The organism is Streptomyces sp. NPDC006309 (assembly GCF_040613095.1).
Lineage (GTDB): Bacteria > Actinomycetota > Actinomycetes > Streptomycetales > Streptomycetaceae > Streptomyces.
This window is the reverse complement of record NZ_JBEXRO010000034.1, coordinates 1-56,493: the sequence shown is the minus strand read 5'-3', so window position 1 is coordinate 56,493 and position 56,493 is coordinate 1. Positions and strand designations below refer to the sequence as shown.

Annotated in this window: 50 protein-coding genes and 9 pseudogenes (1 of these 59 only partly in view); 35 read left to right on the top strand and 24 right to left on the bottom strand. The window is 71.0% G+C overall.

All coding sequences use genetic code 11. The features are described 5' to 3' along the window. Positions 1-307, bottom strand: partial view of a DNA-directed RNA polymerase subunit alpha gene (locus ABZ117_RS31215; RefSeq protein ID WP_356825606.1) — the start only. The gene continues 716 nt to the left of window position 1, outside the view; the window shows 307 of its 1,023 coding nt (coding positions 1-307); the start codon lies at positions 305-307; the stop codon falls past the left edge of the window. 262 nt (positions 308-569) lie between these two features. Between ABZ117_RS31215 and ABZ117_RS31210 the strand changes: the two are divergent. Beyond that, a pseudogene (locus ABZ117_RS31210) lies at positions 570-748 on the top strand (FAD-dependent monooxygenase); the annotation flags it as partial. A gap of 79 nt (positions 749-827) precedes the next feature. Here the strand turns inward: ABZ117_RS31210 and ABZ117_RS31205 are convergent. After that, the gene (locus tag ABZ117_RS31205; protein WP_356825604.1) at positions 828-1,205 is read right to left on the bottom strand and encodes a hypothetical protein; all 378 of its coding nucleotides are present in this window, start codon (positions 1,203-1,205) and stop codon (positions 828-830) included. A 95-nt stretch (positions 1,206-1,300) separates the two neighbouring features. Between ABZ117_RS31205 and ABZ117_RS31200 the strand changes: the two genes are divergently transcribed. Together ABZ117_RS31200 and ABZ117_RS31195 are read left to right on the top strand one after the other, a co-directional pair. Further along, a complete protein-coding gene (locus ABZ117_RS31200; protein WP_356825602.1) occupies positions 1,301-1,447 on the top strand; it encodes a hypothetical protein in 147 nt (48 codons plus the stop codon). An 80-nt stretch (positions 1,448-1,527) separates the two neighbouring features. Beyond that, complete coding sequence (locus tag ABZ117_RS31195; protein ID WP_356825600.1) at positions 1,528-1,683, top strand: hypothetical protein; 156 nt, start codon at positions 1,528-1,530, stop codon at positions 1,681-1,683. Between the two features lie 296 nt (positions 1,684-1,979). Here ABZ117_RS31195 and ABZ117_RS31190 read toward each other — a convergent pair whose 3' ends face one another. Continuing rightward, positions 1,980-2,711, bottom strand: a complete 732-nt coding sequence (locus tag ABZ117_RS31190) for a hypothetical protein (RefSeq protein WP_356825598.1) — start codon at positions 2,709-2,711, stop codon at positions 1,980-1,982. 409 nt (positions 2,712-3,120) lie between these two features. Beyond that, positions 3,121-3,278 (bottom strand): annotated as a pseudogene (locus ABZ117_RS31185) (ATP-binding protein); the annotation flags it as partial. A gap of 102 nt (positions 3,279-3,380) precedes the next feature. Here ABZ117_RS31185 and ABZ117_RS31180 point away from each other — a divergent pair. From ABZ117_RS31180 to ABZ117_RS31165, 4 genes and pseudogenes are all read left to right on the top strand, one after another. Next, on the top strand, positions 3,381-3,758 hold the full coding sequence (locus tag ABZ117_RS31180; RefSeq protein WP_356825596.1) for an STAS domain-containing protein: 378 nt from the start codon (positions 3,381-3,383) through the stop codon (positions 3,756-3,758). Positions 3,759-4,119: 361 nt separating this feature from the next. After that, entirely contained in the window at positions 4,120-4,674 is a 555-nt protein-coding gene (locus tag ABZ117_RS31175; RefSeq protein ID WP_356825628.1) for a DUF5994 family protein, read from the top strand. Positions 4,675-4,678: 4 nt separating this feature from the next. Then, complete coding sequence (locus tag ABZ117_RS31170) at positions 4,679-4,903, top strand: hypothetical protein (protein WP_356825594.1); 225 nt, start codon at positions 4,679-4,681, stop codon at positions 4,901-4,903. Between the two features lie 109 nt (positions 4,904-5,012). After that, positions 5,013-5,245 (top strand): annotated as a pseudogene (locus ABZ117_RS31165) (hypothetical protein). 371 nt (positions 5,246-5,616) lie between these two features. Here the strand turns inward: ABZ117_RS31165 and ABZ117_RS31160 are convergent. The 7 genes from ABZ117_RS31160 to ABZ117_RS31130 all read right to left on the bottom strand — a co-directional run bounded on the left by ABZ117_RS31160 (position 5,617) and on the right by ABZ117_RS31130 (position 10,858). After that, entirely contained in the window at positions 5,617-6,033 is a 417-nt protein-coding gene (locus ABZ117_RS31160; RefSeq protein ID WP_356825592.1) for a cupin domain-containing protein, read from the bottom strand. Between the two features lie 46 nt (positions 6,034-6,079). After that, complete coding sequence (locus ABZ117_RS31155) at positions 6,080-6,400, bottom strand: carboxymuconolactone decarboxylase family protein (RefSeq protein ID WP_356825590.1); 321 nt, start codon at positions 6,398-6,400, stop codon at positions 6,080-6,082. Between the two features lie 46 nt (positions 6,401-6,446). After that, a complete protein-coding gene (locus ABZ117_RS31150) occupies positions 6,447-7,214 on the bottom strand; it encodes a glucose 1-dehydrogenase (RefSeq protein WP_356825588.1) in 768 nt (255 codons plus the stop codon). 50 nt (positions 7,215-7,264) lie between these two features. Beyond that, positions 7,265-8,527: an MFS transporter gene (locus ABZ117_RS31145; RefSeq protein ID WP_356825586.1), complete on the bottom strand. Its 1,263-nt coding sequence runs from the start codon at positions 8,525-8,527 to the stop codon at positions 7,265-7,267. Between the two features lie 34 nt (positions 8,528-8,561). Beyond that, positions 8,562-8,912, bottom strand: coding sequence for a cyclophilin-like fold protein (locus tag ABZ117_RS31140; protein WP_356825584.1), 351 nt, complete (start codon positions 8,910-8,912; stop codon positions 8,562-8,564). Between the two features lie 199 nt (positions 8,913-9,111). Then, the gene (locus ABZ117_RS31135; protein WP_356825582.1) at positions 9,112-9,777 is read right to left on the bottom strand and encodes an SDR family NAD(P)-dependent oxidoreductase; all 666 of its coding nucleotides are present in this window, start codon (positions 9,775-9,777) and stop codon (positions 9,112-9,114) included. Between the two features lie 64 nt (positions 9,778-9,841). Then, on the bottom strand, positions 9,842-10,858 hold the full coding sequence (locus ABZ117_RS31130; RefSeq protein ID WP_356825580.1) for a zinc-dependent alcohol dehydrogenase family protein: 1,017 nt from the start codon (positions 10,856-10,858) through the stop codon (positions 9,842-9,844). Positions 10,859-11,074: 216 nt separating this feature from the next. Between ABZ117_RS31130 and ABZ117_RS31125 the strand changes: the two genes are divergently transcribed. Further along, positions 11,075-11,965, top strand: coding sequence for a helix-turn-helix transcriptional regulator (locus tag ABZ117_RS31125; protein WP_356825578.1), 891 nt, complete (start codon positions 11,075-11,077; stop codon positions 11,963-11,965). Here ABZ117_RS31125 and ABZ117_RS31120 read toward each other — a convergent pair. Further along, a pseudogene (locus ABZ117_RS31120) lies at positions 11,925-12,110 on the bottom strand (hypothetical protein); the annotation flags it as partial. The gene ABZ117_RS31125 and the pseudogene ABZ117_RS31120 overlap by 41 nt on opposite strands. A 217-nt stretch (positions 12,111-12,327) precedes the next feature. Beyond that, positions 12,328-12,939, bottom strand: a complete 612-nt coding sequence (locus tag ABZ117_RS31115; protein WP_356825626.1) for an alpha/beta fold hydrolase — start codon at positions 12,937-12,939, stop codon at positions 12,328-12,330. Positions 12,940-13,391: 452 nt separating this feature from the next. On the opposite strand from ABZ117_RS31115, the gene ABZ117_RS31110 reads away from it, so the two are divergent. The 6 genes and pseudogenes from ABZ117_RS31110 (at position 13,392) to ABZ117_RS31085 (ending at position 18,842) form a co-directional block, all read left to right on the top strand. After that, positions 13,392-13,661 (top strand): chaplin, encoded by a 270-nt coding sequence (locus ABZ117_RS31110; RefSeq protein WP_356825576.1) that lies wholly within the window; start codon positions 13,392-13,394, stop codon positions 13,659-13,661. Between the two features lie 280 nt (positions 13,662-13,941). Further along, a complete protein-coding gene (locus ABZ117_RS31105; protein WP_356825574.1) occupies positions 13,942-15,504 on the top strand; it encodes a molybdopterin-dependent oxidoreductase in 1,563 nt (520 codons plus the stop codon). A gap of 99 nt (positions 15,505-15,603) precedes the next feature. Next, on the top strand, positions 15,604-16,266 hold the full coding sequence (locus ABZ117_RS31100) for a fasciclin domain-containing protein (RefSeq protein WP_356825572.1): 663 nt from the start codon (positions 15,604-15,606) through the stop codon (positions 16,264-16,266). Positions 16,267-16,425: 159 nt separating this feature from the next. Continuing rightward, positions 16,426-17,017, top strand: a pseudogene (locus ABZ117_RS31095) (FAD-binding protein); the annotation flags it as partial. Beyond that, positions 16,993-17,997 (top strand): annotated as a pseudogene (locus ABZ117_RS31090) (cyclopropane-fatty-acyl-phospholipid synthase family protein); the annotation flags it as partial. The pseudogenes ABZ117_RS31095 and ABZ117_RS31090, both read left to right, overlap by 25 nt. A 109-nt stretch (positions 17,998-18,106) precedes the next feature. Then, a pseudogene (locus ABZ117_RS31085) lies at positions 18,107-18,842 on the top strand (DUF1295 domain-containing protein). A 44-nt stretch (positions 18,843-18,886) separates the two neighbouring features. Here ABZ117_RS31085 and ABZ117_RS31080 read toward each other — a convergent pair. The 3 genes from ABZ117_RS31080 to ABZ117_RS31070 form a co-directional block, all read right to left on the bottom strand. Continuing rightward, the gene (locus ABZ117_RS31080) at positions 18,887-19,636 is read right to left on the bottom strand and encodes an anti-sigma factor (RefSeq protein ID WP_356825570.1); all 750 of its coding nucleotides are present in this window, start codon (positions 19,634-19,636) and stop codon (positions 18,887-18,889) included. Continuing rightward, on the bottom strand, positions 19,633-20,217 hold the full coding sequence (locus tag ABZ117_RS31075; RefSeq protein WP_356825568.1) for a sigma-70 family RNA polymerase sigma factor: 585 nt from the start codon (positions 20,215-20,217) through the stop codon (positions 19,633-19,635). The genes ABZ117_RS31080 and ABZ117_RS31075 overlap by 4 nt, the downstream gene beginning before the upstream one ends. Before the next feature lie 1,137 nt (positions 20,218-21,354). Beyond that, entirely contained in the window at positions 21,355-23,988 is a 2,634-nt protein-coding gene (locus ABZ117_RS31070; protein WP_356825566.1) for a hypothetical protein, read from the bottom strand. A gap of 975 nt (positions 23,989-24,963) precedes the next feature. On the opposite strand from ABZ117_RS31070, the gene ABZ117_RS31065 reads away from it, so the two are divergent. After that, positions 24,964-25,772 (top strand): IS5 family transposase gene (locus ABZ117_RS31065; RefSeq protein ID WP_356825564.1). Its coding sequence is split into 2 segments (ribosomal slippage): positions 24,964-25,311 and positions 25,314-25,772, totalling 807 coding nucleotides; the frame shifts between segments, so codons are not numbered across the junction. A 330-nt stretch (positions 25,773-26,102) separates the two neighbouring features. Here the strand turns inward: ABZ117_RS31065 and ABZ117_RS31060 are convergent. After that, entirely contained in the window at positions 26,103-26,765 is a 663-nt protein-coding gene (locus ABZ117_RS31060; RefSeq protein ID WP_356825562.1) for a hypothetical protein, read from the bottom strand. A gap of 524 nt (positions 26,766-27,289) precedes the next feature. Here ABZ117_RS31060 and ABZ117_RS31055 point away from each other — a divergent pair. Continuing rightward, positions 27,290-27,505: a DUF6243 family protein gene (locus ABZ117_RS31055; protein ID WP_179879016.1), complete on the top strand. Its 216-nt coding sequence runs from the start codon at positions 27,290-27,292 to the stop codon at positions 27,503-27,505. A 549-nt stretch (positions 27,506-28,054) separates the two neighbouring features. Here the strand turns inward: ABZ117_RS31055 and ABZ117_RS31050 are convergent. Together ABZ117_RS31050 and ABZ117_RS31045 are read right to left on the bottom strand one after the other, a co-directional pair. Continuing rightward, positions 28,055-28,510: a hypothetical protein gene (locus tag ABZ117_RS31050; RefSeq protein WP_356825560.1), complete on the bottom strand. Its 456-nt coding sequence runs from the start codon at positions 28,508-28,510 to the stop codon at positions 28,055-28,057. A gap of 631 nt (positions 28,511-29,141) precedes the next feature. Next, positions 29,142-29,708 (bottom strand): TetR/AcrR family transcriptional regulator, encoded by a 567-nt coding sequence (locus ABZ117_RS31045; RefSeq protein WP_356825558.1) that lies wholly within the window; start codon positions 29,706-29,708, stop codon positions 29,142-29,144. Between the two features lie 99 nt (positions 29,709-29,807). Here ABZ117_RS31045 and ABZ117_RS31040 point away from each other — a divergent pair, with 99 nt between their 5' ends. The 7 genes and pseudogenes from ABZ117_RS31040 to ABZ117_RS31010 all read left to right on the top strand — a co-directional run. After that, positions 29,808-30,194 carry a nuclear transport factor 2 family protein gene (locus tag ABZ117_RS31040; RefSeq protein WP_356825556.1) on the top strand — a complete coding sequence of 129 codons (387 nt, stop codon included), beginning with the start codon at positions 29,808-29,810 and terminating at the stop codon, positions 30,192-30,194. Between the two features lie 91 nt (positions 30,195-30,285). Continuing rightward, a pseudogene (locus tag ABZ117_RS31035) lies at positions 30,286-30,555 on the top strand (transposase); the annotation flags it as partial. A gap of 32 nt (positions 30,556-30,587) precedes the next feature. Further along, complete coding sequence (pcaC, locus tag ABZ117_RS31030; protein ID WP_356825554.1) at positions 30,588-31,877, top strand: 4-carboxymuconolactone decarboxylase; 1,290 nt, start codon at positions 30,588-30,590, stop codon at positions 31,875-31,877. A 39-nt stretch (positions 31,878-31,916) separates the two neighbouring features. Then, positions 31,917-32,552: an MBL fold metallo-hydrolase gene (locus ABZ117_RS31025; RefSeq protein ID WP_356825552.1), complete on the top strand. Its 636-nt coding sequence runs from the start codon at positions 31,917-31,919 to the stop codon at positions 32,550-32,552. Between the two features lie 40 nt (positions 32,553-32,592). Then, positions 32,593-33,372 (top strand): exodeoxyribonuclease III, encoded by a 780-nt coding sequence (locus ABZ117_RS31020; protein ID WP_356825550.1) that lies wholly within the window; start codon positions 32,593-32,595, stop codon positions 33,370-33,372. A 15-nt stretch (positions 33,373-33,387) separates the two neighbouring features. Beyond that, positions 33,388-33,807: a DUF6278 family protein gene (locus ABZ117_RS31015; protein WP_356825548.1), complete on the top strand. Its 420-nt coding sequence runs from the start codon at positions 33,388-33,390 to the stop codon at positions 33,805-33,807. A 190-nt stretch (positions 33,808-33,997) separates the two neighbouring features. Beyond that, a pseudogene (locus tag ABZ117_RS31010) lies at positions 33,998-34,218 on the top strand (amino acid ABC transporter permease); the annotation flags it as partial. A 73-nt stretch (positions 34,219-34,291) separates the two neighbouring features. Here ABZ117_RS31010 and ABZ117_RS31005 read toward each other — a convergent pair. Then, entirely contained in the window at positions 34,292-35,857 is a 1,566-nt protein-coding gene (locus ABZ117_RS31005) for an alpha/beta fold hydrolase (protein WP_356825546.1), read from the bottom strand. Positions 35,858-35,964: 107 nt separating this feature from the next. Then, positions 35,965-36,711, bottom strand: coding sequence for a hypothetical protein (locus ABZ117_RS31000; RefSeq protein WP_356825544.1), 747 nt, complete (start codon positions 36,709-36,711; stop codon positions 35,965-35,967). A gap of 143 nt (positions 36,712-36,854) precedes the next feature. On the opposite strand from ABZ117_RS31000, the gene ggt reads away from it, so the two are divergent. Beyond that, positions 36,855-38,657 (top strand): gamma-glutamyltransferase, encoded by a 1,803-nt coding sequence (gene ggt / locus ABZ117_RS30995; RefSeq protein ID WP_356825542.1) that lies wholly within the window; start codon positions 36,855-36,857, stop codon positions 38,655-38,657. Between the two features lie 87 nt (positions 38,658-38,744). On the opposite strand, the gene ABZ117_RS30990 is transcribed toward ggt, so the two are convergent. Continuing rightward, complete coding sequence (locus ABZ117_RS30990) at positions 38,745-41,282, bottom strand: ATP-dependent Clp protease ATP-binding subunit (protein WP_356825540.1); 2,538 nt, start codon at positions 41,280-41,282, stop codon at positions 38,745-38,747. A 363-nt stretch (positions 41,283-41,645) separates the two neighbouring features. On the opposite strand from ABZ117_RS30990, the gene ABZ117_RS30985 reads away from it, so the two are divergent. The 7 genes from ABZ117_RS30985 (at position 41,646) to ABZ117_RS30955 (ending at position 50,567) form a co-directional block, all read left to right on the top strand. Continuing rightward, complete coding sequence (locus ABZ117_RS30985; protein WP_356825538.1) at positions 41,646-43,076, top strand: hypothetical protein; 1,431 nt, start codon at positions 41,646-41,648, stop codon at positions 43,074-43,076. Between the two features lie 193 nt (positions 43,077-43,269). Next, on the top strand, positions 43,270-44,112 hold the full coding sequence (locus ABZ117_RS30980; RefSeq protein ID WP_356825536.1) for a nitrilase-related carbon-nitrogen hydrolase: 843 nt from the start codon (positions 43,270-43,272) through the stop codon (positions 44,110-44,112). Further along, positions 44,109-45,401 carry an aspartate aminotransferase family protein gene (locus ABZ117_RS30975; RefSeq protein WP_356825534.1) on the top strand — a complete coding sequence of 431 codons (1,293 nt, stop codon included), beginning with the start codon at positions 44,109-44,111 and terminating at the stop codon, positions 45,399-45,401. The genes ABZ117_RS30980 and ABZ117_RS30975 overlap by 4 nt, the downstream gene beginning before the upstream one ends. A gap of 105 nt (positions 45,402-45,506) precedes the next feature. Then, positions 45,507-46,949: a dihydropyrimidinase gene (hydA, locus tag ABZ117_RS30970; RefSeq protein WP_356825532.1), complete on the top strand. Its 1,443-nt coding sequence runs from the start codon at positions 45,507-45,509 to the stop codon at positions 46,947-46,949. Between the two features lie 10 nt (positions 46,950-46,959). Then, positions 46,960-47,979 (top strand): TIGR03842 family LLM class F420-dependent oxidoreductase, encoded by a 1,020-nt coding sequence (locus ABZ117_RS30965; RefSeq protein WP_356825530.1) that lies wholly within the window; start codon positions 46,960-46,962, stop codon positions 47,977-47,979. A gap of 115 nt (positions 47,980-48,094) precedes the next feature. After that, positions 48,095-49,618 (top strand): NCS1 family nucleobase:cation symporter-1, encoded by a 1,524-nt coding sequence (locus ABZ117_RS30960; RefSeq protein ID WP_356825528.1) that lies wholly within the window; start codon positions 48,095-48,097, stop codon positions 49,616-49,618. A gap of 190 nt (positions 49,619-49,808) precedes the next feature. Further along, complete coding sequence (locus tag ABZ117_RS30955) at positions 49,809-50,567, top strand: hypothetical protein (protein ID WP_356825526.1); 759 nt, start codon at positions 49,809-49,811, stop codon at positions 50,565-50,567. A 549-nt stretch (positions 50,568-51,116) separates the two neighbouring features. Here ABZ117_RS30955 and ABZ117_RS30950 read toward each other — a convergent pair. Then, positions 51,117-51,785, bottom strand: coding sequence for a hypothetical protein (locus tag ABZ117_RS30950; protein ID WP_356825524.1), 669 nt, complete (start codon positions 51,783-51,785; stop codon positions 51,117-51,119). Between the two features lie 186 nt (positions 51,786-51,971). Next, positions 51,972-53,036: a lipoate--protein ligase family protein gene (locus ABZ117_RS30945; protein ID WP_356825522.1), complete on the bottom strand. Its 1,065-nt coding sequence runs from the start codon at positions 53,034-53,036 to the stop codon at positions 51,972-51,974. A 267-nt stretch (positions 53,037-53,303) separates the two neighbouring features. Between ABZ117_RS30945 and ABZ117_RS30940 the strand changes: the two genes are divergently transcribed. From ABZ117_RS30940 to ABZ117_RS30925, 4 genes are all read left to right on the top strand, one after another. Next, a complete protein-coding gene (locus tag ABZ117_RS30940) occupies positions 53,304-54,149 on the top strand; it encodes an inositol monophosphatase family protein (protein ID WP_356825520.1) in 846 nt (281 codons plus the stop codon). A gap of 86 nt (positions 54,150-54,235) precedes the next feature. Beyond that, complete coding sequence (locus ABZ117_RS30935; protein ID WP_356825518.1) at positions 54,236-55,654, top strand: NAD(P)/FAD-dependent oxidoreductase; 1,419 nt, start codon at positions 54,236-54,238, stop codon at positions 55,652-55,654. Beyond that, a complete protein-coding gene (locus ABZ117_RS30930; RefSeq protein WP_356825516.1) occupies positions 55,651-56,163 on the top strand; it encodes an O-acetyl-ADP-ribose deacetylase in 513 nt (170 codons plus the stop codon). Before ABZ117_RS30935 ends, ABZ117_RS30930 begins: the two co-directional genes overlap by 4 nt. A gap of 187 nt (positions 56,164-56,350) precedes the next feature. Further along, positions 56,351-56,493: hydrophobic protein (locus ABZ117_RS30925; protein WP_356825624.1), on the top strand; the 143-nt coding region annotated here is incomplete at its 3' end.

The following is a 56,493-nucleotide window of genomic DNA, read 5'->3' as shown; positions in this document are numbered from 1 at the left end:
CCGGGCCCTGCTTGCGCAGGTACATCACGACCGGCTCGTCCTGCTCGCTGCTCACGACCAGCTGCTTGATGTTGAGGATCAGGTCGGTGACGTCCTCCTTGACGCCCGGCACGGTGGTGAACTCGTGCAGAACGCCGTCGATGCGGATGCTGGTGACGGCCGCACCGGGGATGGAGGAGAGAAGTGTTCGGCGGAGGGAGTTGCCGAGGGTGTAGCCGAAGCCGGGCTCCAGCGGTTCGATCACGAAACGGGAGCGGAACTCGTCGACGACCTCTTCGGTCAGGGACGGACGCTGAGCGATCAGCACGTGGTGTCGCCTCCAGTGGTTCGGCGCCCGCTATGTGACGCCGTCGACACCACGAAGGGTAACGGGCGATACGGGCTCATCGGCCTCCGAAGAGACCCAACCACCCGACTCCGACCCGGCGAGGAGAGCTCGAGTCTCCCTTCCGCCCGCCGCCCCCGCGGCCGTTCTTGCTTTGCCCGCGTCCGAGTCGGTAGGAGGGCCGTATGCGACGAGCGGTCCCCTACCGGCAGGAGAGAACACGAGGAAGCCGACAGGGAGCGCCATGACACACCACAACGTGCTGATCGCGGGTGCCGGCATCGCTGGTCCGGCCCTGGCCCACTGGCTCGGACGGCACGGGACGCGGGCCACGGTCGTCGAGCGGGCTCCCGCCCCGCGGGAGGGCGGACAAACCGTGGACCTGCGCGGTGCCGGCGGGACGTCGCCCGCAAGATGGGCCTGAAACACATCCTGCGGGCCCACGCCACCCGCGAAGAAGGCATCCGCTTCGTCGGTGCGGTGGACCGCACCGAAGCCGCCTCTACCAGCGGCGCCTTGCAGCGTGCAGCAGCTGGTGGCCCTGCTCGGCGAGGTGCGTGGCGTAGGTGGCGATGGCGGCTTGGGTGCGGCGGCCTCGGGCAGTTGCCGAGGTGATGTCCGGGAGCTGCTCGGGGCCGTCGAAGTTGACGGCCGCGACCATCTCCCGGTGCTTGGCCTTCGGGTTCTCGGCCAGGACCAGCACGCGGGCGTACTGCTTCTTGCTGCCGGAGCGGGTGACGGCGGCGAACCACCGCTTCTGGCCCGGCTCAACACGCGGGATGTAGAAGTCTGCTGCGTCGAGGTCGTACGACCACGGGCGGTACGGCTCGCGGTCCGACCTAGGCAGGGCCGCTTCCTCCTCGAAGTCGGCGGACGACATGGCCGTGAGTGATGCGGTGCGGGGTGGCCGCGGTGCTGTCGTGGGTGGCGCTGGCTGTGGAGCACGCGGAGGCGGTCGGCGCGACAGTCGCAGCGGTGAGCAGGAGTGTGGTGCGGCACATGCTGATGGCTCTGGAGAAGGCCGGCCTGCTCGGCAGGACCGAGGGGCGCTACGGCGCCGGAGGCCCGCTCGTGCCGCACGAGCGCGAGGACGGCTACGCCCTGGCCTACCTGAACGAGTAGGGCGAGTTCTACGAGATGTTCCGCGTCCTGGAGGGCCACGGCATGGCCCCTCCGAGGGGTCTGGACGCCGTCACCGCGCGGTGCGGGCGCACAGCGCGCTGCTGCGGGCCATGGCGCGGGCCGGGACGCTGGAGGGCTTCGACGCGGGCCACACGGTGCGCCTGGCGCAGGCCGACCCGGACGCCGTCCTTGCACTCGCCGCATGGATCGAGGCCCGCGGCCGGAGCACCCGGTGAGCGCCGACGGCCCCGTGGTCGCCACGTGGGTGCAGTTGACTGGCTGCGGCACCCGGTACGAAGAGCTGACGGCCGACGGCCAGGCCCACGTCGACTACGCGCCGCCGCTCGAGGAGTTCTGGTTGGAGGGCGACGACGCCCCTGACCACAACCATCGAAGGTGGAGTGACTGCGGCCCTCACGTTCGGCGCACGCACGAGGTCCTGCGTCGGGACCTGGCCCGCAGCGGCGTGCCGGTCGGGGGGCGAACTCCACCGGACGCGGCCGGTGGAGTCTGGTGTGGACGGGGTGTCGGTTCAGCCCAGTTGTTGGGCGTGCAGGCCAGTGAGGCGTTCGTGGACGGGGTTTTCGTCGGGGTAGAGGACCTGAATGTCGATGGGGAGGGCAGTGCCGGGATCGACGCTGTGTCCGCCACCTTGGGGGGAGCCGAGCTGGACGGCGCCGTCGGTGCCGTTGCGGAGGATCTCGCCCCAGAAGGCGTCGGTGAAGCTCTTGGACAGCGAGGTTCCCTCCGGCAGGTCACCGAAGCCCACAGCCCACTTCATGACGCGGGTGTCCTCGGCGTGCATCGTGAGCCGGTAGGAGTAGATGTGCCCCGGGCCTTCCGCCCAGTGGCCGCGCAGTTCCTGGTCGACGCGCAGGTTCCCGACGAAGCGGGACGCCAGCGCGGACTGGGCCTGGTCGTTCCAGGAGCCGTTCGGACTCCCGGCCATGGGGACTCGCTGCAGGTTGGCGATCGAGGTGCCCCGGTCCACCGGCAGTGAATGCCCCTGCTGGTTGGCGGCCGAGAAGAGGGCGTTGTCCTCGACCGTGTTGTTGACGACGGCACTCACCCCGTCACCGCTGTGGTCGAACCCGTACTCGGAGAAGTCGTTGATGTACGCGCCCATCGGGATGGCCAGGATCTTGTCGCCACGCCCCGGGGTCTGGCCCGCGTTGAAGTTACTGGCCCGGTAGAGACAGAAGTTCCCCTCGGGGCACGCCTCGGCCCCTTGACCGTAGATCAGCTTCGGTTCCTTGTCGCTCACTGGACTCCCTTACCGCTGACGGCTGACGCGACTGCCCGGGGCCGGCCACTGTGGCTGGCTCCGGGTTGCCGCCGGGTTTCTGCGGACCGCAGCTGTCCCGAATGCTGTTGGTGGGCAGAGCCCAGCACATCGCGATGACGGAAACGGCACAGACGCCTGACCGGCACACTATGCGACGCATCGGCCACTCGAAGTAACGACACGTGAGGCCGCGCATCGGCCGTGGGCATCAGTGCAGCCCGGCGAGACTGATGCGGGCCGCACGTCAGGGGAAAGGCTCGGCGATCACAGTTCGCCGGGAACGCTCACCCTTCGCCTTCGAGAGATCAGCGGGACGCGGACAGCGGCATTGCACGAGCCGGGGCGGCCCGCAGCCGGCATCGGCCCCAGGATCTCCTCCCGCAGGGATTCAGGCGTGGCGGCGAGCCGGGCTGGGTGCGTCCTGGAGGGCGATGCGGGCGGTGACGCGCTTGCCGACCGGCTCCAGCTGCGCGCCTCGAAGTCCTGCGCGACGGCCATGACGATCTCCAGGCCGGGCTGCCCGACCCGGCCGGCGTCCGCGGCCCGCGAATCGCGGGATGCGTGTTGGCTCCCGTCACGCACTCGCGTCAGCTGTACCACGCAGAGCACCGCTGCGTCCGAGGGTCTGGGTGTGCCAGGATCACCGACATGGCTGAGCGAGAGATGACAGACAGCGAACACGCTGCGCAATACGGGCAGCTGTCGGTCGTCTCCACCTCCACCGACGGCATCCGCGTGGTGACCTTGGCAGGAGAGATCGACCACCACACCGGCGACGCACTCCGTCAGGCCCTTGACGCCACCGACGTACCCCGGTCCCGCATCGTCGTCGACCTGGGCCAGGTCACGTTCATGGACTCCAGCGGCATCAACATCCTGATCGCCGCCTACCGCGCCCTCGGCGAGGCCGGCGGCTGGCTGCGCCTGGCCGCACCCACCGAATCCGTGATGCGCACCCTGCAGATCGTCGGCGTCGAGGCCGTCATCGACTGCCGCGAAACCCTTCACGAAGCCCTCAGCGACTGACATTTCCGGGACCGTTACGACGACCCAGCCGTGGTCGGGGCGCATGGTCGGGTTATGCGGTGGTGTGGTCCGGGTCGGGCAGGTGCGGTGGGAAGTGCCGCTCCAGGATCTCCGCCCAGCGGTGCAGGCCGACGAAGCCGGTGGTGTCGGCCTGCGCCTGGACCAACGCACTGCGTTCGCTGGTGGTTCCCGGCTCGCTGCCTCTCGGAAGAGCGCCCCCTCACGTTTACGTTCCGGGGCCTCGCAGCGGCGTAGAGTGAAAGGAGCGGGAGTACTTCGTACATCGGCCGCCATGTCGGTGTCGTTCCCGGTGAGCAACAACACCGGCCTCCAAGAGGAGGGCCGGGGACAGGTCCGCGTCATGACCGCGACCATCGAACCTACGATCATCAAAGAGCGCTTGCCTTCGGCGTCGGCCCGGTTGTCCCTGACCCCGACCGGCTCGGTTCCAGGTCTCCTGGACGGTGCCTGGTGGCCCCGCTCCCGTGATCTCCTCCAAGAGATCCCCACTCTGACAGAGGTACTGGACGCGTGCTGGGGCCGGATCACCCACGTCACCGTGAACCCGACCCACTGGCCCGTCATCCCGCGCAAGGTCCCCGTCAAGGGGCACATGGTGCGTGTCGGCTGGTTCGCCGCCGAGCAGGACCCGAACAAAGTCATCCTGCACTCCTACACGCTGGGCCGCCTGGACCTGCTGGTGATCCCTCCGGAGACGGACCCGGCCGCCGCCGCGCGGCTGATGGCAGCAGCAACCGTTCCGAGAGGTGTCCGCACCGCCAGCGCTCTGATGGCCGACGAGGCCGTCAGCCATGACGCGACGGATACTCGAAGCCGGGAAGAGGAATGGGAGACCGACGGCGGAGCCGCTTCGACGGCCGGAGCCACGATCTTCAGTTCCGCACCGGGGAGGTGAGGACGTGGAGACAGCCGTCACCGTCGCCGTGATCATCTTGTCGATCATCGCGGGCATGTTCCTGATCCACCGGCTCAACATGCAGCATGACGAAAGGATCGGGGCGTTCCGCTACAGCGATGCCCTGCCGGGAATCCGTCGGCGGACCCGTAAGAGCCCACGTGCCACCGTGCCGAACGGCCCTCCGGCCGACACCACACGCCGTGAGCACCGAGAGGGGAGCCGCTGATGCCGCAGACCTGCTTCCAGCCGGGGGTGGGTGTGAGGCGGCGGCCGTCACAGCCATCGGCACGGCGCCCCTGATGCGCGTCTTCCTGACGAAGCAAGGGGTCACCCTGATGTCACCGGAACTGCCGTCAGCCGGGCACGCGGAGGTCCGTATCGTCGCCGCGGACCCGGGGCGGCTCGCCATGTCGCGGAGGTCCTCCGCAGTGGTTTCGCCGCCACCGAGGCGCGCAGCTACCCCGCGGGTGCCGACGGCGGAACACGCCTTCACCTCACCGTGGACACCAGGCGCATGGCGGAGCCGGTGCGGCGGTCGGCCGCTTGGCGGCCATGTCCTTCCATATGACCGTAAGGGCATCCTGCGTATACCCTGGTGAGTGGGCCGGTGCACTCTCACGTGCAACGACCCGGAAGGGCGGCCCCGGTGTGTATACGCCGGGGTCGTTGTGTCACCGGCACGGGGATGAGGTGTGATCCACTCGGCCGATCTCCGCGAGTGAGGCAACTGCGATGTCGTTGGCGGCGGGTGGAACGGCCCCTTCTCGCGCTCACCCCGCACGACTAGGTTCACCGCCACAAAGGCCGGAATGACTGGGTTCGCTGCCGAACGCCTCGATTGGATGACACGGGACAGCAGTTGACCTCTGACAGCGAAGTCGGTCCGGCCGGAGTCGCTGGGCGCACCCGTGGCCTCGTGGCGTGAGGTGCGGGTGCGGGTCAGCTCCCGTTCTTGCTGTTGAGGGCGTGGGTGTACTGCTCGTCGGTGACGGGTTCGAGCCAGGTGGTTCCGTCTCCGTCGGTGTCGCCGACGACCATGGCGATGTGGGCCATGAACGTGGTGTCGGTGGCGCCGTGCCAGTGCTCCTCGCCGGGCGGGCACTTGACGGTCTGTCCGGCGCTCACGCGTGCGACGTTTCCGTCTCGCGTGCCGACCAGTCCGATGCCGTCGGTGATGTAGAGGGTCTGGCCGTTGGCGTGGGAGTGCCAGCTCGTGCGGGCGCCGGGGGTGAAGCGGACCAGGGCGGAGGCGAAGCGGGCGGGGTCGGTGGGGGTCTCGATGGGGTTGAGGTAGACGTCGCCGGTGAAGCGCTCGTCCGGGGCTTTGGCGGTGGGGGTGGAGGTGATGTGTTCCATGGTTGTCTTCCGTTCCCGTCGCAGGGTGGGTGGTGGCGCGCTGGTGTCAGAGGGCGCGTTCGTCGGTGATCTTCTTGAGTTGGGTGATGGCGGTCATGGCGTTGGGCCAGCCGGCGTAGAAGGCCAGGTGGGTGAGGGCCTCGGAGAGTTCCTCGATGCTGAGGCCGTTCTCCAGGGCCACGCCAAGGTGGTAGGGAAGTTGTTCGCTGCGGTAGAGGGCGGCCAGGACGCTGACGGTCACCAGGCTGCGGTCGCGTGGGGACAGGCCGGGGCGTTCCCAGATGTCACCGAAGAGGACGTCGTTGGTGACGTCCACGAGTTTGGGGGCGAGGGCGCGCAGTTCCTCGGGGGCTGACTGCTTCGGCATGGAGGTCACTCCTCGGAAGGGGGCGTATGGGTGGGTGTCGCGGTGGTTACTGGGCGACGTAGCCGCCGTCGACGGGCAGAGCGACGCCGATGACGAAGCCGGCGCCGGGACTGCACAGCCACAGGACGGCCTGGGCCATTTCCTCTGCGGTGCCGAGGCGACCGATGGGCTGGTTCGCTTCGGCTTCGGTGCGGTCGAGTTCTCCCTTGGCGATCATGTCGCTGACCATGGGGGTGTCGATGGTGCCGGGGCAGATCGCGTTGATGCGGATGCCGCGCGGCGCGTATTCGAGGGCCGCGCTGCCGGTCAGCCCGATAACGCCGTGCTTGGAGGCGTGGTAGGAGGCGCGGCCGGGGATGCCGACCAGGCCGCCCAGGGAGGAGCAGTTGACGATCGCTCCGCTGCCTTGGGTGCGCATGTGCCGCAGTTCGTGCTTCATGGATGCCCAGATGCCGCGCAGGTTGATGGCGTTGACCTTGTCGAAAATCTCCGCCGATTCGTCGGCTGCGTCGGCGGGCGGGATCTGGATGCCCGCGTTGTTGTAGGCCATGTCGAGTCGGCCGAAGGTTTCCACCGTGCGGTCGATCGCGGCGGCTACCTGATCCTCGTTGGTGACGTCGCAGACCAGGCCGAGTGCCTTGCCGCCGGTGTCGGTGATTTCCTTCGCTGCCTGGTTCACGGCCGTCTCGTCGATGTCGGCGAGCGCGACGGCGGCGCCGGAGGCGGCGAAGGCCCGTGCGGTGGCCAGGCCCATGCCGGAGCCGGCCCCCGTGACGAAGGCGACTTGGCCGGTGAAGTCGTAGGTGGGATTCATGCAGTTGCCTCCTGGCGGGTGCGAGAGCGTTTCGGGACAGGCAGCCGGAGTCAGCTCGGCGACGAGGCCGCTTCGGCAGTCTCGGGCGGTTTCGTGGTCGGGTCTTCAGCGGCGCCTTGGGCGACGATCCGGGTCGTCCCACGCCTGGCGGTGACGGCCAGGGCGATCAGCGGCAGCAGGGTCAGGCCCGCGAAGACGGCACCGACCAGCGCGGGCCCGATCACCCCGAGAGAGGACGCGAGGGCCTGCCCGGCCAGCGCGGAGCCGGCTGCGATGCCGGTGTTGTACGCGGACGTGGTCAGCGCCGAGGTGAGCGTGGGGGCGTCGCCTGCGGAACGGACGGCGAGGGCAGTGACGACCGGGTTGATCGTGAACCCGGCCAGCGCCATGAGGAAGAGCAGGGCGATGGTGGCGACGGGGGTGGTGGACAGCGGGATCAGCGCGAGCAGGATCAGCGCGGTGGCCGCGGCGGCCGGGATCGTCGTGGCCATCGGGCGGCGGTCGCCGAACCGGCCGCCGATCGCGGTGCCGCCCAGCGCTCCGGCGCCGAAAGCGATCAGCACCAGGGGCACGGCACCGTCCGGGATGCCGGCGCGGTCGGTCAGCAGCGGGGTGATGTAGGTGTAGACGGCCAGAACCCCGCCCATGATCAGCACGGCCGAGGCCAGTGCCAGCCACAGCCGGCCCTGGCGCAGTGCCCGGATCTCGTCCCGCACGGACACCTGGGCGTGTTGCTCCGTTCGGGGGATGAAGCGGCCGATCACGGCGGCGGCGAGGGCTGCGAGCACGGCCAGGGCCCAGAACAGTCCCCGCCAGCCGGTGACGTGTCCGGCCAGGGTGCCGATGGGGACACCCACGACGTTGGCCAGGGTGAGGCCGCCCATCATCACGCTGACGGCTCGGGTGGCGTTTTTGGGCCCGGCGGCGGTGGTGGCGATGACGAAGCCGACGGCCCAGAATGCGCCGGTGGCCAGGGCTGTGACGAACCGGGCGGCCAGGACGACGGTGAAGGAGCTGGTCAGGGCGGCCACGACGTGCCCGGCGGCGAAGACCACGAGGGCGAGGACGAGGGTGAGTCGCTGAGGCAGGCGCAGGGTGGCCAGCGCCATGGTCGGACCGCCGACGATCATCCCGACGGCGAAGGCCGTCACCAGCAGTCCGGCGTGGGAGACGCCGGCGCCGAGGTCGGGGGCGATGTCCGGGAGGATGCCGGCGATGACGAACTCGGTGGTGCCCATCAGGAAGGTGCCGGCAGCGAGCACCCACACGACGAAGGGCAGCTTGCCCGGCGCGGGAGCGGCGGGAGCGGACATACGAGGAACTTCTCCTTGGGAAGGGGGACGGGGGTCAGGAGGCACGCTGGATACCGACGCGATCGGCGTCGGCCAGGCGCGTGATGTCGTCCCGGTCGGTGAGGTGGCCGAGGATGACCAAGCCCGGTGAGGGGTGGCCATCGCGGTAGAAAAGGGCCAGGTTTCCCCACGGCGCGTAGAAGGCCAGGTCACCGGCCTTGGGCTCGGACGACGCCGGGGCGCCGTCGGTGCTCAGCTTGCGTGGCAGGTCGGCGACGCGTTCGGTGTCCTGGAAGTCGTCGAGGGCGAGGGTGAGGGGCAGCAGCGCGGCGAAGTCCCGTGCGGTGGCGCTGTCGTTCAAGGAGGCGTCCACGCTGTGGCCGTCGATCGTGAGGCGGATGCGCATGGCGCTGTTCTCCTCGGAGGGTTCTCTCGTCGGCTGGCCGGTCGCGGATCGGCCCGCCGAGCCTTGGGACGGCGACGCCGTGCGCGCGGTGCCGGCGTGGTGGTGCTGCACGCCGGCACCGCCGGCAGCAGCGCCGCGGCCGGGACCGCGTGAGCGAAGGTGCGCAGGGCGGAGCGGGGCATGGCAGAAGGTCTCCGGCTCAGGTGGGCATCGGTTCGGCGTAGTGCCGGAAACCGTCCCGATCGGTGTGCGGCGCATACAGCCGCTCGGCCGGCACGTTCGGGCTGGAGCGCTCGGACTCCGGGCTGATGGCTCCGGGCACGATGAGCTGGGCGGCGTGGATGTTCTCGCCCGCGAGCGCGTCGTGCAGCATCGCCGCGTACGCGCTCTCACCGGCGAACGCGATCGAGGTCCCCGCACGGTCCGGGCGCGGGCGGACCGCGCTGCCGCCGTTGACGAACAGCAGCGTGCCGCGCCCCATCGCCCGCATCCCGGGAAGGATTGCGTTCACGCAGGTCAGCGGGCCCTTGATGGAGAAGCCGAGCGGATCGTCGAGGTCGGCCGGGCTGGTGTCCAGGACCGGCTTCATGAAATCGGCGCGGGGCACCGGGCTGAACTGCAGGATCTCCACCGGCCCCAGCTCCTCACCGGCCCGCCGTAAGGCGGTGGTGAGGGAATCGGGACCAAGGACGTCGGCGGTGTAGCCGCGGGCCTGGATTCCGTCTCGGCCCAGTTCAGCCACGAGGGAGTCGAGGTGTTCGGCGTTGCGCGCCAGGAGGGCGACGGTGTGGCCGGCGGCGCCGAAGCGGCGGACGCAGGCCAGGCCGAGGCCGGGACCGGCGCCGACGAGCGCGAACGTCGTCATGAAGGGTTCCTCCGAAGGATCGATCAGGACACAGTCAGGGGTCCGTCCTCGCTGCCTCGGCTGGTCAGGGCTTGAGGAGCGTCTTGATGGCGCGGCGCTCGTCCATGGCCTTGTAGCCCTCGGCGACCTGGTCGAGGGGCAGGGTGAGGTCGAAGACCTTGCCCGGGTCGATACGACCCGACTGGACGAGGCCGATGAGGTCGGGCAGGTAACGGCGGACCGGGGCGGGGCCGCCGCGCAGGCCGACGTGGGAGAAGAACAGCTCCTGGCCGTCGACGGCGACATCGTGAGGGACGCCGACGAAGCCGACGTTGCCGCCCGGGCGTGCGGAGTGCAGGGCCTGTCGCATGGCCTCACCCGTGCCGACGCACTCCAGCACACTGTCCGCGCCGATGCCGCCGGTCAGCTCCTTGATCCGCGCCACGCCCTCCTCGCCGCGTTCGGCGACGATGTCGGTGGCGCCGAACTCGCGGGCCAGCTTCTGCCGGCTCTCGTGGCGGGACATGGCGATGATCCGCTCCGCGCCCATCTCCTTGGCGGCGATCACCGCGCACGGGCCGACCGCGCCATCTCCGACCAACACGGCGGTCGAGCCGGGCTTCACCTCGGCCGCATCCGCGGCCCACCAACCGGTTCCCATGACGTCGGAGACGGCCAGCAGGCTGGGCCACAGCTCCTTGCCCGGAACTCGGTCGGTGGCGACCAGGGTGCCCTGGGCGTTGGGGATGCGCACGTAGTCGGCCTGGCAGGTGGACATGAATTCGCGGTGCAGGCAGTTGGACTGGAAGCCGTTCCTGCAGTTCGCGCACGTGTTGTCAGAGGTGGCGAACGAGCCGATCACGAACTGCCCCGGCTTGACCGCGGTGACCTCGCTGCCGACCTCCTCGACGAAGCCGACGTACTCGTGGCCCATCGGGTGCGGCTCGTCCGTCGGCTCGGCGCCGCGGTAGGGCCACAGGTCCGAGCCGCACACACAGGTCACCGCCGTGCGGATGATCGCGTCGGTCGGATCGAGGATCTTCGGGTCTTCCAGCGTCTCGAAGCGGATGTCGCCGGGTGCGTAGATCATTGCGCCGCGCATGAGAGGGGTTCCTTCGCGTGCCGAGGCGACATACCGGGGGTGAGCGGCCGTCGCCGAGTGCAGAGCCAGGTGGCGTCGCGTCCGGTCGGCTCACGGCCGGGCGAAAAGCACCACGTCATCCAGGTAACCCGGTCTCGGGGCGCGGAGCGAGGCACGGTCAAGGGGTGTACTGCCAGTACATCCCTGTCGCCGCGTGCGGGACGTACCGTCGAAGGAGTGGACAACCAAGCAGAGGTCCGCGAGTTCCTGACCTCGCGGCGAGCGAAGATCACCCCCGAGCAGGCGGGTCTGCCCTCCGGCACCCGGCGCCGGGTGCCCGGCCTGCGCAGGAGCGAGGTCGCCGCGCTGGCCGACATGAGCGTGGAGTACTACTCCAAACTGGAACGCGGCAACCTCGCCGGCGCCTCCCCGGCCGTCCTGGAAGCCCTCGCCCGCGCGCTCCAGCTGGACGACGCCGAGCGCGCCCACCTGCTGAACCTCGCCCACGCGGCGGACGGCTCCGACGCCCTCATCCGGCCCCGGCGGCGTACCCCCCAGTGGAAGCCCCACCGCAGCCTGCAATGGGTCCTGGACGCCGTCACCGCAGGCCCGGCCTTCGTCCGCAACGGCCGCATGGACCTGCTCGCCACGAACCAGCTCGCCCGCGCGTTCTACGACGACGTCTACGCCACGCCCCGTAACCAGGCCAACCTGGCCCGCTTCAACTTCCTGGACCCTGCTTCCCGCCGCTTCTACCCGGACTGGGACCAGGCTGCCGACGTCGCCGTGTCGATTCTGCGCACCGAAGCCGGCCGCAACCCCCACGACAAGGGCCTGCACGACCTCGTCGGCGAGCTGTCCACCCGCAGTGACGACTTCCGTACCCGTTGGGGCGCGCACAACGTCCGCCACCACGGCACCGGCACCAAACGCTTCCACCACCAGGCCGTCGGCGAACTCACCCTCGCCTACGAAGGGCTGGAGATGGCCGCCGAACCCGGCCTCACCCTCACCATCTACACCGCCGAACCCGGCTCACCCTCCGAAGAGGGGCTGCGCCTCCTCGCGTCCTGGGCCGCTACCCGAGATGCCGACGCCACCGCTTGCAGCTCTCCCACGGGCGGGTGATGTCCGCGGGCAGGATCCGGTACGGCGAGACGCGGATGTCGCGGCGGGCGACGACGCAGGCGTCCCAGCCGTGCGGCGTGGCCAGCAGCACTTCGCCGAGCAGCTCGTGCCACTGGGCGAGCTGGTCGCGGGCCCCGCCCTGGTCGGCGGATCTCGTGGTCACGAACGAACAAGAACAAAATCGCTTTCAGTCACTCAACTCGATACCCAGGCTCCCCGCGCCGACCTGGCGCGGGCCGCGGGCTGCGAGGTGTGCCGGGGACGGGGAACGGTCGGCACCGACGTCCGGCGGCACGAGCTGTGCCCGGTCTGCCGGACGGCTGGGCGCCCAGCCGGATCCCGCACGAATCCGCCCGGCCCCTTCACAGCACGAGGGGGACGGTGGCTGCGTAGCTGGCGGTGGTCAGGTCAGCAGGATGCTCCTGCGGGCGCAGGAGGTCGGTGACCACGGTGGTGACGGTGCGGTGCCAGAGGCTGGAGCGGCGGAGCATGGCGTGATCACCGTTGCGGATGAGCATGATGCCGGCGCGGGCCCCGGCCGCTCGGGCCCGCTTGATGTAGTCGGCGGAGTCGCGGGGGCTGGTCACCCGGTCGCGCTCGCCGTGCACTACGACAGCCTGTTTTCCGCTGAGCTGCATGGCGGGCTCGTACGGCGGCAGCCATGGTGCGAGTGCGAGAACGCCGTGTACCTGCGGGTGAGAAGCTGCCCGCAGGGCTGCCCTGCCTCCCATGGAGTGGCCGATGAGGATGGCCGGCACCTGTCCGGCGCTCTGCTGGAGTTCGTCCAGTGCGCGGTAGGTGTCGTTGAGAGGGTCCTCCTGGTTCCAGCCGCGGTGTCGGTAGCGCACATGTGCCAGAACGACTTCGTCGAGGTGCACGGCGGATGCCGCGGCGCGGAGCACCGGGCGCATTCTGAGTGCCGCCAGGTGCCAGGGCTGTGATGTCTGGTAGCTGTCCGCCCGTCCTCCGTGCAGGGTGATGATCGCGGCACGCGGCCGCTGCGGGCAGTGTCGCAGCCACAGCGCCGACGTTGCTGACCTCCCGCCATGATCTTGCACGATCGACACGATGCCTTCCTCCCTGGAGCCACTCCGCAGTGACATCTCGCGCAGGGAATCCGCAGCCGACGGCAGAAAGGCCTGGTGTCCTCTGAGTATCGGAACGGAAGTGTTCCGTGTGCCCGCTGTTCGGCCCCGCGCGTGCATTTTCCCTGGACGGCCGCGTTCCAGCGGCCAGGCGACCGGTATGGCGGGAGGAGACGGTGTGCCGGCGACGCTCGACGGCGGCACCGGTGTAGCGCGATCGGGTGGTCCGGGCCGTTCTGAGCAGTCCGCGCGCATGGTGGCAGCGGATCACCGGTGCCTGGACGCGGCACGCGGCCGGCCGGCGGCGACTGCCGCCGCAACGAGGAGGAAGGCACCTGAACATGACGTATCTGCGGTCTCGAGTGATGCGGAGTGCGGGTCTGGTGGCTGCTGCGGGCGCGGTGGTGTTCGCTGGAGCGGCGGTGGCGTCGGCCGACAGCGGCGCGCAGGCGGCTGCGGTCGGTTCGCCGGGCGTACTGTCCGGCAACGTGGTCCAGATTCCGATCAACATCCCGGTCAACGCCTGCGGCAACACCGTCGACGTGATCGGCTTGCTGAATCCGGCCTTCGGCAACGCCTGTGTCAACACCGGCCGGCATGCGGGAATGTGACGCGGCAGCCGTAGCGGGGACCGGGGATGCCTGGATTCCTGCGCAGGCACCCCGGGCAGGCCATACGCCCATATCCAGGTGCAGCAGTGACGGCGATGTCCGTCGGCCTCTGAATGGGTAATGCGTTGCGGAACGCGGGGTGGATTGGTCCGGGATCTTTTTTCGCCTGATCAGGTCTGGGACCAATCCGCCCGGTGTGCAGAACCGGATTCCCTGCGTGAGGGACGAAGAGAAGGATCAGCGAGTACGGCCGGGTCTGCCGCGTCTTGCGCTGGGTGCGTTGAGCGGGGGGCTGGCCGGCTTCGCCGCACTGGCGGTGGCCGAACTGGTCGCGGCGGGGTTGCGTCCGCAGTCCAGTCCGGTCATCGCGGTGGGCGGCGCGTCCATCGACGCAACCCCCCCTCCGGTCAAGGACTGGGCGATCCGCCACTTCGGCACCGACGACAAGCTCGTACTGCAACTCGGCATCCTCGCTGTGCTGGCTGTGCTGGCTCTGGCGTTGGGTGTGCTGGCGGTGCGGTTCAGGCGGGTCGGAGCCGCCGGGGTCCTTCTCTTCGGGGCCGTGGGGGCGGCGGCCGCCGTCAGCCGCCCCGACTCCATCAGCCTCACCGACGCACTGCCCTCTGTCGTGGGGACTGTTGCCGGGGCTCTGCTTCTGTACGTTCTGGTGGGCCGCCTGACCGTGGTGAGGCGGGCACCGGTGCCCGAGCCCGCGGCCGAGGAAGCGGGAGCCGGTGCGCACGCGGGCCAGGGATGGGACCGGCGGGGATTCGTCCTGGCGGCCGCATCTGCCGCAGCGGCCTCTGCCGCGGTAGGGGCGGTCGGCCGGTCACTGAACGCCTCCAGCGGCCAGGACGCGATCGCCTCGCGCAAGAACGTCGTGCTGCCCGATCCCGGGTCGTCGGCGCGACCGGTGCCCAAGAGGGCTGCGTTGCGCGTCCCCGGAATCAGCGCGTTCGTCACCCCGAACGACGACTTCTACCGGGTGGACACCGCGCTGGTGGTGCCCAAGGTGGACGCCACGACCTGGCGGCTGCGTATCCACGGCAAGGGCGTACGCCGTCCGGCCTCCTACTCCTTCGACGACCTGTTGCGCAGGGAGTTGATCGAGCGGGACATCACCCTGGCCTGTGTGTCCAATGAGGTCGGCGGCGCGTACGTGGGCAACGCCCGCTGGACCGGGGTGCGGCTGGCCGACCTGCTGGCCGACTGCGGTGTGAAGTCTCCCTCCCGGGGCGGCCCGGCGGACCAGTTGGTGTCCCGGTCGGTGGACGGTATGACGATCGGCAGCCCGGTCGAGGACGTCATGGATGGCCGGGACGCGATGCTCGCGCTCGGCATGAACGGTGAGCCGCTGCCTTTCGAGCACGGTTTCCCGGTGCGGATGGTGGTCCCGGGCCTGTACGGATTCGTCTCGGCCTGCAAGTGGATCGAGGACATCGAGCTGACCACCTTCGATTCCTACGACCCCTACTGGGTCAAGCGCGGATGGGCCCGCAGGGCCCCGATCAAGACCGAGTCGCGTATCGACACGCCCAAGCCGTTCGCCCGGCCGAAGGCCGGCACGATGATGGTCGCCGGTGTCGCCTGGGCCCAGCACCGGGGCATCGACAAGGTCGAGGTCCGCGTCGACGACGGCCCCTGGCAGGAAGCCCACCTGGCCGCCGAGGACACCCGCGACACCTGGCGCCAGTGGTCGGTTCCCTGGCAGGCCACCGAGGGAGGCCACACCCTCACCGTCCGCGCCACCGACCGGACCGGCGCGGTGCAGACCGACAAGCGGGCTCGCACGATCCCCGACGGCGCCAGCGGCTGGCACTCCGTCGTCGTCACCGTCGAGTGATCACCCGCCCCCACCACAAGGGCCCCGCCCTTCCGAACCACCCTTCCGAAATCCCAAAACGCAGCCGCTTCGTGCTGCACCTTCCAACAGGAGATCGTGATGAACACCCGCATCCGCCGTACCGCCGGCCTGCTCGCCGCTGCCGCCGTCCTGCCCGTGGCCCTGACCGCCTGCTCCAGCGGCAGCAGTGACACGGGCAAGTCCGACTCATCGAACAAGGCGTCTGCCCCGGCGACCAGGAGCAGCGACGACATGGGCGGCTCGAGCAGCAGCGCGAGCAGCATGGACCAGCCGTTCGGCCCGGCCTGTTCCTCCGTGCCGGAGAACGGTGCGGGCTCCTTCAACGGCATGGCCAAGGACCCGGTCGCCACCGCGGCTTCCAACAACCCGGCGCTCTCCACTCTGGTGACGGCGGTGAAGAAGGCCGGCCTGGTCGACACGCTCAACAACGCCCAGAACATCACCGTGTTCGCGCCGACCAACGACGCCTTCAAGAAAATCCCGAAGGCGACCCTGGACAAGGTCCTGAACGACAAGGCCCAGCTGACGAAGATCCTCACCTACCACGTCGTCGGCCAGAAGCTGACGCCCAAGGACCTTCAGAACGGCTCCTTCGACACGCTGGAGAAGTCGAAGGTGATGACCTCCGGCTCGGGCGAGTCCTACACGGTCAACGACTCCGCCAAGGTGGTCTGCGGCAACGTCAAGACCGCCAACGCCAACGTCTACATCATCGACACCGTCCTGATGCCGAAGAGCTGACGCCCGTGCGCGCCGAGGACGCACGCCCGGCCCCGTCGTCCTGACGAGAGCGACTCAGGCGGGGGATGCCTGATCAGAGGGCTGGTACGCAGAGCTCAATGCCTGCGGACCAGCCCTCTGACAGTGCCGTTTCGTCCATCCGGGGAGGGAGACGACACCATGGAACGACCCCCGACCCGACGCCGTACGGCCGTCATCGGCAGCGGGGCGGCGGGACTGACCGCCGCGCACATCCTGGCCCGCGCCCACCACGTCACGCTCCACGTGGTCACGCAGGAGTGGGAGAAGAGCATGTCCGTGTGGTGCGAGGGCTGCGGTCTGGAGTATGCCGGCGCCCGGGGCCTTCGCGGACTGCTCGCCCAGCCGCGCAACATCGTGCACGGTCGTTACTGCGCATGCTGGCCGAGGTACCGCGCTTCCACCGGGCCGCCCACCGCCTTCTCGAGACGGGCGCTGACGACACCCTGACGCTCGGTGCCTCCCTGGACCGGGCCGGGTTCTCGTCCTACTTCCGCGCCCACTTCATGACGCCGGTCGTATCCGCCGTGTGGTCCTGCGATGCGGCGACGGCCCTGATGTATCCGGCGGCCTACCTGTTCCGGTTCCTCGCCCACCACGGCATGCTCCCGGTCAGCGGATCACCGGTGTGGCGGCCGTGACGGGCGGCTCAGCAACGTACGTCGACCGGATCGCGGCCGGCCTGCACGAGGTGCGCGCCGGCACTCCCGTGCGGTCCGTGCTGCGTCACGCGGGGGCCTGCACGCGCCGCGGCTCTCGGCGGCCGGCTGGACGCGCGCGGTCGCCGAGGCCGTGTCGCTCGGCGCCGTCGGCCCGTGCCCGCCCACCCCCGCCACCCGGGCGAGACTGCGCGGCGGCCTGCACAGCAAGACCCGCGACCGCGCGGCCGTCAGCCACCACTACGACCTGTCCAACGACTTCCACCGCCTCCTTCTCGACGACACCATGGCCTACTCCTGCGGCTACTGGAGCGGCGAGGACCCCGCACCCACCCCTGCCGGCGCCCAGCGCGCCGAACTGGAGCTGGTCTGCCGCAAGCTCGGCCTCGTCCCCGGCGCGCGCCTCCTCGACATCGGTTGCGGCTGGGGCTCACTGAGCTTGTATGCGCACGAAGAGCACAAGGCGCAGGTCACTGCCGTCACCCTGGCCCGCGAGCAGGCGGCGTACGTGCGCGAGCAGGTACGCGAACGGCGCATGAAGCAGCGGGTCGAGGTCGTGTGCCGGGATTACCGGGACATCACCGGCGGTGCTTACGACGCCGTGGCCACCATCGAGATGGGCGAGCATGTCGGCGACGCCGAGTACCCGGCTTTCACCGCCGCCCGGTACCGGCTGGTCCGCCCGCACGGGCGCGTGCTGGTCCAGCAGATGTCCCGCGACACGCGCGCACCCGGCGGCGGCGCGTTCATCGAGGCGTACATCGCCCCGGACATGCACATGCGACCGATGGGCGAGACCGTCGGCCTGCTGGAGGCGGCCGGCCGCGAGGTCCGTTCGGTGGAGTCGCTGCGCGAGCACCACGCGCGCACCATCAATGCCTGGCACCGCACGCTGGAGGAACGGTGGGAGCGGTTCGTCCCGGTGGTCGGCGAGGAGACGGCCCGCGTATGGCGGCTGTACCTGGTCGGCGGGGCCCTGGCCTTCGAGGAGCGGCGCATGAGCGTCGACCAGTTTCTCGCCGTACGCCCGGGTGCCACGGGTGACAGCGGCTGACCGGAGCGGAGGCCGGCGACTGTTACCGGCACCTGGAGGAGCGGTGAACCCTTCGCCTGGGAGATGTCCGCCCCACCTCGGATGGGCGGCGGCGACATCGCTGGCCGTCATGCTCGGCACTTCGCCATCGCCCTGGACCTGGGCGTGCACCGTGTCGTCGACATCGCGTGAGGGGGGCCTTCGCCGCGGTGGCCGTGGTGACCTTCGGCCTCTCGGCGCCCCAGGGCGATCCGGGCAGACGGCTGCTGGTCACCGGTCTCACCGTGGTGTGGGGGCTGCGACTCGCGGTGCACATCGCCCGCCGCGGCGGCGGCAACGGCGAGGACCCGCGGTACGAGGCGATGCCGGCCCGCGCGGGGGGCAACCGCCACCTGTACGCCCTACGGATGATCTACCTGCTGCAGGGAGGCCTGGTGTGGCTGGTGTCCCTGCCGGTGCAGGCAGCCCGGTACACGCCCCGTCCGCTGTCCGCCCCGGGCTGGGCAGGCACGGCCGTCTGGGCTGTCGGACTGTTCTTCCAAGCCGTCGGCGACGCCCAGCCGGCCCGCTTCACGGCGCAGCCCGGCAACCGAGGCCGCATCATGGACCAGGGGCTGTGGCGGCTGACCCGGCACCCCAACCACTTCGGGGACTTCTGCGCCTGGTGGGGGCTGTTCCTCCTCGCCCGCGACGCCGGATGGCAGGCCGCGGCCGCGTCCGTCGCCTCCCCGCTGGTGATGAGCGTGCTGCTGATCAACGGGAGCGGGAAACTACTGGAACGGCACATGGCCGGCCGGCCCGGCTGGGACGCGTACGTGGCACGCACCAGCGCCTTCTTCCCTCGGCCACCGCGCCGACACCGATAGCCGCGTGGGGAGCCCGCCGACGGACGGGCTCCCCACGCGTACCCTCACGTCGGCACGCCGAGCAGGGCGATCGGTGTCGAGGTGGGCTGCCTCGACCCACCGGACGGCTCCACCGTGACACCGATGCCCGAGGCGCCGTCGACCGCACCTTGCATGAGCACGGTCTGGCTGCTGCGGTCGGGGTCCATCAGGCCGGCCGAGCGCATCTTCCCGCCGACGGCGAACCACAGTTGATACACCTTGCCCCTCGGTGGTGCGGCCATCCCGGACGCCACGAACACGGCCCGGTCCCGGTCGGCGGAGACCACCAGCGTGCCCGCGCCGCCCGCCACCCGCGCCGAAAGCGACTTGGCGTCGGACGCGGCCAGCACTTCCGCCACGCCCTCAGCCTGGCGCTCCGCACGCGCTGCCCGGTACTGAGCGTCCTGGGCGCGCTCGTACTGCCATACGGCGGTCCCCCCGAACGCGGCCGCGGCAGCCACACTGGCGGCCAGCGCCCACCGTGCCAGGCTCCGTCCGCGCCGCACGCCACGGCGTACTCGCTCCAGGGGCGCGGCGTCCGGCGACACCTGGCGCACGGTGGTGATGCGCTGCAGTACCTGCTCCCGCATGAGGGGGCGTGTGCGCACCGTGGAGGCGAGGGCCAGGCGTCCGGCAGTGGCAGTGAACCCTGCGACCTCCTGTTCACAGGCGTCGCACTCGGCCAGGTGACGCTCGAAGGCGGCACGCTCCTCGTCGTGCAGTGCATGCACCGCGTAGGCGCCTGTCAGGGCGTGCAGATCGGTCGTGGTCATGCGGTCACCCCCAGGCAGTCGCGGAGCCGAATCAATCCGTCACGCAGACGGGTCTTGACCGTGCCGAGCGGCAGCGCCAGCGCTTCGGCGACCTCCCGGTAGGTCAGGCCGCGGTAGTACGCGAGAGTGACCGACTGCCGCTGCAGTTCGGTCAGGGTGCGCAGACAGCGCCGCACCTGCTCCTGTTCCAGCCGGCTCTCGACCTGCTCGGTCACCTCGTCGTATGCCGGCTGATGGTCGAGCAGAGCGGCCTTGCTGTCACGGGCCGCCGCTGCCTCCACCGACCGGACGCGGTCCACCGCCCGCCGGTGAGCAAGGGTGAGGATCCAGTTGATGGCCGTGCCACGCTCGGGCCGATAGCGCGGGGCCGTGCGCCACACCTCCACCAGCACTTCCTGCGCCACCTCCTCCGACTGCGCATGGTCGCGCAGGACCGCCCGAGCGACCCCGAGGACGGAGCCGGCAACGGCGTCATAGACCGCGGCGAAAGCCTCCTGATCACCCAGCGCAACCTCGTGGACCAGCTGCTGCAGATCAGGTCTGGCAGTTGGATTACTGCCGATATATACAGGTTCTTTCACAAGGCTCTCCGATGGGCGCGGCGGGGAGGAACACCCCTGTGTAATCCGGGGCCACGCGAGCTATGGATTGGTTGCATGTAAATGGCCCAGCAGCATACGAGGTATCCGGGAACGTACGCCGCCGGAGTCACCCGCGACCTGAAGGCCCACGAATGCCCTCTGCCGGAGCCGGAAGGCTGCCGGCCGGCCGTCGCGTGGCGCCTGCCGAGAGCGTGGCGGCTCTGGTACCGCGGATGCAAGCACCGCCGCCCGTCGCGCTCGAGCCGCCGCCCGCGAGGGCGCACAGTTCACCACCGCACTGCGCACCGCGCCGAACCGCTGATCCAGTCCCACTCCGAGGCCCTGGGGGGACTGTGAGCTAGTGGACCAACTGCCTGCTCTGATAGGCGTCGTGGTCGGTTCGCTCGGCTCCTATGCCGCGCAGAGCCTGACTGAGCGCCGGGGGTGGAAGCGGCAGCGGGAGGAGAGGTGGGACGAGAAGCGTTTCGAGACATACGGCGCTACGCCAACGCCCTCAAGGCCAAGCTTCGCCTCGCCCAACGCATCGGCGCCGCCCTCGGATTCGCGGACGTGGCCGATCCGTTGCCTCCGGCCGACGGTCTGCCTCTGCTCGCCGACGCGGAGTCCCGCCGTGCAACGGAGTGGGAGTCCGTCCTGCTCGTCGGGGACGCAGCTACAATCGCGGCGGCCCGGCGCTGGCACGAGACGATCTGGACCATAGAGCTGCTCATACGGGAGGGGCCGGTTGACGCGGAGAAGTGGACCAAGGTCCATCGGCTGGCAAGTGCGGCGCGTGATGCCTCCTACCAGCGCGCGCGGCGTGACCTCGGAATAAACGGAGCTCCGCCGCTGTCGGGCAGTGGCCCCGGCAACGGCGGTCTGAAGTGTCCGGGTGAGTGCTTCAGGGGTCGTCCCCGGCTTGCGGACGAACTCGGCGTCCCTCTGGAGGGACGCAAGTTGCGGGTGCGAGAGCACAAGATCATGGGCGAGAACGGTCTTCGCAGGGTCCGTCTGTACGATGCCCGGGCGTCTTGCCTCACGTACCTCGCCGACAACGGGGTGCCGGATCACCTCCTCGCCATGTGGGCCCCCGCCTGCGTGAAGGCTTGCTCAGCACCCACTGGCGTCCAGGGTGCGTCAGTCGGTCGGTGATCCCGTGGTCCTGCGAGGGCACGGGAAGGTGTCCGGCGCCGTGCCCCAGGTCGTGCGGTTCTGCCGGTCGGGCAGGATGCCGCAGCTGAGGAGTGTGGACGGGGTGCCGCGCGGCTGGGTGATCTCTCGGATGTAGACGGCCTTGTCGGGCGGGTACTTGTTCTTGGCGTCCAGTTGCAGCACGCCCGAAGCACCGGGGTACTGGGACACGCCGTGGGCGGTGAGCCACAGGTAGATGTCGTTGGGCTGGACGTCCTGGGAAGCCGGGAGAAGATTCTCGATGACCTTGGACACGATGCCGACGGTGTCGAAGCCGCCGGCGGCGTCGGCGTCGGCGCTCAGGCGCCCGAAGACGGCTGCGAAGTCCTGGGCGAACTGGGCGTAGGGATCCCGCGAGTCCGGCGTCGGGGCATTGGTGGTCTCGTAGAAGAGTGTCATGTACGGGTAGGTCCGTGCCGTGCGGGCGGGGTGGAGCTGGAAGTCAATGGGGGCGCTCTCGGCGATCAGGGGAATGGTGGTGCCTTCCGGTGGTTGGCACTGACCGCCGGCGCTCTGCATGGCGTTGAGGAGGCTGGGCAGCACGCCCGACCGCCCGAGGTAGACGACAATGCCGTGCGTCGCGGAGACCTTGTTGCACACGTCGGTGGCGATGCTGTCCGGTGTGGTGGCTCCGGGCTTCTCGCTGTAGGTCACCTCGTCGACGCCGCCGTGTCGCCGGTAGGCGCGCAGGAAGACGTTTCTGAGGTCCGTGCTGAAAGAGGTGTCGGTCGGGTCGTAGACGACGACGGCGTGGGGTGTGCCGCTGGTGAGGTGGCGGATCTCGGGGGAGTGGCGGACGAAGTCGGCGAAGATGGGACCCAGGCGCGTGTCGGGTGCCGAGATCTGGAAGTACCGCTGCGGGGAGTCGGGGCCGACCATGGTGCTTCCGGATACGCCGTTGGCGATGACCGGGATGCCGGCCTGGTCGAGTTCCTGGACTGCTCTCAGCGACTGGGGACGACTCTGCGTGATGCCGATGACCGCCGCGACGTGATCTCCGCGCTGCCGACTGATGATCATGCGCGCGACGTCCGGGTCCTTCGATGCTGCGTCGTTGCGGGTGCCGTACTGGAAGTACTGACCGGTGTTGGCGATGAGCAGGCGGATGGGCATCTTGTTCTGGCGGACGCCGGCGTTCAGCTTGTGCTGCTGGGCGATCGCGCCGCGCAGGATCTGCAGGCCGAGCGGAGGGTCGTCGTACACACCCTTCTGCAGACTCAAGGGTGCGAGAAAGACCAGGGTGCGGTATCGCCCGTCGGGAATCCGGGCGTTCTCCTTGGCCACCTGACGTTCCAGGTCACGCAGTTCCTTCCCGGCATCTCCGGGGACGGCCAGATCACACTGCTCGCCGTCGGTGACACCGACTCGCTCTCCAGTGCCTACCGTGACGCACGAGGGCGATGCTGGACGCGCGGCCCATGGCCAGAGGGACACGGGGGTCAGGTAGAAGGCGGCGGTCACGACGGCCAGGGCAGGCAGGACCGAGGGACGCACCCAGTCCAGGGCGTGGTCCTTACGTGCCGTGACGCCCGTGCTGGTCTCGATCCTGTTTCTTGCCGTGCCCTCGGCGTCGTCCTGGGCCGGCAGCGTGACGAGGCGTACGGGCTCGGGGCTGTCCTCGCTGAGGATCGCGAGAACCTTGTCGGCGATGCCGTTCGGTCGGTCGAGGTCGACGCCCAGCGGGACGGCGTAGTCCGGCGGTGGGCCCGCGCAGCCGGCCAGGACGAGCAGCGGCCGGGACGGGTGGTCGGCGGCCAGTTCCGCGAACGCGCCGAGAAACGACCGGCCGGCCCCGTCCGCTTCTTCGATCTCGGGGATGAGGACGACGAAGGACCACCGCCGCCGGGCCCACAGGTGGCTCAGCCGGGTCCTGCCCCGCGTCGCCGCGCGGAGGTCGCTCAGCAGTGCGCGTAGCAGGATGTGCCGCACGAGCGGGTCCTCGGCGTCCAGCTCGCCGTCCCGGCAGAAGGCGAGAGCGGCGTCCAGGAAGTTGGCGCTGCGGCAGTCGTTCGCCACCCACCTCAGGCCCCGGTGCCGCAGGAAGAACCGGTAGGCCAGCTTGGGAACTCCCACGACCACGGGGGCGACGAGCCATTGGAGCCAGCCGGTGACGATGTGTTGTCCCAGGAAGTCCGCCACGTACGCGGCGGCGCGGAGCGTCCAGTGTCGCTTGAGGAGTTCCGCGTACAGGCTGTCGACGATGGGCTGCTGCTGGGACCGGAGGTCTCCCGTGCCGCGCTCCGACTTCAGCACGGCCCGGCAGGTATGGAAGGCAGGCAGCCGCAGGCGCCCTGAAAGCATGGTGAGCTGGAATCGCAGCACTACTCGGTCGACCGCCGCGAGGAAGCCGCCGGTCAGTTCTGCGTCGTCGACGACCGCGTGAGGAACCTGGCCATGTCCTCCTGCCAGTCGGTGCTCGTACTCCCGGATGACGTAGGCGGGCCATCGGGGATCACCGCCGTCCTGCCTGTTGAGCACGAGAGCGGGCACTCTCTCGGCGCCGGACCTCATGGCGGCGAAGGCGTCGAGCTGGCGTATCAGGCGGTCCGACCACCGGGGGTAGGCCGGTGTCGAGTCCATGGGGGCAGGAGAGTCGGGCACGGTGCCTCCCCAGGAAGAAGTAGGGGGTCAACATGCCACGAGCGCATGGCCCGCAAGCACCTCGTGTCCGTCAGTGACCTTTACTGCCCGATTCAGATCATTCCGACGCCGGAGGGTGGCAGATCCGTGATGCCGGGGTTCCGCGCCTTGACGGCATTACGTCACTCCTCTCGCCACTGTGCAGGTGGCCGGGACGGGCGGGCACGACGCGGACGCGGCCCTGCGCATGGCACTCGACCGCTAGCGTTCGCCGGATCGGAAGGCCGAAGACGTCGCACCCATGGTCTACGCCCGGAGGCCGGGCAGGTAGCTGCTCCGTGGGTGCAGGAGGGGCAGGATCCGGTCACGCGGCGGGCCGACTGAGTGTGAGCTTGGCCTCCGCCGCATGCCCGGGTCGTAGGCGTACCGTGACAGCCCGGTGATAGGGCGGGGCCGCACCGGAGAGCACGCCGGCCGGGCCTCTGCCCGGAGCCACGAGACGAAGGGTTACCAGAGCGCCTCGGTTGGGCTTCCCCGCGCGCTCGACTGCGCCGGCGCACGCGACGCGCTCGGCTCGTTCCGCTGGTGGTCCCGCACACTCGGAGGGGTGCTGGATTCCTGATCGCGTCTTTCACCGAGCATCCGTGAGGCGACGCGGAACTGCAGGCGAACCGGGCTGGGCCCTGCGGCGCGGTGGGTCTATACGGCGTGGCCGGCTGGTGCGAGCCCAGTGGTACGTCGGCTGTCCGTGGCAAAACGCTGTCGCGCTACCTGCCTGGATCCTGTGGTCGGCTTCGCTACTTCGCGCACCGCCAGGTTGTCTACACAGCATCCCCCCGCTCTGCATCAGGGACCGCTCGTTAGCCTCGATCTTGTATGACGGTCCGTCGACGGAGTCGGTGGGGCGTTTCATATTCGGTGGCGGGTGAAGGTTAGACGCCGTTTCTGGTGATGTGATCGCTCGTTGAGCCGTGCATGACGGATCTGGTTGAGCGGTTGGTGCCGGAGGAGTTGTGGGTGCTGTTCCGGCGGGTGGTCCCGCCGACGCAGGTCATACGTCCGCAGGGCGGCGGCCGTCGACGGGCCGGTGACCGCGAATGCCTGGCAGCGATCATCTTCGTGGCCACCTCGGGCTGCACCTGGCGGCAACTGCCGCCGGTGTTCGGGCCGGCCTGGCCCACCGTCTACCGGCGCTTCGCCCAGTGGAGCCGGGATCGGGTGTGGGCCAGGCTTCACCGCGTCGTCCTCGATGAGCTCGGCGTTCGCGGCGAGTTGGACTGGTCGCAGTGTGCGATCGACTCCGTCAGCGTCCGGGCGGCAAAAGGGGGACCCTGACCGGACCGAATCCGACCGACCGTGGCAAGCCGGGATCGAAAATCCACCTGATCACCGACCGCAACGGACTGCCCCTGTCCCTGGGTATCTCCGGGGCCAACATGCACGACAGCCTCGGCCTGGAGCAGCTCGTGCGCGGGATCCCGCCCATCCGCTCCCGGCGCGGCCGGAGCCGTCGACGCCCGGGCAAGCTCCATGCCGACAAGGGTTACGACTACGACAACCTGCGCCGATGGCTCCGTAAGCGCGGAATCCGTCACCGCATCGCCCGCAAGGGCATTGAGTCCTCCGCCCGGCTGGGCCGACACCGCTGGGTCGTCGAGAGAACGGACTCTTGGCTCGCAGGCTGCCGCCGCCTGCACCGCCGCTACGAACGGAAGGCCGAGCACTTCCTCGCCTTCGTCGGCATAGCCGCAACCCTCATCGGCTACCGCCGACTCACCAAGTGAAACGGCGTCTACGTGCCCTGGTGGTCACGCCCCAACGCGAGGCTGCTCAAAATCCTGGTCCACATGCTCACCGAGATTCAGCCGGCACGCCGGTCACGCCGACATGCTGCGCGAACGGCTCGACAACTCGATAGGGAAAACAGCCGAATACGCGACTCAGCAGCACGACGACGCCCTTCTGGGATGCCCACCGAGCGAAGATCGAGCGAGCTGCTGAAGCAGCCGTCGCCAAGCCTGATCACGCTAGTTCTACCAAGAGCTCGTAGCACGGGTGTTCTCGTCGCCTGTCGGCTTTTTGAGGGCTTGTTGCTCGCTTGTCTCAGGGCGCGGCTAAGTGGCGAGGTCCCAAACCGTCGCTGTGAGCCTCATGGTGTGCCCACCCGGTGGGGCCGACACGACACGCACGAACGCAATACGCCCCTCGGTGGTCTGAACACAGAACTGCGCATCCTGAGGCGCATCCTGCAGCATGGGGTCGCCGTTGCTCCGCAACGCCTCCGCGCACTGCGCCTCGGTTGGATCAGCCTCACTTGCCGAAATCGGCGCGATGATCGCCGCGAGCCGGGGGCCGCCATGGATGTTGGTGGAACCAGCCGTCCCGCTTCCATCAGTGACGGCCGACAAGTCGGCGCCCTTGAGGTCATCCGCAACAAGCGGCTTGCGCATGTCGAAGTCGATGTCAACCCCGTAGGCGCTGGTCCGGAACTGAATGTCGTGTGGACCGAACATGGCGCGGGACGCCGTGTTCCCCGGGCTGGCCGGATCCGCTGATGCGGCTGGCTTGACTTGATCATGCGGGGCAGACGGTGCCCCCGCGACGGCGGGTAGCTTCGAGTCGTCAGCGGAGCTGTGCCGGTTGTTGACGAACACCGTGGCTGCGATGCCAACGACGGGCACGACGATGCCTACGACCCACCAGGCCCAGCGCGGCTGCCCCGGCGCAGACGTGCCCGGACCCGCTGCCGACGGATTGCTACCGCTGCTGTTCGTCACAACTTCCCCACCGCTTCACTGGCATCCCGGCCGTTCACACTATGACGGACTCCGTAGCCCGGTGATCAGTTCCCAGCTGTGTCACGGAGTCGCAGGTCGCACTCGGGCAGGCTGACCGCGCACAGCCCGCGAACGACGTCTCGTTGCGCAGACGTTCCGCAGAGGCTGGCCGCAAGTGAGATGATCTCCCATGCCGTCAGTGTGCTCGCAAGGCCCGCAGCGGCAGTAACGCCCATCTGGACCTGCCCCGGGCGGGCGGCGACCTCCGACGGGTGCTGGCGGTGCTGAGATTCCCGGAAGGAAACGGCTGGCCCCGGGCGCTCGCCGAAGGCCCGGCCGACGCCGGGGCGGCGGAAAGGTTGGTGTGCGGGGCCGACGGCACCGGGTAACGTCTTGGTCATGTTCTTCCAGACGCCGATTCACGATTGAGAGCGTGATGGGCCCCTGCTGACGTCCTTCGACGTCGCCGCCCGTCCCCCACCGATGAATCCGTAGATCACTTCACATCATTACCGGGAGAACCCGTGACCGTGAGCAAGAACATCAACAACCCCGTGGGCATGGGCGGCGGCCAGCGCAAGAAGCTGTCCCGCGCCGAACGGCAGAACAACGGTCCGCACCGCAACCTCGACCGCCAGGGTGCAGCCGACCAGAAGGCGGAGCTGGTGCGCAAGATGCGCGAGAAGGCAGGCGCAGCCGAGGGCGCCGGGCAGACGAGCGACGACACCGCACAGAGCTGACGCACCGCCGCCGCAGGGCGGCACCGCATGGGGCAGGGCCCCGGACCGCGACGCGCGGTCCGGGCCTTGCTGCCGTACCGGGCTCGGCCGGTCCCGCTCAGCTCTCGGCCGAGCACCCGCGTCTCAGCCGACCACCCTGGGCGGCCGCAGATTCAGCAGCCCCGTCACCGCCAGCACCCGAGCTGCACCAGCAGCATCACAACCAGCGCGGGTTCCCGTGCCCAGCCCGGGCGACACTGTTAGGAAGGGCGTGCAGGGCGTCCTTCGCCGCTTTGTGCGCGGTCAGTCCCGTCGAGCGTCCCTCGGGACGCCGGCAGTCCCGTCGCCTCAAACGGCGACCAGCAGGCCAACGCCGCGCTCCACCGCATCGTGTTCACCCGCCTGCGGGTCGACCCGCGCACCCAGGACTACTACGAGCGCCAGATCAAGGAGAGCAAGACCCGGCGCGAAATCGTCCGCTGTATTGGGGGAGCGCCTTGCCATCGGTAGGGCGAACGACTGCCCGGCTGGACGCCGTGCGCGTGAGTGACCTGATGGAGCGTAGGGTGCTCAGAAATCGGAGCCCAGCAGGGCGAGAGGACGACGTTCGAGCTGCGCGAAGCGGACCTTTTCGCGCAGCCCGGCTGCAACATCACCTTGCCGTTCAAGCAGGAGAACGAGTTCCCGGAGTTCGCCCAGGACGATCGCCGGGAGACGGTCGTCCGGCCACAGTGTGGAGAAGTCCTCGAAGTCGATCGTTCGTTTGAGGATCTCCCTGCGAACGCCCAAGCCTGCGTCGCCCTGTTCATTGATCCGGCTGAGCACGGCACGAACGATCTTGTACTTGCTGACTGCTGACTTGTCCGCGGCGAGCTGGTGTCGATGAGGCGCGAGCAGGTCTTCGCTGACGCCAGCGCCCCGCAAGAATCCAAGGACCCCTTCTTTGCTCCGGTTGAGCCGGGGCACCAGTTCGATCAGCAGGTCCAAAAGCTCAGGCGGCCAGTGGTAGGCGTCGTTGTGGGCCACTCGTCATCTGTACCTTCCGCGCGGGAGCCGCTCTCCGGGGTGCTTCGATCTGGACGATGTCCGAACGGACGGCGCAACCCTTTGAACCTGATTGTGCAGCGGCTGCCGCTGCTTGAGATCGGCTTTCGCGGGATGCGTGGCATGAGGCTGGTGCGGAGATCTCTGATGGCGCCTCTCGGTACGCTGGAAGACCTCTTGGACCCACTGGCAGCTTCAGACGGGCCGGGCCGGGCGTGAGCAGGACAAGTTTGCGGACATGGAACGGATGCCGTGCGCAACCGACTTGACCGACGAGCAGTGGGCGTTGATCGAACCGCTGGTCGCAGCGTGGACGCAGGAACCATCGCCAGCGCGTCCGTCAGCCCTGTCCGGTCCGCACGCCGGCGCAGCAGCACCGCCCCGGCATGCCCGATCAGCCTTTTCCCGTCAGCCGCCACCGACAGCCGACGGTCCCACCCTTTACGCTCAGCCACCCGAAAGATGCCTTGCTCCCGCAGCGGGTACGAGCCAGACACTCGCATCCTCGCAGGGCACCGGCACCTTTCTGCTATCGGGGCGTCAGTCAGCCCAATTCCGCTGAATACCCGGGGTTAACGCGGTTGGCCGTCGCCCCTGAGGGCCCACGGGACACTCAGACGGCGTCGTACAGGTCGGCGACGAGGCCGCGTGCGTAGTCCTCGTTCGTTTCCGGGATCGAAAACACCACGCGGAAGTAGAGAGGTGCGACCACGTGGTCCAGCACCCGCTCCAGTGGTGGTGTCGCCTCGCCCCGCTGGGCCGCGGCTTCCAGGGCGGCGTGGAACCGGGTGCTGACCCGCTCCAGACACTCGCGCAGCCCTGCTCGGCGCTCGTCCACGTCCGGTGCCACTTCGGCCCGGAAGAACGCCACGCCTCCCGGCCGGGACAGGTCGGCAAGCGTCCACAGAGCGGCTCGTTCGAGGTCCTTACGCAGGTCACCGAGCAGCTCCGGCGCCCCCTCGTCCTGGCGCCGGGCGGCCACATCCGCCAGGAGGGCGGAGGTCGTCCCCCAACGGCGGTAGACGGAACTGGGGTTGACGCCGGCGCGGCGCGCCACCGCGGGGATGGTCACCTTCTCGGCCCCGACTTCCTGCACCAGGTCCATGACGGCCCGGTGCACAGCGGCGCGTACGCGGGCGCTGCGGCCTCCGGGGCGGAGGTCTTTGCTTTCGACGGGCATACCCCCACCCTAAAGCATCGGGTTGCGCTTTAGTGAGTGAGTCCCCTACGGTGCTTAAAGCGGAGATCACCGCTTTAGTGTTGATCTGAGGAGAACCCCATGGCTCAGTACGAGGTCCAGCACCAGCTCGCCAAGGCGTTCCACGCCTACCTCACCGCCCGCGACTGGGACGGCATCCGGACCCTGCTCACCGACGACGCCACCTGGGTCCTCCCCGGTGACAACACCATCTCCGGGAAGGCGGAGGGCGCCGAGGCGGTCGTGGAGCGGGCGAAGAAGATCGCCTCCTACGGCCTCAACTTCGAACTGCTCCACATCCTGGTCAGCCCCGAGAACATGGCCCTGTCCCTGCACAACACCGCCCGCCGGGGCGAGGTCCGGCTCGACGAGTACCTCTCCACCGTCTGCCACCTGCGCGACGGCAAGATCGCGAGCATCGAGACCTACCTCTCCGACGTCCCCGGCATGAACGCATTCTTCGTCTGAACACCGCCGCCCAAACAGGTGTGTCCACAATTCCGTCTCAATATTCCGTGACGGTCCGTCGGTTGGCCCGGCGGGCCGTTCCGGCTCTTCTGCTGCCCTTTGCGGAGTCAGCCCCATCGAGTACTCCTCCGGCCGGCGGAGCACGCGCCGGCTCAACCACGGCGGGGACCGGCAGGCGGACGCTGCCCTGCACCGCATCGTGTTCACCCGGCTGCGCCACGACCCTCGTACCCAGGCGTACTACGAACGCCGCACCCAGGAGGGCAAGACCCGACGTGAGATCACCCGATGCCTCAAGCGATATGCCGCCCGCGAGGTCGTCAACCTGGTCAGGATGGCATCCACCGATCCCGCGTTATAGGGGCGTCCGTGAGACGTGAGAAGGTCTGGGGCGTGAGTGAGACACCCCCGAACACCCTGCAATACCGCTTTGACGGGCCAGAAGACGCACCTGTCCTGATCCTCGGCCCCTCCCTCGGTACCACATGGCACATGTGGGACCGTCAGGTGCCGGAGCTGGTCAAGCAGTGGCGGGTCTTCCGGTTCGATCTGCCCGGCCACGGCGGCGCCCCCGCCCACCCGGCCGGTTCCGTCGCCGAGCTGACCGCCCGGCTGCTGGTGACGCTGGACGCGCTGGGAGTGCAGCGGTTCGGGTACGCGGGCTGTGCGCTGGGCGGGGCCGTCGGTATCGAGCTGGCCCTGCGGCACCCCGAGCGGCTGGCCTCCCTCGCGCTGGTCGCCGCCTCGCCCCGGTTCGGCACCGCGGACGAGTTCCGGCAGCGCGGGGTGATCGTGCGCACCAACGGGCTCGACCCGATCGCCCGGACCGCGCCGGACCGCTGGTTCACCGGTGGGTTCGCCGCCGCGCAGCCGGCGATCACCGAGTGGGCGGTGCAGATGGTCCGCACCACCGATCCCGGCTGTTACATCGCCGCCTGCGAGGCGCTCGCCGGGTTCGACGTCCGGCCGGAGCTGGGCCGGGTCGGTGTGCCGACGCTGGTGCTGGTCGGTGCCGACGACCGGGTCACCGGTCCCGCCGAGGCCCGCACCCTGGTCGCCGGCATCCCGGACGCCCGCCTCGCGGTCGTCCCGGGCGCCTCCCACCTGGTCCCGGTGGAGCAGCCCGCCGCCGTCACCGACCTGCTGGTGCACCACTTCTCCAGCGCCTGGCAGCAGTCCTTCGACACCGGCCAGAACGTCCTGCCCGGTGCCCCGGCCGTCCCGGTCCCGGCCGCGCCGCCGCAGGCCGCGCCGATCGCCGAGATCGCCCCGGCGGCCGTACCGGCGCAGGCCGCCGGGCAGCCCGATCGGTACGGGACCGGGCTGAAGGTCCGCCGGGAGGTGCTCGGTGACGCGCACGTGGACCGGGCGCTGGCGGAGGCCGACGAGTTCTCCGGGGACTTCCAGGAGTTCGTCACCCGGTACGCCTGGGGCGAGATCTGGGACCGGCCGGGCCTGGACCGCCGTACCCGCAGCTGCATCACGCTCACCGCGCTGGTCGCGGGCGGTCACCAGGAGGAGCTGGCGGCCCACACCCGCGCGGCCCTGCGCAACGGACTGACCCCGCACGAGATCGCGGAGGTGCTGCTCCAGGCGGCCGTCTACTGCGGGGTGCCGGCCGCGAACCGTGCGTTCCGGGTGGCCCGGGAGGTCATCCGGGAGGAGACCACGCCGTCCGAGTAGCGCCCCGCGGGGCGGCCGTGGGGGGCAGGATGGGGAGTCATGAAGCTCACGAAGAAGTCCCACGCCTGCGTCCGCCTCGACAAGGAGGGGCGCACGCTCGTCATCGACCCGGGCGGGTTCTCCGAGGAGGACGCGGCGGTCGGCGCGGACGCCGTCCTGGTCACGCACGAGCACCCGGACCACTTCGACGAGGGCCGGCTGCGGGCCGCCCTGGAGGCCAATCCGGCCGCCGGGATCTGGGCGCCGAGGTCCGTCGCCGGCCGGCTCGCGGCGGCCTTCCCGGGCCGCGTGCACACCGTCGGCCACGGCGACACGTTCAGCGCCGCCGGCTTCGAGGTGGAGGTCCACGGCGAGCTGCACGCGGTGATCCACCCGGACATCCCGCGGATCACCAACGTCGGCTTCCTGATCGACGGCGGCAGGGTCTTCCACCCCGGCGACGCCCTCACCGTCCCCGCCCGCCCGGTGGAGACCCTGATGCTGCCCGTGATGGCCCCCTGGAGCAAGATCTCCGAGGTGATCGACTACGTCCGCGAGGTCGGGCCGCAGCGCGCCTACGACGTCCACGACGCCCTGCTCACCGACCTCGCCCGGCCGATCTACGACCGCCAGATCGGCGCCCTGGGCGGCACGGACCACCTGCGGCTGGCCCCGGGCGCCTCCGCCGATCTGTGAGCACGACCGGTTGTCGGACCCGCCGGGTAGGTTGGGGGACATGCGCATCGCCACCTGGAACGTGAACTCGATCACCGCCCGCCTGCCGAGGCTGCTGGCCTGGCTGGAGAGCAGCGGCACCGACGTGCTCTGCCTCCAGGAGGCCAAGATCGCCGAGGAGCAGTTCCCGGTCGACCAGCTGCGCGAGCTGGGTTACGAGGCGGCCGTCCACGCGACCGGCCGGTGGAACGGCGTCGCGGTGCTCTCCCGCGTCGGCATCGAGGATGTGGTCAAGGGCCTGCCCGGTGACCCCGGCTACGACGGCGTGAGTGAGCCGCGCGCCCTCTCGGCGACCTGTGGCCCGGTCCGCGTCTGGTCGGTGTACGTGCCCAACGGCCGCGAGGTCGGCCACCCGCACTACGCGTACAAGCTCCAGTGGTTCGAGGCCCTGAGAGCGGCGGTGCAGGGCGACGCGCAGGGCAGCCGCCCGTTCGCGGTGCTGGGTGACTACAACGTGGCGCCGACGGACGAGGACGTCTTCGACCGGGCCGCCTTCGAGGGCTCCACCCATGTCACCCCGGCCGAGCGCGCCGCCCTGGCCGCCCTGCGCGAGGCGGGCCTGAGCGACGTCGTGCCGCGCCCGCTGAAGTACGACCAGCCGTTCACCTACTGGGACTACCGCCAGCTCTGCTTCCCGAAGAACCGCGGCATGCGCATCGACCTGGTGTACGGCAACGCGCCGTTCGCCCAGGCCGTCAAGGACGCCTACGTCGACCGCGAGGAACGCAAGGGCAAGGGTGCCTCCGACCACGCGCCGGTGGTGGTCGACCTGGACGTGTGATGCCACGCTGGGTCCATGCACCTTCCGTTCCTGGGCCCCCGGCACAAGAAGAACGGTGACGCGGCGCTCCCCGCCGATCCAGCGGCGGTCGCGGCGCTGCTCTCCGAGTGCGAGCTGCTGCGCTCGCAGGCGGTGCGGGCGGGTGTCCGCCTCGACGACACCCCTGCCTCGCTGGAGGCCCTGGACCAGCTGGTGCCGCGCTGGCGGGACGACGCCGAGCTGCTGCCCTGGCTGGGCCACGACGCCGGGCTGTACCTGGGCACGGTCGTGGTGCGGACCGTACCCGGCGCCGCCTGGCAGATCACCTCCGACGGCGAGCCCGTCGTGCGGCTCGCCTCCGGCCGCGCGTTCGAGGTGGTGCCGGCCGGACAGGAGTGGGCGGTCAGCGGCGTTCCCGAGCTGTCCCAGCTGTACGCGGAGATCGCCGAGGCCTGACCCTCCGGGACCTCCCTGCCCCCGCCGGCGTCCCTACGGCTCGGTCCGGCGTGGTGCGGGGAGCCGGTCAACTCCACTGCGATCGTGACCAGTTGTGGATGCCCGGGACGAGGGGCGAGGTGCCTCGCGCGGCCGTGGACACCGGGGAACGCGGCCGGTGGGAGGCCGCGTTCCCGCCGGCTCGCGCGAGTCCCGCGAGGAGTTCCCCCACGCCGGGAAACGCATCGCCGCCAACCTCGACTACGATTTGCCGTTCATCCCCGTGGTGATGGTGACCGCCGATCCACATCGGGATGTGCCTGCTGCTTACGTGGTTCGCCGGCCGGGTGTCCCGCCGTGAGCAGCGCAGTCCCAGGGCCGGCCGTGGCGGTCGCCGCGGCCGGCCCTGGGACGCTGCTGCCGGGTGGGGAGCCCCCCCATGGCCCCGGGACCGCAAGGGGGCAGCAGACCACACGGGCCAGGCTCGTCCGGCGGCAGCCGGAGATCACTGCTCGCGCAAGGGGACGGACACGTACGACGGGTCGTCCACGGGCGAGGAGAAGGTCAGCTGCGCGCCGGACGGGTTGTGCTCGAGGTAGAGCGGGTCGACCGTGTCGACCACCAGCGCGAGGCGGTGCCCGGCGGGGACGTCGTAGGCCGTGGAGAACAGGTCCAGGTCGACGGTGAACGGTGCGCCGGGCGTCCGCCCGTGCCAGGTGTACGGCGCGTGGGTGACGAGCTTGCCCAGGCCGAGCGGGCCCACGTCGTACAGGTAGGCGATCAGGGTGCCGCTCTCCGCGGTCGGGGTGAGCGTGGTATGCAGGTTCGCCGTGCCGCGCACCCGCTGGGCGCTGCCGTACCGCTCCGACTGCCAGACGGCCGCCCAGCGGCGCGGCAGCAGCGGCATCGAGGCGACGGGCGGCAGTTGGGCGACCTGGTCCAGGATGCTGGAGAGGAAGACGATGCCGCCGTCCGCGCCGGAGTCGACGTTCGCGTGGATGGTGGGTGAGCCGGCCAGTGCGATCTTCCGCCGGGTCGCGGCGACCGACTTCCAGTCCGGGTAGCCCTCGTATCCCCCCGCGCTGCGGGGCTTCAGCCGGACCGGCTGTTCGCGCTCGATGCCGTTGCCGGCGCCTTTGAGATAGTGGTCGAACCAGCGCTCGGTGTCCGTCCAGACGTCGTTGGGCAGCCCGAACAGGCCGGTCAGTTCGGGGGTGGCGTGGTCGCCGGGGCGCAGCTCCAGCCGCTTGGGCCCGGTGAGCTTCTCGTAGAAGGAGGCGTACTGGTTCGCCGGGAAGACCGTGTCGCCCCAGGCGTTGGCCAGCATGACCGCGGCGCCGTTCGCGTTCAGCTGGTCGGTGAAGCTCACGGGGGAACGTTTCCGCCCCCAGTCGATCATCTCCTGTTCCTTCGACAGGTTCGAGGAGTACAGGTTGTCGAAGATGGCGCGCAGTTCGGGGCTCTCGTGGCCGGTGAGGGTGGCGGCGCCGTCCAGCACGGCCGCCGCCTGGAGGTGCTGGGTGCGGCCCGAGTAGATGGAGTCGATCAGGTCCGCCCAGCCGCTGAGCGCGGCCACGGCCTTGACGCGCTTGTCGTGCGCGGCGGCGAGCAGGCTGATCCCGGCGCCGTACGACACCCCGGCCATGCCGATGTGCCGCGGATCGGCCGGGGTGTGGGCCAGCGCCCAGTCGATGACCCGGGAGGCGTCCGCCACGTCGGGGGGACCGGCCACTTCTATCCGGCCGCCGGACTGCCAGAAGCCGCGCACGTTGTAACCGACCACCACATAGCCGGAGTCGGCGAGCTTCTGTGCCTGGGCGAGGTACTCCACCTGGGGCAGGCCCCAGCTCGTGGGCAGCACGACGAGCGGGTAGCGGGCCGAGGCGTCGGCGCCCGCGGGCGTGAGGACGTTGGCCTTGAGCACGGTGCCGCCGTCGCCGGTGATGTCGACGAAGCGGAGGGACGGGGCCGCCTCGGCGGCCGGTGCGAGGCCGGTGACGGTGCCGGCGACCAGGGCCGCCGAGACGGCTGCCGCGGCGGAGGTGCGCAGAGCGGCGCGACTGTGTCCCATGGGTCACTCCTTCACTGGTTCCGTGCAAAGTGACCCGACGGTAACCGCGCCTTCTTACCGTAAGTAACCCGTCGGTAAGTTACGTACGGATAAAGATTGTTGAGGGCTCACTCGCCGCCGCCGGTGACGGGGTCGGGCCGCGGTGTCCGCGCCGCCCGCGTCACGTCCGCCACCAGCTCCACCACATCCGGGCCGTACGCCCGCGAGTTGACCACCTTCAGCAGCAGGACGAAGGAACCGGTGCGGTACCTGCGGGCCAGCCGCTCGTGGTGGCGGGCCAGATAACGGGTGGCGGCCTGGTTGGTGATGGCGCTCTGGCCGCAGAAGAGGAACACCGGGCGGGCGTCGCGCCGCTCGCCCACGGTGAGCCGGGCGAGCAGCACGTACTCGCTCCGGCCGGTCTGCGCGCGGTAGTCGGAGCCGTCGATCCGGAAGGCCCCGCGGTCCGCACCGGCCTCCGCCTCCACGTTCACGCGCACGCCCGGCAGCAGCGAGGACAGATGAGCCGCCGTGCGGTGGTTGGAGGCGGGGCCGCCGAGGCAGAACTCCGTACGCTCCCCGAAACCCTGCCGGGCGGCGTCGTGCGCGACGACCTGGGCGTGCGCGCGGCAGTCCTTGATGAGCGCGGACAACTCCAGCAGGGCGAACACGTCGTGGCGCATCACCGCCAGTTCGGGCCCGCCCGCGTTGCGGTTGACCACCAGCAGCGCCTCGGAGTGGTCCGGCAGCCCGAAGAAGGCCTGCTTGCGGCGCAGCCCCCGCCGCCACAGGAAGGTGCGGGTCAGCCAGCCCAGCGCGGCACTGACGCCGGCCGCCATGACGCCGAGGACGATGTTGCGCACGTCGTCGTTCATGGCCGCGCATGCTAGCGGGCCCGGGGGTAGACGTACGTACCGGTGTTCGATGTGTGACGTTCGTGTGGCGGGCCGCCGAGGCGTACTGTCAGTACTACGGCAATCTGGTTACGCTGCGCGGACTGTCCCGACGGGAGGTACGGATGGGTCGTCCTGGCACGCGGAAACTGGCGGTACTGGCGGTCTCGGCCGCCATGGTGTCGGTGGGGGCGGCGGCCCCGCCCGGCACGGCAACGAGCGGGACGCCGGCGAAGGTTCCGGTGGCCGTCGGGTACGGCGGCGCGGTCGCCAGCGTCGACCCGGACGCCTCCGCCGCCGGCATCGAGGTCCTCAAGAAGGGCGGCAACGCGGTCGACGCGGCCGTCGCCACGGCCGCCGCGCTCGGCGTGACCGAGCCCTACTCGGCCGGCATCGGCGGGGGCGGCTACTTCGTCTACTACGACGCCCGGACCCGCACCGTCCACACCATCGACGGCCGCGAGACCGCGCCGCTGAGCGCCGACTCCGACCTGTTCCTGGAGAAGGGCAAACCGCTCGCCTTCGACGACGCCGTCAGCAGCGGCCTGAGCGTCGGCACCCCGGGCACCCCCGCCACCTGGCAGCGCGCACTGGGGGAGTGGGGCACCAGGAGGCTCGGCACGGTACTGAAACCGGCCGAGCGGATCGCGCGCGCGGGCTTCACGGTGGACGACACCTTCCGCTCGCAGACCGCCTCCAACGAGGCCCGGTTCCGCTACTTCCCGGACACCGCGAAACTGTTCCTGCCGGGCGGACGGCTGCCGGTCACCGGCTCCACGTTCAAGAACCCCGAACTCGCCCGCACCTACGAGGAGCTGGGCCGCAAGGGCGTCGACGCGATCTACCACGGGGACATCGGCGACGACATCGTCAGCACGGTGGAACACCCGCCCGTGGACCCCGCCTCCCACTGGAACGCGCGCCCCGGCAAGCTGGCCGAGAAGGACCTGGCCGTCTACCACGCCAAGTTCCAGGCGCCCACCCGGACGTCGTACCGCGGCCTGGACGTGTACTCCATCGCCCCCTCCTCCTCCGGCGGCACCACCGTCGGCGAGGCGCTCAACATCCTGGAGAACAGCGACCTCTCCAAGGAGAGCAAGACGCAGTACCTGCACCGCTTCATCGAGGCCAGCCGCATCGCCTTCGCCGACCGCGGGCGCTGGGTCGGTGACCCCGCCTTCGAGGACGTACCGACGAAGCAGCTGCTGTCGCAGCGGTACGCCGACTCGCGCGCCTGCCTGATCCGCGGCGACGCGGTCCTCACCAGCCCGCTCGCGCCCGGCGACCCGCGCTCCCCCGCGGCCTGCGGCAAGGGCGGCACGGCGGCCCCGACGACGTACGAGGGCGAGAACACCACCCACCTCACCGTGGCCGACAAGTGGGGCAACGTCGTCGCCTACACGCTCACCATCGAGGAGACCGGCGGCAGCGGCATCACCGTCCCCGGCCGGGGCTTCCTGCTCAACAACGAACTGACCGACTTCTCCTTCGCGCCGGCCAACCCGGCCGTGCACGACCCCAACCTGCCCGGCCCGGGCAAGCGCCCGCGCTCCTCGATCTCCCCGACGATCGTCCTGGACCGGCACGGCAGGCCGGTGGTGGCGCTCGGCTCGCCCGGCGGCGCGACCATCATCACCACCGTGCTCCAGACGCTCACCGGGTTCCTGGACCGGGGGCTGCCGCTGGTCGACGCCATCGCCGCCCCGCGCGCCAGCCAGCGCAACGCGGCCCAGACGGAGATCGAACCAGCCCTGCACGACAGTGAGATCAGGGCGCGGCTGGAGGCCCTCGGGCACAGCTTCAAGGTGAACCCGGAGATCGGCGCGGCGACCGGCGTGCAGCGGCTGCCGGGCGGGAAGTGGCTGGCAGCCGCCGAGAAGGTGCGGCGCGGCGGCGGCTCGGCGATGGTGGTCGACCCGGCACCGTAGCGCGAGACGGCCGACCCGGCACCGTAAGCGCAACCGCAAGCGCGAGACGGCAGTGGCCCCCGGCTCCCGGGGAGCCGGGGGCCACGTTCACAACTCGGGTGCGGGTGGCGGGGTTTCGTCCGCGCGGAAGTCCAGCCGCCCGTCCTTGGCGTCCACCGTCACCCGGCTGCCCCTGGCGATCGTGCCGTTCAGCAGCAGCCGGGACAGCTGGTTGCCCACCTCGCGCTGGATCGTGCGGCGCAGCGGCCGGGCGCCGTACTCCGGCTGGTAGCCGTGTTCGGCGAGCCAGTCGACGGCCGCGTCCGTGAACTCCACCGTGATGCCCTGCCCGTCCAGCAGCCGCCGGGTGCCCTCCAGCAACAGATCGGTGATCTGCCGCAGTTGCTCGCTCGTCAGCTGCCGGAAGACCACGATCTCGTCGATACGGTTGAGGAACTCCGGCCGGAAGTGCTCCCGCAGCGGCCGCAGGATCTGCTCCCGTCGCGCCTCCTCGTCCGCGTCCGCACCACCCGGCCCGAACCCGATCCCGGCACCGCGCCGGGTGATCGCCTCGGAGCCCAGGTTGCTCGTCATCACGATGACCGTGTTGGTGAAGTCCACGGTCCGCCCCTGCGAGTCGGTCAGCCGGCCGTCGTCCAGCACCTGGAGCAGGATGTTGAAGACGTCCGGATGCGCCTTCTCCACCTCGTCCAGGAGAAGCAGCGAGTACGGGTGCCGGCGCACCACCTCGGTGAGCTGCCCCGCCTCCTCGTGACCGACGTACCCGGGCGGGGCGCCCACCAGGCGGGAGACGGTGTGCCGCTCCTGGTACTCGCTCATGTCGAGCCGGACCATCCGGTCCTCGCTGCCGAACAGGGCCTCGGCCAGCGCCCGGGCCAGCTCCGTCTTGCCGACACCGGTCGGGCCGAGGAACAGGAAGCTGCCGATCGGCCGGTGCGGGCTGGCCAGCCCCGCGCGGGAGCGCAGCACCGCCTCCGCGACCACGCCGACGGCCTCCTCCTGGCCGACGACCCGCTGGTGCAGGTGCTCCTCCAGGCCGAGCAGCCGTTCCTTCTCCTCCTGCGTGAGCCGGCTGACCGGGATGCCGGTCCGGCGGGACACCACCTCGGCGATGGCCTCCGCCGTCACCTCCAGCTGCCCCTCGTCGGCCCTCCCCTCGCCGCTGGCCGCCGTGATCCGCTGCTTCAGCTCGGTGATCCGGTCGCGCAGCTGCTTGGCCTGCTCGTAGTCCTCGTCCGCGACCGCCTGGTCCTTGTCCCGGACCAGCTGCTCCACCTCGCGCTCCATCGCGCGCACGTCCGTGCCCTTGGTGCCGGCACCGAGCCGGACCCGCGCGCCCGCCTGGTCGATCAGGTCGATCGCCTTGTCGGGCAGCCGCCGGTCGGTGAGATACCGGTCGGACAGCTCCACGGCGGCGACCAGCGCCTCGTCGGTGTAACGCACCTGGTGGTGGGCCTCGTAGCGGTCGCGCAGCCCGCGCAGGATCTCGATCGTGTCCGCGACCGTCGGCTCCGGCACCAGGATCGGCTGGAACCGGCGGGCCAGCGCCGCGTCCTTCTCGATCCGCCGGTACTCCTCCAGGGTGGTCGCGCCCACGATGTGCAGCTCGCCCCGGGCGAGAGCCGGCTTGAGGATGTTCCCGGCGTCCATCGCGCCGCCCTCGCCGCCGGCCCCCGCGCCCACGACGGTGTGCAGCTCGTCGATGAACACCACCAGCCGGTCGGAGTGCGCGCGGATCTCCTCCACGATGTTGTTCAGGCGTTCCTCGAAGTCACCCCGGTAGCGGGTGCCGGCCACGACACCCGTGAGGTCCAGGGCCACGACCCTGCGCCCCGCCAGGCCGTCCGGGACGTCACCGTCCGCGATGCGCTGGGCCAGGCCCTCCACGACGGCCGTCTTGCCGACACCCGCGTCACCGATCAGCACCGGGTTGTTCTTGCCGCGCCGCGACAGCACCTCGATGGTCTGCTCGATCTCCGCGTCCCGGCCGATGACCGGGTCGACCCGGCCCTGCCGGGCCAGCTCGGTCAGATCACGGCCGTACTTGTCCAGGGTCGGTGTGCCGGTGGGCCGCTGCCGCTCCGGGCGGGGCTGGCTGCTCTCCGGGGCCTCCGGCGGCAGGGAGCCCGCCGAGAACCGGGCCGCGTTCAGGATGTGCCCGGCCGCCGAGTCCGGATTGGCGGCCAGCGCGCTCAGCACGTGCTCCGGGCCGATGTACCCGGCGCCGCTCGCCCGCGCCAGGTCGTGCGCGTCCAGCAGGGCCCGCTTGACCGCCGGGGTCAGCGACAGCGACGTCGGCGGCGGCGCCTCGCCCGGCCCGTGCTGCACCGGACCGGCCCGGTCGTCGATCTCCGTCGCGAGCGAGTCCGGGTCCGCGCCCGCCCGGCTCAGCAGACTCCGGGTGGGCTCGGTGGACAGCGCCGCGCGCAGCAGGTGCTGTGTGTCCAGGTCCCGGCTGCCGTGTTCGGCGGCGTACTGGGCGGCGCCTCTGACCAGCTCCCGGGCCGGCTGGCTGAGCAGGCGGCCGATGTCGATGTGCCGGGGGCCGGGGGCACCGCCCGGGGCGCCGCCGAAGAAACGGGCCAGGAACTCGCCGAAGGGGTCAGGAGGGTAGCCGTTGGTCATGGCGTTGCGTTCCTTCGCTGACGACTGGCTCCGCCGGGTAACCGGGTGGGGGGCGGTTCATGCCCACGATGACACGATCCCCTGGGGCGGGCATGTTCGCCGCCGTGTCGTTCCGGGTGGGCACCGCTGGTCGTGAGGTGCGGGGTCCTTGCGCCGCCCGCACGGTTCCTCGCGCCCCCTCGGGCGGGCATTTTCGTGCCGGGTGGAGAAGCGGGGGCCGCGCTGGTCCGGACGGGCGGCCGTGGCCGGCAATCCCGCCAGGAGCCGTTCGCGCACTGCCGGAAAACTCCGCGTAGCAGGTCCGTAACACGACTGGTGTTGCCTACCGGACGGAGTGCCGGCAGCCGGGCGGGAGCGGGGGCGATGGCGGTGGATCGACTCCCCGGGGGTGTGCGGGAGTTCGCGAGCTACCTGGACGGGCTTCTGGCGCGGCTCGGGCAGGGCGGGGGGTGGAGCGCGGTCTTCTGGCACCGCGACCCCGAGGGCATGCGGGCCTGCCTGGACGGGCGCGAGATCCCCCCGTGGGATGTGGTCGAGGCCCTGCTGGAGGACCTCGGCGCGGCCTACGGTCCCGCCGTCGCGGCGGCCGAGCGGGAAGGGGCCCGCGCGCTGCACGCCGCCGCGCTCACCGCGTACGACGCCCGGCCCGGCGCCCGGGAGATCCTGGCCGACCGGCTCGACGTCATGCTCCGTGAGCAGCGCTACGCCGCGGCGCGCCACGCCGAGCTGAGCCGTCTGCTGTCCGGGCCGGTGTCCGGGGCGCGGGCCGAGACCCTGCGTCTCGACCTCGCCCAGGCCCGCGACGACCACGAACGCGCCACCGCACGCTGCGCCGAACTGCGCTCGCGCATCGCCGCGGCGGACCGGCCGAGGGCGCACGCGTTCCCCGGCCGGACCCCGGACCCGGCGCGCCCGGAGGACCCCTTCCGTACGACGCCCCCGGCTCGTCCGCCGTCTTCCGACGCCGTCCCCGGCGCGCCCTGGTACCCGCCGGTAGCCCCCGAGTCACCGGTGGTGCCCACCTCAGCGGCCCCCGTGCCCCCGACGGCCCCCGCCCCGCCCGTGACGCCCCCGCCGCGCAGGCGTCGCCGTGGTGGTGCGCGGTTCGCCGGGATGGGGGAGGGCGAGGCGGGCGCCCCGATGGCCGTGCCGCAGGCCTCCGGTCCGGGCGCCGGCGCCGGGGGCCGTACGCCTCGCGGGGCCCGGTTCGCCGGGGTGGAGGGGCCGGCCGTGGCGGTGCCGGTGGCTGCCGCGGTGGTGGACGAAGGGGCCGGGGAGGCGGTCGCCGGGGCCGTGGAGCGGCTCGCCCGGCTGCGGGCCGAGGGGCGCAGCGGCGAGGCGCACGTGCTGCTGGCCGAGGCCGCGCGGTGGCCCGCCGGCCGGCTGCCGCCGCTCGCGGACGCCCTGTACCGGGCCGGGCTCGGGGCCGACTGGACGACGCTGCTGTGGGAGGCCGCCTCGCTGCCCGCCGAGCGGCTGGTCGCCGTCGCCGACGCGCTCGCCGCGGCCGGCCGGGACGCCGACGCGCGGCAGATGCTGCGGCAGGGCGTGGCGAGGCCGGCCGAGCAGATCGGTGCGGCGGTGCTGCGGCTGGACGAGGCGGGCCGGCACCGGGAGGCGTGGGCCCTGCTGGACGCCTGTGTGCGGGTCCGTACGCCCGAGGAGGCCGCCCGGTGCGCCGCCGCCGGTCCGGAGCGCCTGGTGCCCCTCCTGCTGAGGGCCGCGCACGGCGTGTCCGACGAGCGGCACTGGGACGTTGTCCACGCGTTGCGGGTCGCCGGCCACGGACCGTGACCGGCGGCGCGGGAGCGCGTCCCGGCCCGCCCCCGACCGGCGGATCCGCTCACCCACCGGAGTGTGAAACGTGATCGACTCCGCGGGTTGACGACGATGGTCTTGGCAAGGGCCTCCCGGAGGCTTACGTTCGTCCCTCTACGGCCTGCTCTACGGGCGTAGAGGCTCTGAGGCCGCGTCGAAGGAGCAGCTCATGGCCAACGTCGTACGCGCCGCTCTGGTGCAGGCCACCTGGACCGGCGACACCGAGTCCATGGTGGCGAAACACGAGGAGCACGCCCGGGAGGCGGCTCGCCGGGGCGCACAGATCATCGGTTTCCAGGAAGTCTTCAACGCCCCGTACTTCTGTCAGGTGCAGGAGCCGGAGCACTACCGCTGGGCCGAGCCGGTGCCCGACGGGCCGACCGTCCGCCGGATGCGGGACCTCGCCCGCGAGACCGGCATGGTGATCGTCGTACCGGTCTTCGAGGTCGAGCAGTCCGGTTTCTACTACAACACCGCCGCCGTGATCGACGCCGACGGCACCTACCTCGGCAAGTACCGCAAGCACCACATCCCCCAGGTCAAGGGCTTCTGGGAGAAGTACTACTTCAAGCCCGGCAACCTGGGCTGGCCCGTCTTCGACACCACCGTCGGCAAGGTCGGGGTCTACATCTGCTACGACCGGCACTTCCCGGAGGGCTGGCGGCAACTCGGCCTGAACGGCGCCCAGCTGGTCTACAACCCCTCCGCCACCCACCGGGGCCTGTCCGCCCACCTGTGGCAGCTGGAGCAGCCCGCCGCGGCCGTCGCCAACGAGTACTTCGTCGCCGCCATCAACCGGGTGGGGCAGGAGGAGTACGGCGACAACGACTTCTACGGCACCTCGTACTTCGTCGATCCGCGCGGGCGCTTCGTGGGGGAGACCGCCGACGACAAGTCCGAGGAACTCCTCGTCCGCGACCTCGACTTCGACCTCATCGAGGAGGTGCGGCAGCAGTGGGCCTTCTACCGTGACCGCCGCCCCGACGCCTACGACGGGCTGGTGCGGCCGTGAACGACCTCTACTCCCGTCACCGCCGTGTGCTGCCCGACTGGCTCGCCCTCTACTACGACGACCCGATCGAGATCACCCACGGCGAGGGCCGGTACGTCTGGGACTCCGCCGGCCGCAGATACCTGGACTTCTTCGGCGGCATCCTGACCACGTCGACCGCGCACGCGCTGCCCGAGGTGACCAAGGCGGTCAGCGAGCAGGCCGCCCGGATCATCCACTCCTCGACCCTCTACCTCAACCGGCCGATGGTCGAACTCGCCGAGCGCATCGCCCAGGTGAGCGCCATCCCCGACGCCCGCGTGTTCTTCACCACCTCCGGCACCGAGGCCAACGACACCGCACTGCTCCTCGCCACCGCCTACCGGCGCAGCAACACCGTGCTGGCCATGCGCAACAGCTACCACGGCCGTTCCTTCAGCACGGTCGGCATCACCGGCAACCGCGGCTGGTCCCCGACCTCGCTGTCCCCGCTGCACACCCTGTACGTCCACGGCGGCGTGCGCACCCGTGGGCCGTACGCGGAGCTGGACGACCGCGCGTTCACCGACGCGTGCGTCGCCGACCTGAAGGACGTCCTCGGTCACATCCGGCCACCCGCCGCGCTGATCGCCGAACCCGTCCAGGGCGTCGGCGGGTTCACCTCGCCGCCCGACGGGCTGTACGCGGCGTTCCGTGAAGTCCTCGCCGCCCACGGGATCCTGTGGATCACCGACGAGGTGCAGACCGGCTGGGGCCGCACCGGCGACCACTTCTGGGGCTGGCAGGCGCACGCCCGCAGCGGCCCCCCGGACATCGTCACCTTCGCCAAGGGCATCGGCAACGGCATGTCCGTCGGCGGGGTCGTCGCCCGCGCCGAGATCATGAACTGCCTGGACGCCAACAGCATCTCCACCTTCGGCGGCACCCAGCTCACCATGGCCGCCGCCCTCGCCAACCTCGATCACCTCCTGGCGCACGACCTCCAGGGAAACGCCCGGCGGGTCGGCGGACTGCTCATCGAGCGGCTCCGTACGGTCGCCGCCCAGCTGCCCGGAGTGCGGGAGGTACGCGGACGGGGGCTGATGATCGGCGTCGAACTGGTCAGACCGGGCACGGACGAAGCCGACCCGCAGGCCGTCGCCGCGGTGCTGGAGGCGGCCCGCGACGGCGGACTGCTCATCGGCAAGGGCGGCGGTCACGACACCAGCGCCCTGCGGATCGCCCCGCCGCTGTCCCTGACCGTCGCCGAGGCCGAAGAGGGCGCGGCGATCCTGGAACAGGCGCTGAGAAGCGTGGACGACAGCAGCTGACCAGCGCCACCGGCGGCAGCCGGGGGGCGCACGGAGACGACCGCCGCCCCCCGGCGGGAGCGCCGCCGACCGCGCCCCGACCGTACCGTCGACCGAGGGAGCAGCATGAGCAGCCGTACCGTCATCCGCGGCGGTCTCGTCATCACCGCGTCGGACGAGATCCACGCCGACGTCCTGATCGAGGACGGCCGCATCGCCGCCCTCGCCGCCTCCGGCACGCCCGCGGCCGGGGCGTTCACCGCCGGGCGAAGCGAGAGCGGGGCACCCCCGGCCGAAGAGTGGGGGAGGGTCATCGACGCCACCGGGAAGTACGTCATCCCGGGCGGCGTCGACGCCCACACCCACATGGAGCTGCCCTTCGGCGGCACCTTCGCCTCGGACACCTTCGAGACCGGCACCCGGGCCGCGGCCTGGGGCGGTACGACGACGATCGTCGACTTCGCGGTGCAGAGCGTCGGCCACACCCTGCGCGAGGGCCTGGACGCCTGGCACGCCAAGGCCGAGGGCAACTGCGCGATCGACTACGGCTTCCACATGATCGTCTCCGACGTGCACCAGGAGACGCTCAAGGAGATGGACAAGCTGGTCGAGGAGGGGGTGACGAGCTTCAAGCAGTTCATGGCCTACCCGGGGGTGTTCTACAGCGACGACGGCCAGATCCTGCGCGCCATGCAGCGCTCCGCCGAGAACGGCGGCCTGATCATGATGCACGCCGAGAACGGCATCGCCATCGACGTCCTGGTCGAACAGGCCCTCGCCCGCGGCGAGACCGACCCCCGCTACCACGGTGAGGTCCGCAAGGCCCTGCTGGAGGCCGAGGCCACCCACCGCGCCATCCGCCTCGCCCAGGTCGCCGGCGCCCCGCTGTACGTCGTGCACGTCTCCGCCACCGAGGCGGTCGCCGAGCTGGCCCGGGCCCGGGACGAGGGGCTGAACGTCTTCGGCGAGACCTGCCCGCAGTACCTGTTCCTGTCCACCGACAACCTCGCCGAACCGGACTTCGAGGGCGCCAAGTACGTGTGCTCCACCCCGCTGCGGCCGAGGGAGCACCAGGCCGCCCTGTGGAAGGGGCTGCGCACCAACGACCTCCAGGTGGTCTCCACCGACCACTGCCCCTTCTGCTTCACCGGCCAGAAGGAGCTGGGCCGCGGCGACTTCTCCAAGATCCCCAACGGCCTGCCGGGCGTGGAGAACCGGATGGACCTGCTGCACCAGGCCGTCGTCGACGGGCACATCTCCCGCCGCCGCTGGATCGAGATCGCCTGTGCCGCCCCGGCCCGCATGTTCGGCCTGTACCCGAAGAAGGGCACCCTCGCCCCGGGCGCCGACGCGGACGTCGTCATCTACGACCCGCACGCCGAACAGGTGCTGTCCGCCGAGACCCACCACATGAACGTGGACTACTCGGCGTACGAGGGCAGGCGCGTCACCGGTCGCGTCGAGACGGTCCTCTCGCGGGGTGAACTCGTCATCGACCGGCGGGAGTACACCGGCCGCGCCGGACACGGCGTCTACACCCCGCGCTCCACCTGTCAGTACCTCGCCTAGGAGCGGCCCCATGGACTTCGGCCTCGTCCTCCAGACGGACCCGCCGGCCTCCCGCGTCATCAGCCTGATGAAGCGGGCCGAACGCAACGGCTTCCGCTACGGCTGGACCTTCGACTCCGCCGTGCTGTGGCAGGAGCCGTTCGTGATCCACAGCCAGATCCTCGCCAACACCTCCAGGCTCAAGGTCGGCCCGATGGTCACCAACCCGGGCACGCGCGCCTGGGAGGTCACCGCCTCCACCTTCGCCACCCTCAACGACATGTTCGGCAACCGCACCGTCTGCGGCATCGGCCGCGGTGACTCCGCGATGCGCGTCGCCGGCCGCGCACCCAACACCCTCGCCCGGCTCAGCGGGGCCATGAAGGTGATCCGCGCCCTCGGCCGCGGCGAGGAGGCCGACCTCGGCGGCACGAAGATCCGGTTCCCGTGGGTCGGGGAGGGAGCCGAACTCCCCGTCTGGATGGCCGCGTACGGACCGAAGGCGCTGAAGATGGCCGGCGAGGAGGCCGACGGGTTCATCCTCCAGCTGTCCGACCTGTACCTGACCGAGTACATGGTGAAGACCGTCAAGGAGGCGGCGGCCGCCGCCGGACGCGACCCCGCCGAGGTCACCGTCTGCGTGGCCGCGCCCGCCTACGTCACCGAGGACGACTCGCCCGGGGCCCTCGCCCACGCCCGCGAGCAGTGCCGCTGGTTCGGCGGCATGGTCGGCAACCACGTCGCCGACCTGGTCGCCAGATACGGCGAACACTCCGGCCGCATCCCCGGGGAACTCACCGACTACATCAGGTCCCGGCACGGCTACGACTACGCCCACCACGGGCGCAGCGACAACCCGGACACCCGGTTCGTGCCCGACGAGATCGTGGACCGGTTCTGCGTGATCGGTCCCGCGCAGAAGCACATCGAGAAGCTGACCGCGCTGCGAGCCCTGGGCGTCGACCAGTTCGCCGTGTACGACATGCACGACGCGCAGGAGGCGACGATCGACGCCTACGGCAGCCGGATCATCCCCGCCGTCAACGCCTGACCCCTGGGCCCGCCCCCGGCCCCGCCCCTCCTGGTCTCCCCCTCCCCGCCGTCCCGGGGAGGGGGCCGGTGCCCGCACGGCCGTTCTCGACCCCTCCTCCCCGATTGGCCGGCCCATGACCGACACCGCTCCCCCTCACATACCGCCGACCCAGATCACCCTCCCCGACGGCCGGGTGGAGATCGCTCCCGGCGCGCCCCGGCCCGACGGCCCCTACGCCAACGCGGACCTGCTCCCGGTTCCCGCGGCCGACCGCACCTGGACGACGTACGACTTCTCGGCCCTGTGGGTGGGCATGGCCCACAACACGGCGTCCTGGACCCTGGCCTCCGGACTGATCGCGGTGGGCATGGACTGGAAGCAGGCGGTGCTCACCATCGGCCTCGCCAACCTGATCGTGCTGCTGCCGATGCTGCTGACCGGGCACGCGGGACCCAAGTACGGCATCCCCTTCCCCGTCTTCGCCCGGGCCTCCTTCGGCGTGCGCGGCGCCAACCTGCCCGCGGTGGTGCGGGCGTTGGTGGCGTGCGGCTGGTTCGGCATCCAGACCTGGATCGGCGGCGAGGCGATCTACTTCCTCGCCGGGAAACTCGTCGGCGCCGGCTGGTCCGACGCCTCGCGCGTCGGCGGCCACGCGTGGACCATGTGGCTGTCCTTCGCGCTGTTCTGGCTCCTCCAGGTCGCCATCATCCACCGCGGCATGGAGACCGTCCGCCGCTTCGAGAACTGGGCCGCGCCCTTCGTGCTCGTCGGCGCGTTCGTGATGCTCGGGTGGATGAGCGCCAAGGCAGGCGGTGTCGGCCCGCTCTTCGGGCAGCCCTCCCGGCTGGGCTGGGGCGGCGACTTCTGGGAGCTGTTCTGGCCGTCCCTCATGGGCATGATCGGCTTCTGGTCCACGCTGTCACTGAACATCCCCGACTTCACCCGCTACGGAAAGAGCCAGCGGGCGCAGACCCGGGGTCAGGCCCTGGGGCTGCCGACCACGATGACCCTCTTCGCCTTCCTCTCCGTGCTCGTCACGTCCGGTTCGCAGGCGGTGTACGGCAAGCCGGTCTGGGACCCGGTCCAGCTCGCCGCGAAGACCGACAACGCGGCAGGACTGCTCTACGCCCTGGTCACCGTGCTGGTGGCGACCCTGTCCGTGAACATCGCCGCCAACCTGGTCTCCCCGGCCTTCGACTTCTCCAACGTGGCGCCCAGGAAGGTGAGTTTCCGTACCGGCGCCCTGATCACCGCCGTCCTCGCCGTACTGATCCGCCCGTGGCGGCTGTACGCCGACCCGCAGGGCTACATCTTCACCTGGCTCGGCCTGGTCGGCGGGCTGCTCGGCACGGTCGCGGGCATCCTCGTCGCCGACTACTGGCTGCTGCGCCGCACCCGCCTGGATCTCGCCGACCTGTACCGCGCGGGCGGCCGGTACTGGTACACCGGCGGCTGGAACTGGCGGGCGGTCGCCGCCTTCCTGGCCGGCGGGGTCCTCGCGGTCGGCGGCGCCGGCCTCGAACCGCTGGCCGACGGCCGCCCGATCCCGGCACTGTCCCCGCTCGCCGACTACGGCTGGGCGGTGGGCCTGGGCACCTCCCTGGCGCTGTACACGGCGCTGACCCTGCTCTCGGGCCGGGAGGCGCGAACGGCCTGACCGGCCGGCCCCCTCGGCCTCCACGTGCGTCCGCGCGCGGCTCGCGCCCGGCCGCACCCCTTCCCGCGACGGCGGATCGGGCGGAAAGCGGCCGACAGCCGGGCGTTGTCCGGCAGGACGCCGGTCAGCTGCGCCGGACCCGCCCGCCGGACCGGCGCGACGGGCACCCTGGGCGCGGAGGGAGCGACATATGAGGGAGACCCGTGCCGTACCGGCGGCCGACCGCGCCGCCGCCGCGCTCGCGCGCACCGCCGGCCTGTCCCTGCCGTTCGATCCGGGGTCGTACCAGGGCGTACACGGCCCGGAACTCGACCTGCTCACCGACGAACTCGAAGCGTTACTGAGCGAATTGAGGGACCAGGGCGGTGATGACGCGACGGCCGCGGCGGTCGCCGAACGGCTCGGCCGCTGCCTCGCCCTGCGGTTCGTCCTGGCAGACGCCCCCGGCGACCGGGAACGCGCCCTGCGGCTGCCGGAGGCGGCGCGCACGTCGGTCACGCTCGGCGCCGAGAACCGGGAGACCGCGCGCCGGGACCTCGTGACGCTGCTCGGGTCGCGGATGGTGCGGCTGACCCGCGAAGCGCCGGCCGGGCTCGACGCGTCGCCGGTCATCGACCAGCTCAGGTACCTGTTCAGGGTCGGCGCGCCGCTCGGCCACGGCGGCTCGGGCCTGGTGGAGGACACCGGCCTGCTCGTACGGCTGCTGCTCGAACGGGAACCCGACGGCATGACGCCCGAACTCCGCGACCCCCTGCGCTCCATGGGCGAACTGTCCGAGGCACTGGTGGGCGGCGAGACGGAGAAGGTCGTCCAGCTGACCCGGAACATGGCCGGCACCCTGCACGGCGACGCCCTGCCCCCCCTCGCTCGCCACCCTGCTGCCCCTGCTGCTCCGCCTGCTGGAGCAGTCCCCCGGCACCCTCCCGCCGACGCCGCAGGGCACCGGTGACGCGCCGGCCGACGGCCCCGGCGACTTCGACGAGGTCCGGGACACACTGACCCGGTTCCTCGCCAGCGCCGAGGTGATGGCACCCGGCAGCCTCCCGCCGCAGGACCTGCCGGGCTCCTCGCCCACCTGTCGCAGGGACGGGCAGCCCCCGCGGGGGAGGACGGCCGCGCACCCCTGCCGTCCCGGACGGTCGCCGCGCTCTTCCACATCGCCCAGACCACCGGCACCGGCGACATGCAGGGATTCAGGGAGCGCCGCGGCTGATGCACGAGGCCCGGGCCGACGGGGAACTGGACAGGGGGGTGCACCGGGAACGGCTGCGCACCGTCGTGCCCGGACCGCTCGTCGGCGCGTCCCTCGCCGGCGGCAGCCTCCGGGACGAGGACAAGCCCTGCTGGAGGCGCAGCGCTGGGACGACGACCCGTCGAGCGGCCTCGCCGCCACCCTGCGCCTGTGCGGGGAGGCCGCACGGCTGCACGCCCGCCTGACGTCCGCCCCGGACCGGGGTGACGACGCGGCCGGCGGAGCAGGGCCCCGGCGTACGGCTGCTCAGCCCTGACCGCCGCCCAGCGCGGCGACCGCCGCCTTCGCCGCCTTGATGGCCCCCTTGTTGATCTCGTCGGTGGCGGGGGCCTTCTTGGTCTCGAAGTCGCTGCCGTTGTAGGTGACGACGACGAGCGCGTTGGCGGCCCGGGCCAGCACCACACCCTCGCGGGTCTGCTGCTTGTCCTCGGTGGTGAGGTCGACCACCGAGTAGCCGCTGTCCCCGAGTCCGGGGACGGCCCCGCCGCCGCTCTTCTCGCGTATCCGCTGCTCGTACTCCTCGCGCGCCTCCCGGTCCGACCCGGTGATCTCGAAGGACACGTCGAGCCAGCGGTAGTCGTAACCCGTGAGCGCGTTCCAGGAGCAGGTGCGGCGCAGCTCGGTGTCGGTCGACGGGATCTCCTTGCCGGCCGTCTTCGCCCCCGGCACCAGGGACTTGACGGTGGCCACGGGCACACTGGCGCAGGGGGCGGGCGCGGCGGTGTACGTCTTCGGCGCCGCCGCCGTGGCCGAGGGCGCCGCGGAGGTGGCATCGGCGGACACTCGCTGGGCCGTCGGGTGCCCGGCGGCGGGCGGGGTGACCGGTCCGGACGTCAGCGCCCAGCCGGCGCAGGCGAGCACCGCGACCGGCGACAGACGCGCGGTGAGGGCGAGCGGCAGAGGAAGGGAACGCACGGCGCACTTCTCGTGGGGAAGGGGGTGCGGAGGGGTCCGCAGGGTGGACGGGGGACGACAGTGTCACATGACTGCCTGTGCCGCGGAAGTGCCGACGCACTGCGTACCCACCCGGTCACGACAACCCGCGTACGGTGTGCCGCTATGTCCGTTATCCGGCGCTCCCTGGCTGCGGAACCCCCGGTCCTACGGCACTCTCGCCGTCCACCGCGGTGACGTGAACTTGGTGCGGGCCAGCTCCTCGGCGCGTTCCAGCTCCTCGGCGGTGACCTTGCCCCGTGTCAGTCCGTAGCGCGCGCCGAAGGACTCGATCATCCGGTCGATGACCGCCTCCCGCGGCAGCCCCGTCTGACGCCGCAGCGGATCGACTCTCTTCCGGGCGCTCTTCGTGCCCTTGTCGGACAGCTTCTCCCGCCCGATCCGCAGGACCTCCACCATCTTGTCCGCGTCGATGTCGTACGACATCGTCACGTGGTGCAGTACGGCCCCCGGCCCGCCACCGGGGCCGACGATCCGCTTCTGCGCCGCGCCCGCGATCTTGCCCTGGTCGGTCGCGATGTCGTTCAGCGGCTGGTACCAGGCGTGGATGCCCATGTCGCCGAGGGCGCCCAGCACCCAGTCGTCCAGATAGGCGTAGCTGTCCTGGAAGGACAGGCCATGGACGAGCGACTCGGGCACCGACAGGGAGTAGGTGATCGTGTTGCCGGGCTCCACGAACATCGCGCCGCCACCGGAGATCCGCCGCACCACCTCGATGCCGTGCCGGACGGCGCCCTCCGCGTCCACCTCGTTGCGCAGCGACTGGAAACTGCCGATGATCACCGCCGGGGCGCCCCACTCCCACACGCGCAGCGTCGGAGGGCGCCGGCCCGCGGCCACCTGCGCGGTCAGCACTTCGTCCAGCGCCATGTGCAGGGCCGGCGACTGCGGACTCTCGTGGATCAGCTGCCAGTCGTAGTCCGTCCAGTCCGTGGCGTGCGCGAGCGCCCGGCGCACCGCGATCGCCACGCCCTCCGCCGTCAGGCCGTACATCACCGTCCCGGCGGGCAGAGCCGCCTCGATCCGTGCCGCGAGCCCCGCCGCGTCGGTGTCCGCCGGCGCGCCCTCCAACGCGCGGTTCACCGCGTCCAGCGCCTCGTCCGGCTCCAGGAAGAAGTCCCCGGCCACCCGCACGTCCCGCAGCACACCGCCCGCGGCCTCCACGTCCACGACGACGAGCTTGCCGCCGGGCACCTTGTACTCACCATGCACTTGCCAGGGCCTCCGTTCCTCCCGCCGGACCAACGCCCGGGCGAGCCGGGGCGTTCCCCGACCGCGGCGTGGTCCGTAGCATGCCGGGCGAGCAGAGGAGCACACGCGTGTTCACCACCCGGCCCGCCCTCCGTGCGGCCCCGCCCGGTCCGAGGGGCGGCTGTGCGCGGTGGCCCGGGACCCTCCGCCCTCCGTCGTTCATCCCGATTCCATCCGCAGTGCACCCGTGGGGCGGGGACTGTCAGTGGGACGTGCTCTCATGGAGTCATGATCGAAGAAACGGAAACCATCGAGGAGTTTCTCGCCCGCTGCTCGGCCGACGTGGAAGAGGCGGTCCGCAAGGCCGCCGCGGCCGAGATCCTGCCCCGCTTCCGCCGTCTCGCCGAGCACGAGGTGGAGCAGAAGAGCGGCCCGCACGACCTGGTGACGGACGCCGACCGCCTTGCCGAGCTGCGGCTCACCGAGGACCTCGGCGCCCTGCTGCCCGGCTCGGTCGTGGTCGGCGAGGAAGCGGTGCACGCCAACCCCGCGGTGTACGAGGCGCTCCGGGGCGAGGCGCCGGTCTGGATCGTCGACCCGGTCGACGGCACCCGCCAGTTCGTGCACGGCGACGACGGCTTCTGCACGCTGGTCGCCCTCGCCCACCGCGGCACCGTGATCGCCTCCTGGACGTACGCGGCGGCCCGCGACCAGTTCGCCACCGCCGTCCGCGGCCGCGGCGCCTTCCTCGACGGCGAGCGGCTGTTCGCGGGGCCGCCCGCGCCCGGCCGGGACCTCGCGGTCGCCGTCTCCCACCCCGACTTCACCACCGACGAGCAGAAGCGGGCCCTGAAGGCCCTGTGGACCGACGGCCTCGCGCCGCGCCCGTGCGGCTCCGCGGGGCTGGAGTATCTCGCCGTCGCCCGGGGCGAGCTGGACGCGGTCGCGTTCTCCTGGGAGGCCGCCTGGGACCACGCGGCGGGTCTGCTCCTGGTCGAGGAGGCGGGGGGCACGCACGTCACGCTGACCGGTGAGCCGTTCCGGATCACCGGCGGGAACGTCCTGCCGTTCACCGCCGCCCGTGACGCCGCCACCGCCCGCCGGCTGGCCGGCCTGCTGGGCGCGGCGTCCTGAGGTCCGGGGCCACCCGGCCCGGGGGAGGGCAGGCTCCCGGCATATCCTGCTCGCGAATGGCCGTCGGCTGACGAAGGGGTCCGAAGGTGCCGTCGATGCTCGATGCGGTCGTGGTGGGTGCGGGACCGAACGGACTGACCGCAGCCGTGGAGCTGGCCCGCCGGGGCTTCTCCGTGGCCCTGTTCGAGGCGCGGCCCACGGTCGGCGGCGGCGCCCGCACCGCGGAGCTGACGCTGCCCGGCTTCCGGCACGACCCGTGCTCGGCGGCCCATCCCCTCGGCATCAACTCCCCGGCGTTCCGCGCCCTGCCGCTCGACCGGTACGGCCTGGAGTGGCTGCACGCCCCGCTGCCCATGGCCCACCCGTTCCCGGACGGCACCGCGTCCGTGCTGTCCCGGTCGGTGGCCGAGACGGCCGCCTCCTTCGGACCGCGCGACGCGGGCCCGTACCGCAGACTGGTCGAGCCGCTCCTCGCCCACTGGGACACGCTGGTCCGGGACTTCATGTCCCTGCCGCTGACCGCGCTCCCGCGCGACCCCGTCACCCTGGCCCGCTTCGGCCTGGTCGGGCTGCCGCCGTCCACCTGGCTGATGCGCCGCTTCCGGGACGAACAGGTCAAGGCCCTCTTCTCCGGCCTGGTCGCCCATGTGATGGCGCCGCTCAACGGCCTGGCCACCAGCGCCATCGGGCTGGTGTTCGCCCTCGCCGCCCACGCCCGCGGCTGGCCGGTGCCGCGCGGCGGCTCCCAGGCCATCTCCGACGCCCTCGCCGCCTATCTGACGGACCTCGGCGGTGAGGTGCACACGGACTACGAGGTCAAGCGCCTGGACGACCTGCCGCCGGCGCGCGCCTACGTCTTCGACACCTCGCCCACCGCGCTCGCCCGTATCGCGGGCTTCGGTGACCACTACGCGAACTACCGCTACGGCCCCGGCGTCTTCAAGATCGACTACGCGCTGGACGGTCCGGTGCCCTGGACCGCGCCCGAGGCCCGCGTCGCCGGTACCGTCCAGATCGGTGCGAGCCAGGCCGAGATCGGCACCGCTCTGCGCGCCGCCTCCCGGGAGGGCCGCGCCCCCGACCGGCCCTTCATGATCACCGTGCAGCCCAGCGTCGTCGACCCGACCCGCGCCCCCGAGGGCAAGCACGTCTTCTGGGCCTACGGCCATGTGCCGAACGGCTGGTCCGGCGACCTCACCGACGCCCTGGAACGCCAGCTGGAGCGCTTCGCGCCCGGCTTCCGTGACCGCGTCCTCGCCCGCGCCGTCGCCGGCCCCGCCGAGATGGCCGCCCACAACGCCAACTACGTCGGCGGTGACATCGCCTGCGGCGCGGCCTCCGGACTCCAGCTGCTGCTGCGCCCCAGGCTGTCCCTGTTCCCCTACCACACGCCCCATCCGGCCGTGTTCATCTGCTCCTCGGCCACTCCGCCCGGGCCCGGTGTCCACGGCATGTCGGGGCACAACGCCGCCAAGGCCGTCTGGCGCAGGCTGAGGCAGACATGACCCGCCTCACCCTCGTCCAGGGCGACATCACCCGGCAGCGCGCCGACGCCCTCGTCAACGCCGCGAACTCCTCGCTCCTCGGCGGCGGGGGCGTGGACGGCGCCATCCACCGCCGCGGCGGCCCCGCGATCCTGGCGGAGTGCCGCGCGCTGCGCGCCTCCCGGTACGGCAAGGGCCTGCCCACGGGCCGGGCCGTCGCCACCACGGCGGGTGAACTCGACGCCCGCTGGGTGATCCACACCGTCGGCCCGGTGTACCAGGGCTCGGACGACGGGTCCGTGCTGCTCGCGTCCTGCTACCGGGAGTGTCTCCGGGTCGCCGACGAGCTGGGTGCCCGCACGGTCGCGTTCCCGGCGATCTCCACGGGCGTGTACGGGTGGCCGATGGACGACGCGGCCCGCATCGCGACGGAGACCGTACGGAACACGCCGGCCGGCGTCGAAGAGGTGCGGTTCGTCCTGTTCGACGACCACGCGTACGAGGCGTTCGCCCGGCGACTGCCCGGATAGGCCGCCGCGCGGTACCTGGCCCGTTCGCTGGTGGGCCCCGGTTCGACGAACCGTGACGCGTACGGCGCCGGAGAGCGGGAACAACGCACGGCGCGCGAGTATGCCCGCCGATGTGAAGAACTAACTCCTATTCTGTGTGCTTGTAGGACTGAAGTAAGGGCATGCGGTGGCCAGGAGGTTGATAACAATGGTTCCCCTGCTTCTGGTTCTTCTTCTGGCTCTGATCCTCTTCGGTGCGGGTTTCGCACTGAAGGCGCTGTGGTGGATCGCGGTGATCGTCCTGATCGTGTGGCTGCTGGGCTTCGTGGTCCGCTCCGCGGACGGTGGTGG

What these genes read in the sequence shown, in the direction of transcription:
- ABZ117_RS31205 (WP_356825604.1), bottom strand. Translation starts at nt 1,205, where the DNA reads ATGTCGTCCGCCGACTTCGAGGAGGAAGCGGCCCTGCCTAGGTCGGAC.
- ABZ117_RS31180 (WP_356825596.1), top strand. Translation starts at nt 3,381, where the DNA reads ATGGCTGAGCGAGAGATGACAGACAGCGAACACGCTGCGCAATACGGG.
- ABZ117_RS31175 (WP_356825628.1), top strand. Translation starts at nt 4,120, where the DNA reads ATGACCGCGACCATCGAACCTACGATCATCAAAGAGCGCTTGCCTTCG.
- ABZ117_RS31160 (WP_356825592.1), bottom strand. Translation starts at nt 6,033, where the DNA reads ATGGAACACATCACCTCCACCCCCACCGCCAAAGCCCCGGACGAGCGC.
- ABZ117_RS31155 (WP_356825590.1), bottom strand. Translation starts at nt 6,400, where the DNA reads ATGCCGAAGCAGTCAGCCCCCGAGGAACTGCGCGCCCTCGCCCCCAAA.
- ABZ117_RS31150 (WP_356825588.1), bottom strand. Translation starts at nt 7,214, where the DNA reads ATGAATCCCACCTACGACTTCACCGGCCAAGTCGCCTTCGTCACGGGG.
- ABZ117_RS31145 (WP_356825586.1), bottom strand. Translation starts at nt 8,527, where the DNA reads ATGTCCGCTCCCGCCGCTCCCGCGCCGGGCAAGCTGCCCTTCGTCGTG.
- ABZ117_RS31140 (WP_356825584.1), bottom strand. Translation starts at nt 8,912, where the DNA reads ATGCGCATCCGCCTCACGATCGACGGCCACAGCGTGGACGCCTCCTTG.
- ABZ117_RS31135 (WP_356825582.1), bottom strand. Translation starts at nt 9,777, where the DNA reads ATGACGACGTTCGCGCTCGTCGGCGCCGGTCCCGGCCTCGGCCTGGCC.
- ABZ117_RS31130 (WP_356825580.1), bottom strand. Translation starts at nt 10,858, where the DNA reads ATGCGCGGCGCAATGATCTACGCACCCGGCGACATCCGCTTCGAGACG.
- ABZ117_RS31110 (WP_356825576.1), top strand. Translation starts at nt 13,392, where the DNA reads ATGACGTATCTGCGGTCTCGAGTGATGCGGAGTGCGGGTCTGGTGGCT.
- ABZ117_RS31100 (WP_356825572.1), top strand. Translation starts at nt 15,604, where the DNA reads ATGAACACCCGCATCCGCCGTACCGCCGGCCTGCTCGCCGCTGCCGCC.
- ABZ117_RS31080 (WP_356825570.1), bottom strand. Translation starts at nt 19,636, where the DNA reads ATGACCACGACCGATCTGCACGCCCTGACAGGCGCCTACGCGGTGCAT.
- ABZ117_RS31070 (WP_356825566.1), bottom strand. Translation starts at nt 23,988, where the DNA reads ATGGACTCGACACCGGCCTACCCCCGGTGGTCGGACCGCCTGATACGC.
- ABZ117_RS31045 (WP_356825558.1), bottom strand. Translation starts at nt 29,708, where the DNA reads ATGCCCGTCGAAAGCAAAGACCTCCGCCCCGGAGGCCGCAGCGCCCGC.
- ABZ117_RS31040 (WP_356825556.1), top strand. Translation starts at nt 29,808, where the DNA reads ATGGCTCAGTACGAGGTCCAGCACCAGCTCGCCAAGGCGTTCCACGCC.
- ABZ117_RS31025 (WP_356825552.1), top strand. Translation starts at nt 31,917, where the DNA reads ATGAAGCTCACGAAGAAGTCCCACGCCTGCGTCCGCCTCGACAAGGAG.
- ABZ117_RS31020 (WP_356825550.1), top strand. Translation starts at nt 32,593, where the DNA reads ATGCGCATCGCCACCTGGAACGTGAACTCGATCACCGCCCGCCTGCCG.
- ABZ117_RS31015 (WP_356825548.1), top strand. Translation starts at nt 33,388, where the DNA reads ATGCACCTTCCGTTCCTGGGCCCCCGGCACAAGAAGAACGGTGACGCG.
- ABZ117_RS31005 (WP_356825546.1), bottom strand. Translation starts at nt 35,857, where the DNA reads ATGGGACACAGTCGCGCCGCTCTGCGCACCTCCGCCGCGGCAGCCGTC.
- ABZ117_RS31000 (WP_356825544.1), bottom strand. Translation starts at nt 36,711, where the DNA reads ATGAACGACGACGTGCGCAACATCGTCCTCGGCGTCATGGCGGCCGGC.
- ggt (WP_356825542.1), top strand. Translation starts at nt 36,855, where the DNA reads ATGGGTCGTCCTGGCACGCGGAAACTGGCGGTACTGGCGGTCTCGGCC.
- ABZ117_RS30990 (WP_356825540.1), bottom strand. Translation starts at nt 41,282, where the DNA reads ATGACCAACGGCTACCCTCCTGACCCCTTCGGCGAGTTCCTGGCCCGT.
- ABZ117_RS30985 (WP_356825538.1), top strand. Translation starts at nt 41,646, where the DNA reads ATGGCGGTGGATCGACTCCCCGGGGGTGTGCGGGAGTTCGCGAGCTAC.
- ABZ117_RS30980 (WP_356825536.1), top strand. Translation starts at nt 43,270, where the DNA reads ATGGCCAACGTCGTACGCGCCGCTCTGGTGCAGGCCACCTGGACCGGC.
- hydA (WP_356825532.1), top strand. Translation starts at nt 45,507, where the DNA reads ATGAGCAGCCGTACCGTCATCCGCGGCGGTCTCGTCATCACCGCGTCG.
- ABZ117_RS30965 (WP_356825530.1), top strand. Translation starts at nt 46,960, where the DNA reads ATGGACTTCGGCCTCGTCCTCCAGACGGACCCGCCGGCCTCCCGCGTC.
- ABZ117_RS30960 (WP_356825528.1), top strand. Translation starts at nt 48,095, where the DNA reads ATGACCGACACCGCTCCCCCTCACATACCGCCGACCCAGATCACCCTC.
- ABZ117_RS30955 (WP_356825526.1), top strand. Translation starts at nt 49,809, where the DNA reads ATGAGGGAGACCCGTGCCGTACCGGCGGCCGACCGCGCCGCCGCCGCG.
- ABZ117_RS30940 (WP_356825520.1), top strand. Translation starts at nt 53,304, where the DNA reads ATGATCGAAGAAACGGAAACCATCGAGGAGTTTCTCGCCCGCTGCTCG.
- ABZ117_RS30930 (WP_356825516.1), top strand. Translation starts at nt 55,651, where the DNA reads ATGACCCGCCTCACCCTCGTCCAGGGCGACATCACCCGGCAGCGCGCC.